This is a genomic window from Micromonospora sp. NPDC048986 (genome assembly GCF_040649335.1).
Classification (GTDB): domain Bacteria; phylum Actinomycetota; class Actinomycetes; order Mycobacteriales; family Micromonosporaceae; genus Micromonospora; species Micromonospora alfalfae.
In genome coordinates this window covers 51,456-98,472 of sequence record NZ_JBEZFJ010000020.1, presented here as the reverse complement: position 1 = coordinate 98,472, position 47,017 = coordinate 51,456, and the positions used below count along the sequence as shown (strand labels likewise).

The following is a 47,017-nucleotide window of genomic DNA, read 5'->3' as shown; positions in this document are numbered from 1 at the left end:
CGTTCCAGACGTTGCGCCTCTCATCCCAAGGCTTACCGGAGAGCGTCGGTAGCCACGCCCGCAGGTCTGACTGACCCGGAGGCCCGGACAACACGGTCGCGGTGTAACCGCCCGTGTTCAGGTATGTGTCGTGGGTGCGCCACGGGCCGGGCGTCGCAGCGCTACCGGCTTTCCGGAGCGTCGCGGCGGCAGCCCGAAGGATGTCGAAGGTCTGCCACGGCTCCTCGATAGCCTGCGGATGGGAGTCCATCACAGGCCGATCCGTTTCACGAGCTGCGCGAAGTCCTCTTCGAGGTTCCACACACCGCCGTCGAAGTTCTGGTGGTAGCCGACAGCGGCCTCAGTCATGAACCACAAGGCTTGAGCAAGACCGGCGTCACCGACCTGCTCGGCACCCTTCCGGCCCTGGTCGAAAATCAGGGCAAGGTGCCGCAGGTCCACGGCGTCAGCCACGGTCGGCCCCTATCAGTAGGTCGTACCACTCCGGGCGGCTGAGCGTCCCTGTCCATCCCCCGCACACCTTGCAGCGCAGTTGCGGCGCCCCGAGCCGACCACGCAGCGCGCCGGTACACACGTCCCCGTCGGGCTCACGCTCGGCGCCACACGGGCCGAACACCCACTGGTACTCACGCCAGTAGTTCGTGTACCGGTCATACTCCGCCGCGACCACATCCTGCGGTCCCTGAATGGACACGTAGCGAGTGCCGCTGCAACAGGTCAGATGAAGGGCGGCGTTACGAGCTGTCGCCCAGTCCGGAAAGGTCTGGGCCGTCTCAACCAGACCAGTCTCACCAGGGATCGGGTCCCAGGAGGTGTACACCGCCCAGGTCACGGCGTCGAACCCCGAGCCATGTACACCGTCCCGGCCTGCATGGCTGCGGCCAGGTCGAAAACGGTCGTCCCACGGGTGCCGTCTGCCGCGTTGAAAGCGCTCGTTGCCGGCTCGTCCGGCTGCCCGAGGGTGTTCCGGAACCCTGCCGCCCGCTCAGCAGCCACGTATCGCTCCTTGGAAACCTCGATGAACTCAGCTTCGTTGGGGGAGCGCAGGAAGTACCGCGTAGTCACGGCTTCACCTTCTCGGGAACCGGCTGCCACGACTGGTCGGCAAGGCGGACGGCGAGCATCCGCACAGCCGGCCCGGATCCGTGTAGATCTCGCTTCCACTCGCGTGCGTGGTCCTGGTCGTCGCACTCGAAGATCTCGCCCGGCTTCTCCGGGTTCCATACGACGCCGTAGTTCCAGTCGGCGGCGAACAGGGGCAGCATCGCGTCCGCTACCGCGTAGCAGACCTCACGGGTAGCAGGGCTCCGGTACCCGTCCAGTGAAACGCCGTGGCGTCGGGTGGCCTCGGTCTCGGCGAGCAGGTCTCGCAACGCGGCAGTAGCGGTTGCGGTGTCGTCGTCACCCATTGGCTGGTCGTTCACTGCGCCCCTCTCTCGGGGAACATCAGCATCCCGTCACGTGGCCCGTACTCGCAGCCGAGACAGGTGCAGCAGCACTCGCGGTCGTCCAGGTGTTCGCCGCTCTCCTCGTCGTACGTGCCCGAGCAGTTGCGGCAACACCAGTCGTCGTCGGTCGCGGCCTCAGGTTCGAAGTTCAACCCGCCCGGACTGGCGGCAGTCGAGGTGCTTGCCATATGCGCCTCCTGGGGCTGGTCAGTATGGGTTGGTGGACGTCCACCAAGTCTACCAAGCATGGGTCATGATCACTATGTGTGGGTGTCCACCATGCGATACTCAACCCATGACGGAAGACCGGTCAGTCGACCGACACACCACGCCAAGACGCCAAGTCGGCATCGACGACCCCGACTGGGAAGAGCTAGGCAACCTCGTCGGCGACCGGAACCGAGCCGAGGTCATCGCCCGACTCGTACGCGCGTTCTTGAAGCGACCTGGGGCACGGATGCCGAAACGTTCGGACTACGAACCGCGCAAGACCGAACCTGATGCGCCAGTGACGTAGTCCCGACACGCCCAACAAGCTCGCCACCTGCAACAACACGCCGAAACCGGGCAACTAACCCACCGCCGTCGGTTAGCATCCGGACATGACCGCAGCCCACGCATACGAGCCCGACGAGTACGAGGTCCCCGAACACGGGACCGCCCCCGTCGAAGCCGTCGACCGTGCCGTTGACGGCCAGGTCGTGTACCTCACCCGCGCCGGGCAGCGCGTCGCCGCCGTCGTCCCGCCCGAGCAGGCCGCCGACCAACAGGCAGTTGAAGCGGTTGTGCAGGTCGTCACGGACCTCATCAAACTCGACCCGCAACGCGCACGAGACACCATCCTCGGCCTGCTTCGGTCCGTGCCGGCCCCGTCCACGGCCACGCAGCAGGCGATCCGTGAGGAACTGATCGACTTCTTGGACGACATCGACAGCCACCCCGAACTGACCGAGAAGGTGAGCCGGATTCGGGCGCAGGTCGCCGCCGGAACCTACGAGTCGGTGTCCCACGAAGAGATGACCCGGCGGTACGGGTGACCTGGGCAGTTCGGTGGGAACCACCAGCGGAGAAAGACCTCGCCAGCGTCGACAAACCGATCCGTAAGCGGATCCTCGCAGCGGTGGGGAAGCTTGCCGAGGATCCTCACCCGCCCGGTTCCCGCCTTGTGTTGACCCAGGGTGTGTGGCGGATCCGTGTCGGGGACTACCGGGTCAAGTACGACATCATCGACGGGGAGTTGGTTGTTGTTGTGATCGAGGTTGTGCACCGCTCGAAGGCGTACTAATCCGCCTCTGGCTGTCTGCGACCCGACACCTGCCCGGCCCGAACGACCCATCCCCGGTGTGATCACCCCGCAGCAGACTGCGACAGTGACAAAACGACACCTCACCGCTGTTGCTGTGCTCCTACTCGCCGGGGCGGTCGCCGGTTGCGACTCGGGTAGCTCTAGTACGCCAGCAACCTCCGGAACCACCCAAGCCGCCTCCGCGAGCAAGACTCCGGCCGCGACCCGGTACGACACCCCGCAAGCCCTTGTCGGCGCCCTCGAAACCGGTGGGATCAACTGCGGCGGATACGACCCCACCGAAGGCGTCATCGGCGCTGTTGCCCGAGGGTCGTGCTACATCGGCGACGCGGAGGTGGTCGTGAGCATCTACGCCACCAAAGCCGACGCGGCCGGGGAGCCGGCGAAGAAACACCAGCTCCTCGCGGGGGTGGCTGATGTGGTTATGACTGTGGGGGAGAACTGGACCACTTCGTGTGACACGCCTGCCGACTGCGAGAAGATCGCGAAGGTCATCGGGGGTCAGTACACCCGCATCCCCATGTGACGATCAACTACCCGGCAGTGGTGCCGTTTTCCTGGCTGCTGCGCGTGCCGAAGGGCCGGGGCTGACCGGTGCGCACAGGAAACACCCGCACGGCCGAGGCCAGGTCGCGGTGTTAGCGCGGTGATGGTCGGCGAGCACATGCCGCCGGTGCGGGGCAGTCGGGTCGCACCCAGCACGGTCAAGGTAGGTGCGTGCCGCCGCTTCCCATTGGCCGCCGTCGTTCAGTCCGGGTAGGCGCCCCCACAACTCGAACTCGCCCAAACAGCCGTTGCAGCCGGGGCACAACAGACCTCGTACGCACACCCCGCAGGTGCGGCGTTTGTTGCGCCCCAAGCAGCACACATGGTCATGGTCGATCACCAGGGGTCTGTTCCAGGTTCCCTTCCCGCAGATGGCACACACCCCTTCCTGCTTGACGCGAAGCTCCCGGTACCGGTCCGGGGTGAGCCGGTACCGGGCCAACGTCCGTGGCGTGGGCAGCCGCAGGCAGCACACGGTGTCCCAGTCGGCCCTGAGGTCAATGAGGTGGTGCGGGTACTGGTGGAAGGTCGGGCACCACAGGGGAGATACCCGACCTTCCAATCGAGGCGCGCTCACTTACCCCTGCTTCGCTGCGGCTTGCTTCTCGGCCTGCCGCTTGGCGTACGCCTCCGCGTGCCATTCGTCGTGGGCGTCCTTGCGCCACACCTCAACCGCCACGGTTCCCCACCCGTACCAACCCCCACCCTTGATCCACATGTTGAGGGTGTCCTCGGCTTCGACCTCCGCCAAGGAAGCAAAGTCGCCGCTACGGACCCCGTACGGCTGGGCGATCATCACCGCCGGCTTACCCTTGTACGTCCACCGGGTCACGTGATCCATCCACGACCCGAGGCGTTGATTACACACCTGCACCCCGCACCGGCCCTTCAGCAACCAGTGCAACCCCCGGCAGTACGTGTTCGCCCGCCGCAACTCGTAGTACTCCGCCCACTCCAACAGGGCCAGGCGGGACCGCACATCAATGTTCGGGCCGTACGGCCAGTCGCCCTGCTTATCCAGCACGCCCGCCTCCTCGGCGCGTGCGGTGGTCTCGGCAACCAACCTCCTGTCGGCCGCAGAAGCGTGTTGGAAGCAGCGTTTCTGGCCGTCGGGGTAGAACAGGCCACGCCACTCACAGCATTCGGGTGCGTCCACGGATTCTCCTTGGCGTAGATCAACGTCAACAACCCAGTCGGCCGGGCAACGGGTAGGTGTTCATCGAACCGCAGACCCGTCCCACGGGAAAGGAAGCCGCATCATCGGCGGGCACCCCAGGCGTCCCATGCGGCGTCGAAGGCGCGCATCGCCCCGACCTGCCGGGCATGAACCACCGCGATCACACGGTCCAGCCGTGGAGCATGGAACGTCCCCGCGCGGGCGGGTCGTCTCGGCCACGCGCACGGCTGACCAACCTGAGCCTTGCACCGGGGGCACGACACGTCGATCTCCGTTGGCTGGGGGGTCGCATCAAGGTAGGCGGCTTTCGCTTTCTCGGCGAACTGCAACCGGGCATCGGCAACGGTGCTGCGGGGAACCTCGGCTGGGTCGGGTGTCGATGCCGGCCGAGGCAGCTCGGGCGGAGTAGGTCGTGTAACCAGTGCAGCTCGCGGTAGCCAGCCGCCGGCAACGAGCGCCCCGAGCACTTCGTCTACCGACATGGTGTACCGGTGGCCGCCGTGCCGGCAGTTTTCCGGGACGACGGCACCTTCGGGGCAGCAGTTCGTTCGGTGATGCGCAGCGTGGGCTTCACGTTCAAGCCGGTTCGCCAGGTTGTTGATCAGGGCGGTGGTGGTGTCGTCAAGTTGCCAACGATCCCGCAACGGCATCCAGGTCATGGACAACTCGGCACAGGTGCGAACTGGTTTCGATCTTCAAGCATCACCGCAGGCTAACCACCCCAGTCGAGGACCACGGCCCCGCCGGACAAGCCGGAAACGCCCGACGATCAGGTGTCGAGACCGTACCTGTCGCTGTACTCGTCGTAGGCGGCGTCGAACGCGAGCACCGACTGGTACTGCCGGTCGTTGAACGCCCGAATCATCTTGTCCATCCGTTGGGCGTGGTACCTGCCGCCCGGTGGTTGGCGTCGGGTCGGCCACACGCACGGCTGACCGGCTGGTGCCTTGCACCGGGGGCAGGGGAACGAGATGTTCTCGGGTTCGGGGTGCGCGTCGAGGTACGCCTGCTTCGCCGCCTCAGCGGCGTTCGTGCGGGCGGCAACGTGGTCAACTGTGGAGGAGTCGGCGGGGTCGGCGGTGGTAGTCATCAGAGCCTCCGATGTTGTCCGGTGGGTGGCAGCAATCACCGTAGTCACCCGCGCGACGACGACAGTTAGGCGCCGGACGGCAGCTCGCTGCCCTCAGGTGCGGGCGTAGGAGTGTTCATAGGCCAGCTCGTACCGCAGGTCACGCACACCCAGTCCCCGGTCTTGCCGCCGAAGGTGTCTTGTTCCTTCGTCCGCTCCGCGTGGGCGCACAGTGGGCGGCCCGCCTGCCTCCACGTCTGGCGGATGATCAGAATCTGATCCAGTCGCATGCTTACTCCCTGCTGGTAGGGGTGCGGTCCATCGAGGGGTGCCGGCAAAGGCAACAAGGTCGCGGTTGCTTAAGTGAGCATGCGTTGCTTCTCCCACCGGGGAGTCGTGTCACCAATCAGACACCACAAAACGTGCGCAAGCAACTACGGTCAGTTCGGCACGTCCTTCGTGAAGAAAGGAGCAGTGTATGAAACACCGCCCGCAATCAAGGTGGACCCACCGACTCGTCGCCGCCGTAGCAGGAGTCGCCGTCTCCGCAATCACCCTCGTTGCTGCACCCCAGCCCGCCCAAGCGGCCACCCTCCTCGGAGGTGTCGACCTTGAGTCCTACTGCGACGCGGCGTACCGACCCTCTGCATATCCAACCCTGATTGCCCCCCAAGACGCTTGGTCATGGAGGTGCTTCTCGGGAGGCGTCCTGTACAGCATTGACATGACCACCGCGTGTACATACAAGTGGGGCGGCCCGGTCTTCGCCCAACTGCTTAGCAACAACCCCTACGCCTGGCGCTGTTACCGCCCCAGCTAGTCGGACTCGACCGCTGGCCGGCAGATGTCGATGGGCTGCCGGCCAGCGTGCAGGCCAGGTTGGCAGACGCGTGCGGCGTCGCCATCTCGTGATCGCGGGTACCGCGACGAGTGGCAGAATCCCTCAGGTCGCTGTTTGACCACCTGAACAGCATCAACTCCCGGTGACAGACACCTGCCCGTCGTTCCTGCGGTGTTGACGGTTGATGTACTGCGCGGCAGCCTCAAGCGCTTGATCCATTGTGTCCCCGTAGAACGGGTTCTCCGAGCCCAGGAACCCCGTCCAGTACTGCTGTCGGGTCTTTTCGTCTACAAGCACCACGACGGGTTCGGCAACGGTGGCAGCGTCCCGGTCGACGTCGCCGAGGGGCGCGGGAAGGTGCCAGCCGATGACGTAGCCGACCTGGGGTTCGGAGTCTTCGATCTTCGCGACCCAGAGTGGGTACGACTGAGGGATCATGGGTGTCTCCTGTCAAGGGTTGGTGGCGGCGTGACTTCGGTGTGACTTACACGTGAGTCACGGCGTGACGAGCCAGCGCGGGCCGTGACTCACGGACGCCACTCGTCGCGATAGCCGGGCCGGTCGGCGTACGGCAACGCCAGCAACCAAAGCGCCGCGTCCATGGTTGGGTATCCGGCGTCAAGCCAGCGCTGAACCATGGCCAGAATTCGACGCTTGGAGTCGACCTCGGCCAACGCCCGGCTCGGCTGGTGTCGCACGATGTGACCGACCTCTTCGGGCCGAAGCGGGTCATCCTCCGCGTACCCCGCCGACACCACACGGTCACCGATGAGCAGAACGTGGTCCGGCCCACTCCTGTCCGGGATGACGTCGTGATGCCACCGAACCATCGGTACCGCCTTGGCTAACCGCTCGTCCTCGTCAAGTTGGGCGCGGAGCCACGTAATCAGGTCAGCCGCGATGTCTGGGGTTTCCATCAGTACGTCCCGTAGTCGCTGACCTGGATACCAAGTTCGGCGTACTCATCCCGGTTCGCGATCTCCTGGACAGCGACAAGAAAGGCAGCCCACGCGGCCCGGTCCTGCTTGTCGCGTTCGTCGTTGTTGGCCGACACATCTGCGTAGATTCGTGCCTCCGCTGTTCGGTGTCCCACAGTTCACACCTCTCGATTGTCTGGCTGGGTGGTCGCCCACAGGGTTGCACGCGGCTCTAACGCCACGTGCGCATAAAGCACCGTGCTGTCGACCGCGAGGTTCGCCAGCCGGTCGGAGGCCTTCGCCAGCACGCCAACGTCGATGACGTGGCGTTGGACGTTCCCTGCCGTCGCCAGGTCCGCCGCCATGTGACGCAGGTTTCCCTGGTCGACCCAGTAGAACGCGGTCCGGAGTTGGTCACCGGTGAGCGCCGACAGCCGCGCCTCGACCTTTTCGGCCCAGGCCGGGATCCGGGGATCGTCCCTGTCCCTGATGATGTGGGGCGGGGTCGGCATGCCGACCGCAGGTAACCCGGCCTCGGCACGCGCCGCTGTCGCATCGAGCTTTTCCATGGTGATCGGGCCGGCATGAATCAAGGCACGGACGCGGCGATCAACTGGTGCGCTTGCCCATGCTGCTCCCAACGGCTCGAACAGCCGGTCATGGACCTGCCGCCGGGCGGACTGAACATTGACCCGCACGGTGGCACTGAAGTCCTTCAGACAGGAGCGGTGGGCGCCGAGCATGAACGCATCGCTGCCTTCCTCACCGATCGGGGAGTCGCAAGACCCGCACATCTGCGTGTACCGGCCGTACGTCTGCAACACCCAGTCTGGGAACGTCACCAGGCGCTCAATGAACATGGCGGCGACATGCTCCGGCACGGGCTTGCCGGTCACGCGGGTCGGGGTGGTGATGTCGAGGTCTCCCTGGGCGCGGTGTGCAACCACCCAGTAAGCGTCGACACCGTCCACGATCGGCGCCATGTAGCGGCCCTCCGGGATCCAGTCGGTGGCGTAGGTGAGAGGCGGAATCGGGGGGTTGTCGAGGTTGGTCACACGGGTCTCCTTGGTCTTGGGGCGCCGGGAACGGGATTCGGTGCCGGGCAGGGTCGGAATGTTGGCGTGACTCACGCGTAAGTCACGGCGTAACGGGCGGCTCCGGCGCGACGTGCTCGCGTGTCGCATACCTTCGGCTCACCTGCTGGTCGACTTCGTCCATCTCCCGCTCGAACTCGGCGGCCTCTGCTGGTGTCAGAGGCGCCGGTACCGGCATCCCGAGGGAGGCGTAAAACCGTTCACTGGTTGTTGGACTGGTCTCAGACATGGGCATCTCCTGTTAGTTGGATCGGTTAGCCGCGCGACACGGCCGGGGCGAGCAAGTCGGTACGACCGTGCTCAATCAGGTACGCCACCAGGCGGGCGCGGGCCTCCGGGGTGTCGTTGTAGGTCCCGTTGAACAGCGGCTGCTCGGACTCGATCGCCTTCCGTTCGGCGGCCTCAGCCTCCGGGCGAGACGGGAACCGTTCGATGGTTCCGCGAACGGCGAACTCTGACCACGAAGATCGCCGAGCGTGCGACGACTGACGGGCGTCGGTATTTCCTGTGATGCCGACGTACAGCAACCTGTCGGCGGTGTCGTACCACCGATAGAGAGCGGTCAGCGCGGTTCGCCCATCGTTTGCTCGCAGTACCTCGAACTCGGTGCGGTGGTCAGGTCCGCGTGCGATCAGTTGTGCATGGATGTCGCCCCAGGCGCGGGCGATCGCAGCTCGGCTACCGCGAGCGGCTACCGAAAGCAGAAGAGCCGCCTGCCCTTCGACCCAGCGGGCGAATTCTGCGTCGGCGATGGCGCTCGCCCACACATGGACCTGTCGCATCAGATCGTCTGATGCCGGAAGATCTATGTGCAGTTTGTGCAGGTAGTCTTGACCGCCGACGGCAGTTAGGACGTCTGGATTAAGGCGACGGGCCAGGCTGCAAGGGGTGACGGCGATGCCTTCCGCGTTCATGAGGAAGATTTCTCGTGCGATCGCCTGATGGTCATCGCAGAAGTCCTCGTAGGTCAACAGCCATGAAGCGTGGTTGATCGCGGGAGGAAACGCGAACATTGCTCCGATCAGCCATCGCTCTGCTGAAACCCGAGGAATTCTAGGCATATCACCCAGAGCCATTGCAAGATCACGAGTGTAGTCGTGCCCGTTCGGGCCGGTGGCTACGTTCAGGGATTCGGTGGTCATCTGGCTCCGATCGAGATCGAGATGCCGTCAAGCAAGTTGCTTCGGGTTTGCTTCGGGTTTGCTTCGTTGCTCGCGCCAGCAAGGAGCAACTTGATGGCACTTGCCATAGCACTTGCTATCCGTTTGCCATGGCAGGTGCCATGGGGTAGGGGGCGACGTGCTGGACATCGGACGGGTAGACCCCATCCTCATCGGAATACTCAACATCAATTTCAGTGACCGGGGGAGGCCAGGGGAGCCCACGAGCGACACGGCTCGCCTGCCACTCTTCGATGAGCTGGTCCCCCTTCTCGTAGTTGCACTCGGCACAGGTACAGTCCAGGTTCGCGAGGTCGTTCGTGCCGCCGCGCGAGCGGGGAACCTTGTGTTCCAACCAGAACGGGCCGTCGACATTGCCGCAGTAGCAGCAGCGACGGACGGCAAGCGCCTTGCGTCGCCGTGCCAGGGGAACCTTGGGGTATCTCCTGCCCCTAGACACGTTCGTGCCTCACGAGACCAACTCGAAGCCCTGGTTGTCCAACCAGCTCGCCACGCCGGAAATCGGGTCTGTGCCATCGATGGTGCTGAGGTACCGCCCTGGCCACTCCACGCGCTTCCTGCCGCGCGCTCCCTGTCGTAGGGCGTCATAGACCGCATCGACGGGAAACCGGCCCTGGTTCCAGCCGCTAACACCTGCGGAGTCGATCGTTTCGCCGAGCAGTGCCTTGAACTCGGCGCGGTCTTCGGAGCGCCAGTCGTTCGGTTTCGGTGCCTCGTAGTCGTCTTCGTGGCCGTCGTCGCCGACGCCGGAGGCGGCGGTGCACTGCACTTCAGACAGATAGGTACTTCTTCTAGGTACTTCTTTAGAAGGGCCGTTTCCATCCGGCGGAAAACCACCCGGCGGTTTCGGACTTGTGGTCTGACCTGCGGAAACGTCAGAATCCTCGGTTTTGGTGTCCGAAACGGGGGCATCGAAGACCGTTTGTACCCACGTGAAGCGGCCGTCATCCAACCGGATCCGCTCCCGCTTGAGGTACCCCACCGCCTCCAACTCCCGGAGGGCAGTCCGGAGAGCCTTCACGCCCTCCTTGCCCGGCCTGGCCGCTGCGAGGCTTTCCGCAGTCGCAGTCCAGTTGTCCGGTCGAGACAGGATGTCGTGCAGCACTCCGGCCGCTCGGTAGGTCAGGTTGGGGTCGCGAAGCACGTCGTCACTGAGCACCGTAAAGCGACGCACGGGCCTCGGGGCACGCTTGATCATGCGACCACCCCGACGAACAACACCGGGATGAGGCAAACCGAAATTCGGTATAGCCTATCCACCTGCGGAAACGCGTCAGCGGAGATCAACCACCCGTCGAGACGCAAGGGGGACTTGCCGTGAGCTACCATCATGGGAGATGGTCCTTCCTTGTCAGGGGAGCCAGGACGTGAACCGGGGCAGCGTGTGGCGCGCTAGCCCCGGTTGTCCTATCTAGAGCATTGTCTCATCGCATTCGTACGAATGAACGCGTACCTGCCGTTGCAGCAGGCTCGACTCAGAACTTGACATAGACGGCTGTGGCGTCGTCGGACCGCTTGTTGCGCGCCCACCGGAGCCCGGTCGGGTCTTCCTGTTCGGCTGCCCGTACCTGGTCGATGAGGGCGGCTGGCCCGGACTTGTCGAGCAAGTCGAGAACGTCAGCGGCGGGCAGCAACCCGAAGGTGAGCGCCCGCGCCGCGCCGTCGGTCAGCACAGCCAACCGGGTCACGCTGGCCAGACTGAAATCGCCCGTCAGAGCGTGCTGGGCCGCCTCCGGGTTAGTCTCGGCCACCCAGTAACCGGCGTCACGGTTCTTCGCAGCCAGCTCAACGTGCTTCATCCGCAGCATCGCGGCTTGCTTCTCGGGTGACCCGATTGGGTACCGGTCGGCTTCGGCTCGCTCGGCGGCGGCGGTCTGGCTGACGCGGTCGTCGCTGATGGTGCGGATGACCCCGTCGACCTCGGCAATCACCGTAACGTCCCCAAGGACCATGTACTTGATCGTGTCGTCGTCGATGCGCACCACTCCGGCGGCGGCAGATGGTGTGCCGGGGTGGGTGAGGTCGCAGCCGGGGTGCATAGCTGCCACGTCGGCGATGGCCTTAGCGAGCGCGTCGGTGAGCGGCGTGTCGCCAGAGTGGCTGACTACCGCAGCACCGAGTTTGGTTGCGTACCACTTCACTCCGTGGATGCAGCCGGTGTCGGTGCGGGCGGTAGCGCCGTCGAGTACGGCGACGACGTGTGGGGTGGCGAGCACCCAGTCTTCGTTCTCGCGGCTTTGTGAGCCTGGCTCACTGGCGACCAGGACGCGCATCAGTTGACTCCCTCGTGACGGTGGAACTTGGTCAGGGGGGTGGCCTCGATGATGTTCATCTTCGCGTCGTAACGGCACTCGACAAGCCCGGAGAACCGGCGAGTCTTGTGGTCCTTCCACAGGCTTTCGAGGTTCGCTTCGACGTACCGGGCTGCGCCCTTCGTGCCGGCGGCGTGGATGCCTGCCAGGTAGAGGAAGGTGCCCTTCCCGTCGGGACGGGGAAGACGCCCAACGTAGGCGTAGTCGGTACTGACACCGGAGTCGGCCGGCGAGCGGTACTCGGTGCCCGTTTCCCGGTCGATGAGGTAGTTGCCTGTGGCGTCCTCAACGAAGCCGTACTTGGGGTCGGCGCCGAGGACCTGGCCGACGAACGGCAGCAGGCGTGGGCCGCACAGGACGATCAGGCCGGGCCGGTTGAGGTCCACGTGGCCGGGTGGGGCCACGATCTCGACGGGCTGGGGCTTGAGACCAAGGGATCGGGCCAGTTCGGCAAGGATGCCGTAGGCGTCGGAAGCTCCTCGGGACATCATGGCCGACGCGCTGCCGTCTGTACGTCCACTCTCTTCCTTGCCGCCGACGGCAATGGTGAGGACGTTGCCGGTTCCGAGGAATGCCCGCTCTGGGCGGGGCCCGGAGGAGAGGATCTGGCCGATCCGAGCCCTGGTCATACCGACTTTCTCGCCGACCTCGGTCTGATTCAGCCCGGAGGAGATCAGCTCCTTGAGTGCTTCGCGGCGGATCGGGCCGATGTCGTCGTTGATCAGCGCTTGGTAGGTCTCGATCAGGGTCGTGGCCTGCTTTACGCGCTCTGCGGGGTCGGTGATGTTCAGGAGGCTGTTCACCTCCGGGTGGGGGTGTTGGGGCTCTGTCATGGCAAGGAGTCTACACGTTGCGCAAGCCCCCTTGCGCTGCCGGTGCAAGACGGCTATCTTCGGTCTAGTCCCCTTGCTCGATAGGGATGCAGCAAGACAAAAGGAAACCCCCGCACCGGAGAGTCTTGGCGGATACGCCGGTACGGGGGCCCATCGGAACCCCCGAAAGGGCACCGACATGCAGGGTACTTCCCTCGCCGTCGGTGGGTCCGAGACCCACCGAAGCGGCCAAGTCGACATCACCATCCAGCACGTCCGACCCGGCGCCTACATGACGGTCGTGGCCTATGGCTCGACCGGCGCCCGCGTCGACCAACTCACCTCCGGCCCGTGGCCGACCGAAGACAAGGCCAGGAAGGCGGCCCGGAACGCGTACAAGGCGTTCGCGTCGGGACGCACCGTCGGACAGGTCATCGCCGACCTGAACGACAAGGCCACCGACCAACTCCACGCGGCAATGCGCCGCAAGGACCGTGGCGCGGCCCGCCGGGTCGCGGACCTGAACCGGGTTCTCGACCAGATCCGTACCACCGTCGAGGTGGGCGCCGACGACGACATGATCGCCGGGATCCGGGCGAACATCGCCACCCAACAGGCCAGCTCCTTCCGAGAGTTCCGGGACATGCACGCCGCCGCCGAGGCCGCCGACCGGGCGCAACTCGAACTGGCGGTGACCCGATGAAGGGCTCCCTGACCGGCGCGATCAGCACCGCCCCCGGTATCGACGTCCCCACCCAGTACGCGGACGAGTCCGCCTACTACCGGCACACCGTGGACTTCACCGCCAGCGTTCTCGCCGGATCCCGGTGCCTCATGTGCAACGGCCTGTTCAGCGACCACACCTGGATGGCTTCGGTCGGTGGGGTCGAGACGGACTGCTCGGAGGTGGCCCGATGAGCGCCCGGACGGCGATCGTGTCGATCGAGGTCGGCTCCCGCAACCTCGCCCTCACGTCGTACAGCACCGACAGCGGCAACATCCCGCTGCCGCGCCCGGCCGACACCACCCCGCCCGTGTTCGCCGATTCGGTGATCGCGGGGCGCGGGTTCCGGCGGGTCAACGAGTGGGAGAACGTCGCCTACGGCCTGACGGACCTGGGTGTTTGGTACGCGGACGTTGAGGAGGTGACCCGATGAAATCGATCACCGGGGCTGACCTGCTCACCATGCGCGGCCGGTTCGAGATCGCCTCCCACTTCGACGACGGATCCCTCGTCGCCACGATCGCCGCCGCGAAGCGGTACGCCGACGAGGTCATCTGGGAACAGGTCACCGACGTCGACACCGACGACGGGGATGTCCTCATCACCGTGGACGGGGTCCAGACCGCTGTACGCCGGTACTCGTACCTCGTGGTCCGGGAGGTGGCGTGATGCGCACGCTGCTCAAGCCCGGCACGGAACTGACCGTCGGCGACATCATCGACTGCTGGGGCGAACTGCACCAGGTCCGGGCGATCGTCGAGAAGCGAACCCACCTGACTGACGCGGGAATCCACCCGCCGACCCTCGTTGCCGTTGATGGCGACTGGGAGATGCCCATCCCGACCGGGTTGGTGTCGTGCGTGACCAAGGAGGCTGGCCTGTGAAGACCGCTGTCGCGGCGTTCGAGCCGCCCCGTAAGCCGACGCTCGACTTCGTCCCCGTCCCGCTGACCGACCCGACCGTCGACAAGCTGACCGGGCTGTTGGAGACCGGCACCACCACCCAGGTTCGCACCTACTGGGGTTACGGCATCTCCACTGAGCAGGTCGGCGAGTTGCGTGACCTGTTCATCCCCGAGGGGTGGGCGGCATGACGCAGGAGCAGATTCGTCGGGTTCGCCGGAACCACAACACCGGCACGGTCACGGTCACTCTCATCGACGGCACGAAGCGGGTCATCGGTGGTAACCAGTTCAACGCCTCGACGTACCGGTCTCGGGTGTCGTACGGGGTCAACAACGGTCGCTACGACACGCAGGCGGTGACGGCATGAGTGTCGTGCTGGTCAACTTCGCTACCCGGACCCTGATCCCGGAGGACGCCGACATGCTCAGCGCCGAGAAGGTCGAGCACCCGCACTGGTGCCGCCAGGACGAGTGCTGCGCCAAGTACACCGGCGCCGGCTACCACCGCAGGATCATCGGCCAGGTCGGCGAAGTCCTCGTCTCCGTCGACCAGCAGTACGGCGAGGACGGGTGGGCGAGCCCTGCCGGGGTGTGTGTCACCAGCACCGGTGAGTTGCCGTTGACGCAGGAGCAGGTGCCGCTCCTGGCTGCTCTGGTCGCCGAGGCGGGTCAGTTCGTGTGGCAACTCGCGGTGGAAGCGTTCGCATTATGAGCACCCTCACCGCTGAGGCTGCCCTGTTCGCGATGCTTCGTGGTGCGGTGGGGGAGCAGCACGCCCACTGGTGCACCCGCCGCCCCTGCAACGGGGTGTGCACCACGACCGTGACCGTCACCGGGGACGAGGGTCGCCGGTACCAACTCACCGCCGAGCTGCCTCACGGGGCCCCGGCGCCGACGATGACCGTCGCGGACGAGTGGACGGGGCAACGCCTCACCCTCGACGCGTCGGCGGTTCAGCAGATCGCCGGCCTGGTGGCCGGTTGGTCGGCTCGGGAGTCCCAGCCGACACCGGGCATGCGCCCGCAGCAGTAACCGCACCACAAAACCCAGCTTCACCCTCTGGCTCTGCCGGAGGTCTACCCAAAAACTGCCAGCTTTGCCCTGACTCTTGGGAGATTGTCATGTTCCGTAACGCCGCCGCTCGCCGTGACGCCCGCATCAACCGCCGCATGAACGCCGCCCCGATCGTCCTCGACGACGAGAGCGTGACCCTGCGCCGCCGGCCGTCCCGTTCCGCCGCGACCCGTGCCGCCGTGGTCGTCTCCCAGTACGGGTACGACTGGTGACCCGCGTGGCTGCTTGGGTGCGGTACCGGTTCTACCGCGCCATCGCCCTGCCTCGGCCGATCTTCTGGAACGGGGCCCGGTACCCGCGCACCCCTGTCGGTGGTTGGCGGTACTTCCGGGAGTGGGTTGCGCCGGCTGAGGTCGCCCTCTACGAGGTGAAGCGGTGGACAACCTACGGCTGACCGTGTCGTCGCTGTGGCGCCCAGCTCATTACCTGGGCGCACGCGGGGTCAACACGGCCAGCCCAACAACAGCAGGAGGCACCCATGGATGCCAGCTACAGCGTGACGCTCACCCTCACCAACGGGGACCCGGTTCACCTCTCCGAGGTCACCGACGCCGACGCGGCAGCACTCGAAAACCTGATCACCGCTGACACCCGTCGGACCGTCACCGTCGACACCCCTCACGGCCCCCGGACGTTCCGCGCCGACGACGTCACGATCGTCGATGCGCGGGCCGCCTCCCGTTCCTGAGTACGGGCCACGCAACCAACCCAGCCAAACAGCAGGAGGCACACATGCCCGACCCGACCGCGAACCTCACACCCGCACAGAACCGCCTGTACGACACCGTCATCAACGACTGGTCCGGCAGGGATCTCGCCCTCGTCCTCGCCGAGCAGGACGCCCCCGACACAGACAAGGCTGCTGTTGCCCAGGCGCTCAGCGGAGACGACATCTGATGGGCGAGAACTACGCGGACACCGGCGACCACCACATCCAAGTCGGGCAGGTGCTCCGGCGCAGCAAGCAGGACCGGGACCGGCACCAGCCGCCGCCGGCCGAGCCGGGCACCACAACCAACATCCGCACCGGCAACGCCACCGTCGGCGAACAGGTCGACGACATTACCGGCCCGTTCATCATCCGCTGACCAGCCCGACTACCTGACATTGCGCGGGGTGCGGCCTCAGTGCCCTCGACAAGCAAACGGCCGCACCCCACCAACCAACCCCTCAGAGAGGAGGCCAGTCATGGCCAACGCTACCTGTACGTGCGGTAACACCGCCCAGTGCCGGCCGTGTGTCGACGCGATCGCGGCGGCACTGCGGTCCGAAGCGCAACCGCCGGCTCAGCGCAACGGCGTCGGTGCTGTTGCTGTTCCGAGGCAGCGGACCCGGTGAGCTACTTCGCCGACCGGTACCGGGTGAAGTCCGGGCCAAGCCGGTGGGGGTATGAGGACGGGGAGCTGGTCGAGTACCACGGCAACACCCGCCCGCCGGCCCCGCCCACACCTGCCCCCGCGCCGGCTACGGAAACCAGCACCCCGCAGGGCGGCACTCGGTGAGCCGGATCCTGGTCGCCAACGACTCCCGGACCGTGCACGTCGAGGTGTTCATCGACCAGGCCGAAGGGTCCGCTACTGCCGCCTGTGAGGGCTGCGACTGGACCACAGAACCGGGCCGGGTCGACTACGCCCGAGACGTCATCAACCACGCCGGCAACCACGTCGACCGGGAGCATCCGTGAGTCCGGGGGAGATGCGTTCGGGGCGGGCCACATACGGCCAGCCGCCCCGCCGCCGCGAGTTGGTGTTGGAGCCGACCCCGGCGTGTGTGTGCGGGGACGACCCGTGCCCGCAGAACTGCCCGACCCGCATCGACCGCGAGCAAGCCGAGACCAAGGAGATGTCATGACCGCACCCACGCTCGACCAGACCATCGATCCCCGCGAAGCCGCCTTCGGTGTCCGTGTCGGCGATCCGCTGATTGTCGACGTGCGCGGTGAAGGGTCGGGGTGGGCCATCATCGCCGTCGGCCAGCACACGTACACCGTGTACCGGGATGGGCGGGAGTTCCCAGTACCGCACAAGCACGCGCAGCACGGACGGTAAAGCGTGAGAGGGCGCCGACGTTGGCCTACGGGTCGAGGTCGGCGCCCCCCTTGTTCATGACCCTTGAGTATTGACATAGGCATGACTGTAAGGTAATGTCTTGGGTGTTGTGTTAGCGCACCTAGGAGGCATTGTGGACCAGCTCACCAACACCAAAACCCAGCACCCCGCCGACGGGTCCCGCCGCTGGATCGTTGCCGGCCTCGCCGGCTCCATCGTCTTTGACACCCTCGGCAACCACCTCGCCATCCTCGACCCGGCAGGCAACGTCACGGACTCGATGTGCAAGCGGTACGCCAACGAGGCCCGCAACATCTCCGAGTACTACGACGACAACACCGTCTTCCAGCTCCTCGCCGACCACTACCGCAACCACCTCACCGGAGGCGAGCGGAGAGCCAGCAGGGCGAGCGCCGCGCGGTCGCCGACGAAAAGATGATTGCCACCTTCCGGGACCTGACCGTGCGGCGAGACCAGGGAGAGCTGACTGAATCGGCGTGGCTTCAGGCGATGTGCACGACTCACGACGAGCACATCGCCGCCTACGAAACGCTCTACCGGGACACGACCGGGCAGCGTGTGCTGTGACTGAGACGAAGCAGGGGGCGGAAAGTCGGTCGGCGAACCAGGACGTCTTGACGGTCAAGGCCAGCGTGTCCCAGGTATTGAATGCCTGGGACGGGCGGATCCGGGTCGACGTCGAGGAGAGCGGCTGTGTTCTTCGTCTTGCCCAACTCGGCCACCACGTGTACGTCGAGTACATCGCCACCGCCCAGAAGAAGGCCGGCTACGGAAGCGCGATCATGTTGGCGCTCACTGACTGGGCCGACCGGAACGGGGTGACTCTCGCCCTGGGGCCGACGAGCGAGTACGGCACCTCCCTGCGGGTGCTGCACCGGTTCTACGCCCGGCATGGATTCACGGCTACTGGCCGCAATCCGCTGGTGTGGGCATCCCTGGTCCGCTACCCGGCACCCGAAGGGGTGTGAGATGCGCGCGGACGCCACGGTTTCGATTGCTGATCAGGTTCGCGCGAAGGAAGCCGAGCTTGACCAGGTGCGGCAGGCAATGGCCGCGAACTTCGACCGAGCTGCCGGCACCTCCCGGATGCGCGGCAAGCAGCACGGGATTCGAGTCGACGCGCAGATCCGGCGCGGCGCTCAACTCGGAGCAGCGGTGGAACGTCTGGGCCGGGAGTTGAACGGTCTTCGTGACCAGGCGGCGCGACCGGAGTTGCAGCCAGTTGACCTGTCCAATCTGAGCGGCGCCCGGTTCATCCGCACCAAATTCGGATGGTACGAGGTGGTGAAGGTGAACCGGGCCACGGTGAAGGTGCTGACCGCACCAGGCATGGATGACCTGATCAAGGTCGGCAAGATCCTGGAAATCCGATGACTTCGAGCGAGGCGCCATTGCGGCACGAAACCTGGAACCACCTACCCTACGGTCATGGAGAAGAAGCCGATGAACACGTCTGAGTTGGCCAAGATGATCGGTGCGTTGCCGAAGATGTCGCCGGTGGCGCGAGCGCGGGCGGCTCGGGGGCTGATCGATGACGCGAAGCGGATCCTGTCGGCTGTCGCGGATGAGGCGGTGGAGGAAGCTACCCGGTCGCTGTCGTATGCGAAGGTGGCCGCTGAGCTGGGTGTTTCGGAGGCTGCGGTGAACAAGGCGGTGTCGCGGCACCGCAAGCTGGCTCGGGAGACTCAAGCGTAAGCATGACCCTTGGGTATTGACATCTCCATCACTCTTCGGTAATGTTTTGGGTGTCAGCAAGGGACGTGCCGAGGGAGTCGAGATGCAGACCACTACCGCCAAGACCCAAGGGCAGGAACTCACCGACACCCAAAAGCCGTTCAAGGTGTTCCGCCTCCACAACGTGACGGAGGTGGTCGCTTACTACGAGGCGCAGATGAACCGGGCGTGCGTCAACCAGAACTACCTGCGGCGGGCCATCGACCAGGCCCGGAACACCAACCCGGAAGTGATCGTCGCCGAGCACGCCACTCTTGCCGAGGCTGAGACGGACGCCGCCCGGCGCAACAACGGGCAGCCGGTGCCGGGCATTTGGTACGTCGCCGAGCACTTCGACATCTGACCTTTCGTAACTGCACCGCCCGTACGGCCCCTGCTCTTGGGATGCCCGAGCTGAAAGGACGGATCGACATGGCCCGCAACCCCGGCTTCCGTATCGCCACCTTCAAGAACAACGCCGGTCAGCTCGCCCAGTTCGGGCCCGGTTACGCCGCCCTCGGTTTGACCTCCCTTGAGGCCGCGAAGTGGGCCAACCGGGGGTTCACACCCAACGAGGCCGCCCCGTGGATCGCTGCTGGGATCAGCTCCGACGACGCGAGCGGCTACGCGGACCAGTTCCTGAGCCCCGCCGACGTGCTCCGCCAGCACCGCCCCGCTACCTGACCCACCAAGCCGGGAAGGAGCCGAAATGCCGACCAGCAACGGTGTCCCGATCACCACCGACCGCCACGGCCAGATCCTCCGCGCCGACGACTGGGTGTACTACTCCGGCTCCCGCACCGCGTACCGGGGCATGCTCATGGAGGTCACGGAGGTGAGCTTGGACGCGACGATGACCCTGCGGACCGCGACCGGTCACCGGCTCAGCAACGTGCAACGCGCCTCGGTTCGGTACGCCCCGATCCCCGCCTGACCTGATAGCCCGAGAGGAGCCCGAGATGGCACGCAAGACCACGGTCCCGATCTGCGGGGACTGCCAGGCCACCAACCAGCCGCAAGGCCGCACCGGGGGCCTCTGCGTCGTCTGTTCGCCCCTGACTGTTCTGCACCTCGTGCTTGCCGGTGACCAGGCCACCTACTGCGGTATCAGCATGTACATCGTTACCAACGACCCAGCCCAGGACGCCACCGCCGAGGACGTTGTCCGACTCGATGCGATCCGCTAACCCAACTAACCGACAGGAAGGCCTGAGATGAGCAACCCGAAGACCGCCGAGGGTAAGACGATCGTCGGTGACGAAGTAAAGACGATCGTCGGCGACGTAGTGGAGGTCGACGGCGACACGATTTACGTCAAGTGGCGCGACACCGGTTACGTCAAGTGGCGCGACACCGGTCACGTCGAACCGGTCGGCCGCACGCACAGAACGGTCATCTTCAAGTACTGACCCGCTGACCCCGCCCGGCCCGACTACCCGACAGGGAGACCCGACATGAGCGACCTGGCCCGCACCGACGACGTGATCGACGCCGAGATCGTGGACGAGACCTGCTCGTGCGGCAAGCCGGGTCGGCTCATCATCGACCCGTACGCGCAGGACGTGAACAACGAGACGGTGATGGTGGTGATGTGCGACGACTGTGAAGACATCGCAGTGCTGGAAATCTGACCACCCGCGTCCATGAGGACGCCTAACCCTGGGGCTGTAGCTCAGTTGGTAGAGCAGCGCACCTCCCCGATGGTGCGCAGGACACCGGTTCAACCCCGGTCCGCCCCGCAAAACCCAAACCCGCACCGACGAAGGAGACCCAAGATGAGCACCCACCCGATCGACCGGATCGCCGCCGTGATCCGCCGCTATCCGAACAACACAGCCCCGCATGACCTGGGCGTAGCAATCGCTACCCTCCTCGACCCCGACGACCCGACCTGCGTTGGCTGCGGTGAGGTCGTTGCCGACATCATCCGCAAGGTGAACCCGAACAACACCATGGGCGCCGGGGCGCTGGCCGAGGCGATCTGGAACGACCTGACCGATGAGGCGCCGCGCATCGTCCGGACGTTGGCGGCCGAGCTGGACGAGGCGTACGGGCGTTCCTGAGCGCCAGCCCTCGCCAAGCCGTGAGGTGCCGGTTCGAAACCAGCCGAGGGCACCACACCATCCCCAAGCCAGCACCGAGGAGAACCGTGAACGAGCTTCCGAAGATCCTTGCCTGCCCCGTCTGTCGAACCCACCACCACAACGCCTGCCCCGTTCTCTGGGGTGGTGTACCGGAGCCGGTGGCGCCGGAACGTCGCGGCTGACCACCTCACCAACTAGCACTGAGGAGGCCGAGATGAGCACGATCGAGATCAACGGACGCGTTTACGACCGGGACCAGCTCGCGACCGCCGTCCTGGTGCGGATGGACAACCCCGACGCGGCCGTGACCGCCGACCTGCTGATGACCGAGCACGGAATGTCGAGCGGTCTGGCCGGGGAGTTGGCGTCGGTTGCGAAGCTCTGCATCACCCGCAACCTCGAACCCTGACCCGCCCAGTACCGGAGGACCGACATGCCGACCACCGACACGACAGCCCCGACCACCACCGAACTCCTCGACGCCGTCAACCTGGCCGAGATCTGGCAGGACACTGACGGCAGCACCTGGTGGTACCTGCGGAACGCGCTCGGAATGCAGCACCCGTACCGGAACGTCACCGACCAGATCGAGGCACTGCGCGAGCGTGGGTTGGTGGAGGTTGTCGACACCCCAACCCAGGCCGGGTTGTGGTGGCTGACGAAGCGGGGCGGGCGAGTGAGGCAGCCTCGCCTAATCGACCGGTTGCTGTCTCTGTTCCATCGCTGACTGTTCCTGTCCCTTCCCGTCGAGACAAGGGAGACCCCGAGGTGAGCGCAAGTAATGCGGCGTTGCAACTCTCGGGCGGTAACCTGTCCGTTATGCCGAGGAAGAACCGTGGTGCCAAGCTGACCGTTCCGCAGGTAGCCGAGCGGCTAGGGATCTCCCCGCCGACGTGGCGCGGGTACGTGTCGAAGGCGAAGAAGGAGCGCGAGGCAGGGAAGGTGCTGCCAAGTCACGCTCCGGAGGCGGATGGGAAGTACGACGACCGGACGCCGTGGTGGTGGGAAGCAACCATCGCCGAGTACGAAGAGTCCCGTCGCGGGCAGGGCTGGCGCGCGGGCGAAGGTAAGTAAAAGCAGCTCAGGGTCTACTTGTGGCTCCATCTGAACTTGCTTGACGTTGCAACGCTGGCGCGGTAACGTTGACGTATAGAGAGCATCACCTGAAGGGAAGCTTGATGACGGAGCGGGAGTGGCCGACAGGTACCCCCTGGGACCACGGAGACCACAACGGGCGCCATGAGCGCTTCTCGCTGAGTTGCGACGAATACCGACAGCTCGTGAAGTGGTCCGAGGGACGCTGCGGTGTCTGCCAACGACCGCATGAGAACCCCATCATCGACCATGATCACCAGCACGAGAGGGGTTGGAGGGCGGTGCGTGGGCTCATCTGCCACGGCTGCAATGTGCGACTTGGGGTAGCGGAGTCTGGAAGATCGGAATTCTCTACCGAGATGGTTCGGTATCTCGCAGCCCCGTTTCACGTCTTGCTACCCATTCACCGCCCGCGAGCTAGGCGACGCGGCAGAACTCAGCCAAGCGTCGGACGCTACGGCGCTGCCCGGTGTTCTGGGTGCAACCGATTGATCAACCTTGACGAGAAGGTCCGCCTTCGCGGACACCTCAGCCGTATCGGGCGGGAACGAGAGACGTTAGGCGACGGCCCTGAATGTTGGAAGGTGTTCCCCGTGCCGAACACCTTCGTACCGTTTGCTGTCGACGACATGGCCAACGCGGCACGCGTAGCCGAAGGGAAGTGAACGACATGGCTCAAACGGACCGCGTGACCAGCGACCACATTCGTTGCTTTCGCCGCCAACACCCCGCGCAGCGTGCTCGCCGCCACCGCCGACGGGCCCCGACTCGTTACCCCGGATGCGGTGCTCACCCCAGGCTCATCGGTTGAGCAGGTCCTGCTGACCCGGGCTGACCTACAGGACCGGGCAGCCGGCGAGGGTGTGACGGTGGCCGCGCTCGTAGCGTCGCAGGCGGTCAGTATCGCCGTAGAAGCTCAGCGCGTAGCCGAAGGGAAGTGACGTGATGGCCACCGCTGACCAGATCACCGATGTTCTGTCCCGTGCCGCCGACATCATCGAGCCGCACATCGGCGGCAAATTCAAGGTCCGCGACAGGGCCGAAGGTGCCGCTCAGGACCTAGCCGCCGCCGGCCTGCTTGTCGGCTGCGAGTACCGCCCCGGTCTCGTGCGGGAGCAGGCGGTGCAGGTGTTGCAGTGTCGCCACAACTGGGGCGTGTCTGTGTCTATCGCCGACGACCTGATCCGGGCCGGGCTGCTGCGAGAGGAACGCTGACCATGACCGCCCTGCTGACTACCCGCACGGAACAGGCCATCCGGGACCTCACCGAGAGAGCCGCCGACCTCGTTAGCCAGGTGATCCCCGACTGCGAGGGCGCGTGCCTCGGAACCAGTGCCGTCCTCGCCTACGTCCTCGGCGCCAACGGTGTTTCCACTCGCGCGGTCCGGGGCCAGTACGACGAGCACCCGCACTGGTGGCTCGAAACGACCACCACGCGGATCGACGCCACCAGGCAGCAGTTCCTCGATGGTGGCCCGCTGGTCGAGCCACTGGACTCCGTACGCGACGAAGACCCGTACGTGTGGGACCTGTCGCTCCCGTCCGATTGGACCCGCGAGCAGGCGGTCGCCGAGTTCGCCCGCATGTTCGAGTACGGGGACGTCGGCGAGCAGCACGGGCACCGGATCCTGGCTGCCCTTGAAGACGCAGCGAAGGAGATCTGACCGTGGCTACTGCCATCCTGACCACCAACCCGCGAGGCAGCCACCTCCGTCTCACCAACCACGGCTTCCAGTTCGCCTCCTACCCCGTGCCCGTACAGCGGGGAGAGGAACCGACCGACGCCGCCGACCGGACCCTGACCGAGTACGGGTGGGCAACCACTAGCGAATGGGACACGAACGACGGGCAGCGGTGGGTTGCCGCCATCGACATGACCGCTGAGGCGTGACCATGGCCGACCTGAACATGACCCCCACCCGTGTCGCCCTCCTGCGAGGCGTCGCCGCCGGCCAGGTCGACCACCACCGCACCTGGGACGTCAAGAAGCCCGACTACGACGTGTGGAAATGGATGCCCGGTGCGCAACGCCGAGTCACGACCGACATCGCCAAGTTACGTGCCGCGAAGCTGATCGAGGTTGGTCCGGCGAAGGGACCGTCGATGTACGCCTCCCAGCCGTGGCGACTCACCGACGCCGGACGACAGGTGCTCGCCGACCTCGACGCCACCGCGAACGCAGGGAAGTAGCCCAATGCCGGTCGGAAACCAACAGCCCACCACTCTCCTGCTCGACGACGCCGCCTGGGAACGTGAGCCCGTGCGGCTGGCCGAGGAACGCGGTCACACCGTCATCGCGGACGGGATCACCCAGGAGCGGTACACCTGCACCCGATGCGACCGGGCCGTTCTGCGGGTCGGTTGCAACATCTACGGCTCGGCGGTCGAGACCGACTGTGCTCCCGCCAACCAGACAACCTGAGGAGACACCCATGGCCGGATTTGAAGGGCTCGTAGAGCAGATCGAGATGGTCGCCGAAGGGATCCGCATGGACCTCGGAGACGGCGAATCCCCGGATCAACTCGCAGCCACTGCTAGTGCGCTCTACCGAAACGACCCCGACCGTGCCGCGAAGCTACTTGGGGCCGCCCTGGTGCTGATCGCCCAGCAGGGTGTCAAGCAGGGACGGGACTGGACACAGTCGGCGCGTGGAGCCGACCATGGCTGACCGCTACGTAACCCTGGCCGCCGATACGACCGCGATCGGACCCAACGGCGGCGGCATCACGCTTCCCGCCGGCACCTACCAGGTGTACGACGCCGACGGTGTCCCGGACAGCGTCCTGTACCTTCTCGACCCCGCCAACGAGCAGCGCATCGTGGGCTGCGTACAGGCGAGCGACGTCGTGCGACAGGAGACCGACCATGTATGACCGCCTTGAAATCGACATGCTCGCCGATCAGATCCGGGACATGCTCATCCCCGTCCGCTGCACCTGCGGCCAGGTGTACGACCTCTGTGGAGTAGAAGTCACCGCCCGGTACACGGACTGCACGGTGTGGCGCACCCCATGCTGCCGCCGCACGGTTGATGACCGGGGCGAAACCGGTTGGACCAGCCGCAAGGACTACGAGGTCATCAACAAGGACGACTTCACTGTTGGCGCTGGGGCGTTCGACATCCACGGGCGATTCAGGTGGGCCGGGCGGCATTGACCAATGCGGCTCGACACCGGGCCGTACCGTGCAACACCGGACCACCGAAGGAGGCCACCATCGCCACACCGAAACTCAACGCAGGACAGATCGCCGACCTGCGTGCGTTCGCCGAAGAGTTCCTGGCCGCACACGAAACCGGCGGGTACGCCGACAACTCCATGAGGATCCGCGAGGGGAACTTGCGAGGTTTCCTGCTGTTCCTTGAAGGCAAGTACGACCCGGCGACCGACAAGGGCAAACGCCGCACACCCTGACCCCCAACACCCCAGGAACGGCGATGCTCAACAGCAGAACCACCTACACCCTGCACTGCGACTACTGCACCCGAAAAACAGCCGCGAGTACCAGCACCCCGGAGGAGGTGCGGGCGAAAGCAGCCGAACGGGGGTGGGAGGTTCGCCCAGCACCGGGTGCCATTGGTGGCCCGGATCTGGACCTGTGCCCGAACTGCGCGCGAGCCCACCCGCCAGCAATCGCCCGTGAGGTGACGATCGGGAAGGGCCGACCGCGCCGCCCCCGGCTATTCAGCCGCAACACCGGGATCCACCCGCCGTCCGGGCCGTCGACACCTGGCCCACCTTCCGGCCCCGGCAACTGACCACCTGACAACGCGGAAGCCGGCCACCTCACGTCGAGGGGCCGGCTTTCGTGCTATTCACACCTGTCTTCGGACCCCCGCCCGAACGGCTCACAACAGTCAGCTGCGTGTTCGAACACCTGCCGCTCCACCCCGAGACGCTTCGCCCGGTCACCGGTGAACTCGTACAGGCACCCCCGCCACACCAACTCACGACCATGGGCGGTTACGGGTTGACTGTCACCGGGGCCGCCTCGGAGGACAGCGAGGATTTCCACGACCCGGGACCGTACCCGCAGGTCACGACACTTTCCCAACCGAACCGGCGGAGTTGTGACCCCGGAAGCTGGTGTCCGGACTGCGTCAACACCCGGGCATGCGGCAGGATCAGCGCACCACCCACCGCCCAACCGGAGACTCACATGACCCTCAACAGCATCACCGGAAATGTGTGGTCCCGTCTCCGTGCCACCCGCTCCGACCCACCTGCCGCCGCAGCAGGGAACCGGAAACGCCGCGAGACGTACGTGTTCGCTCTCGAACAAGCCGAGCAGATGTTCCGAGCGGCAGCAGTCGTCGGGCCCGCGACCCGTCCACTGCTCGTGTTCTACGGGCTCAGCCAGGCAGGTCGGGCCATCGCCGCAGCGGCGGCAGACACCAGCGCGGCCGGCGGCTGGGAAATGAGTAGTCACGGGATCCTGCCGGTTGAACTACGTGACCCCCTGCCGGACATCAAGGTCTACGCCGACGGCAACAAGGGCAGCTTCGTTCGGTTGTCGCACATACTCGGCTCGCCCATCTGGGGTAAAGACGACGCTGTACGCCTTGCCCAACTCTGGGACACCGTGCCCGAGAACCGCACGCAACCAATCGTCGATGACGAACGATCCCGGCGCACCGTCCTCCGCGTGCACGGCGACCGCAGCTTCCAACCGCACCCGCTCGCAAGCGCACTCGTGTCCCACTTCCCGCCGTGGTTGGCAGCCGAGGCATCCGGGCAAAGCCTCCGCGAGTTCATGGCCGCGTACCCGACGGCGTCCGGGTACAGCAGCTACGTGCGAACAACCGACCACCCCGACGGACCACCCGCGTACGGCACCACGCAGGACGGGTGGGCGAACCTCCCCATGCACTGGGAAGCCCCACAGGGCAGGGAAGCCACGTGGGAGCAGCGAAACGAACACCTCGGCTCGATGATGCACCTCTTTGAAAGGGGCAGAGTTGCGACGGGTGTGTTCGTTCCCGTAGTGGGCGCGAACACCACCAGCCAGCATCCGCTGATGGCGTGGTGGGCGGTCACCTTTACCTTGTCGATGCTCGCCCGGTATCAGCCCGCTGAATGGGCTACCCACATCGATGTTGACCGGAGCCGGACCGCAGTGCCGATCGAACAGTTCCTGGCCTCGGCGATCGACGCCCTCCCGCGACTCATCCTCCAAACGATCCAAGAGGTGGCGTAACCGGGTCAGAGGTCGATCTCGTACTCCAACTCGACACCCGCCGACGAGATGACGATCTCTCGCGCCACTTCGACGACACGCCCGGACCCGTCGAGCATTTGCCGGGTGATGGCGAGCACGTCCCGTTCGGTCCGCAGCACTGCTGCTTCGTCGGTTGTTGGTGGCCGGGATGTAACCACCGGCCGGACCTTCTTCACTTGGACATCGAGCGACCACAGGTGCCCGATCGCCCCACCTGGTGACGGCTCACTCTCCGGGGTGGCGACCCAGGTGCCCTGGACCATGTCGAGCAGGTAGTACGAGGTTGTCACCTGAACCGGTGTTCCGTTGACCCGGTGGATGACGTATCGCCGCTGAAGTGGGGTTCCCTCGGGGATCCGGAACAGGTCGGCCAGCCCGGCGTCGGCGGGGACCTCGGTTAGCTCCACGGTCGGCAGATGTGGGGCCAGGGTGGAATCGGCGGCGGCCGGTGGTGGGGGGTAAGTAGTTCTCGCTGCGGTGGCTGCGTCTTCCCGGTACTGGTTCATCGAGATGCGCCGCGCTGGCACTGGTGGGCGGACGAACGTGCCGCGACCGACTTCGGTGCGGACGAGTCCTTCCCTGCGGAGGATGTCGAGGGCGGGCCGGACGGAGTTCCGGGAGACGTTCATCGCCTTGGCGATGTTGACCTCCGATGGCAGCAGCGTGCCGACGCCGAGTATGCCCGCACGGATCTCGCGTCGGAGTGTGTCTGCGACGCGGACGTAGGCGGGCTGGTCACTGTCGGCCTGCGGCATGCCGATCACGATAACCCCCGATCTTGGTTGGACTGCATCACCTGTAAGGACATCATGTATCACGCTCCCTGTCCAGCCGGCTGTATGGACAGGCGGTGCCTACAGCATGTACCGTGTCGATATGACCCCGAGCGGACACCTGCTGAGCCCAGACCTGGGCGACCTCAGAGACTCGGCCACCACACCGGTGCCGAGCGATGACGGCTGGTCGCCCCTCGACGTCACCGACTGGATCAGCGCGACCATCAGCCAGCACGTCATGGCCGGCACCGCGCTCCTCCTCGTGGCACTCCTCGCGGCGAGCATCATCAGCAAGCGCCGCCGCCAGGCCACCACCAAGGACGACGAAAACCGCGACGAGATCGGCGCCGTTGACCGGGGCATTACCCGGATCACCGCCTTGATCGCCACCGCCGTCCTCGCCGAAGGCATGTGGGGCTTCTTCGTTGACGTCATCCGCGTCGCCTGGCCAATCCGGGTGATCCTGTTCTCGTTCGTCGAGATGCAGATCATCACCGCGACCCGCCGGGCCCGCCGGCACCTGTACCGCCACGGCAGCCTCGGCACCGCGCCCCGCACCGTCTTCGGTCTCGCCGCCGCGTCGGCGACGATCGCCGCGATCCACGCGAACACCCTCGACGAGCGACTGTTCCGCCTGTTCGCCGCCGGAGTCGCCGCCTACATGTGGATCGAGGAACTGCGCGAGGAGCGCGACATCCTGCACCACAAGAACCCGACGAAGTACCCGCCGGTGAAGCGCCTCAAGCTCAACTGGGCGTTCACCCCTGAGCGTCTGTTTGCACGCCTCGGGTGGGTGGAGGCCAGTGACCGGACAGTGTCCGACGTTGACCGCGCCCGCCGTATCGCTACCTTCGCGCGGATCGCCTACCGGCTGCACCAGCTCGAAACGGGCGGTGTCACCGGGTGGCGTCTCCAGCGGGCTGAGCGTCGCCTGGCGCGGCAGGTCGAGCTGATGAACGAGTACCTGAACATGGCCACTGATCGGTCAGTGATGGCGGACGTGCAGAAGCACCTCGCCACCCTGTACCAGGCCCGCGACGGGGTGAAGAAGAAGGCGGTCGACGGGTTGTCCCCGTGGGCGCTGGACACCGCGACCGGACACCAGTCGGCCATTGGGGCGGACACCCGCCCGGACATGACGGCGGACACCAACGGGGTTGCGGTACCGGACATGGGTCCGCACCTGACGCTGGACATGCTGTCCGCCCTTGACCGGAAACCGGGTCGGGACACCCTGACCGACACCCGTCCGGACACGAAGGCGATTCAGGGTCCGGACGTGGCGGGGGACACCGTGACCGTCACCCGACCGGACAGGCAGACCCCCCGTAGCCGTACTCGGAGCCGGACATCTGACCGGACACCGAAGTGGACTCCGCCGCAGCTCAGGGCGTTCAAGATGCGCGACGAAGACGACGCGACCTACTCGACGATCGCCCGGAAGTTGTCCGTCGCGGAGAAGACCGTTGGGCGCTGGTTCAAGGAGCGCGAGCGGGCCGAGGAAGCACAGCGGGCACTGGCCGTGAGTCCGGACATCCTGTCCGCCCTGCCGGAGCCGAGGAAGCCAGTCACGTCCGGCACGAACGGACGCCACATCAACGTTGAGGAGACCCCGTCATGACCATCACCGACAACCCGACGGCTTGGCAGCCGTCCGACACCATGCCCGCTATCACGCTGCTCATCGAGGAGCCACCGTCCCGCGAGGTGGCCCTCCGTCCCGGACCCCTGGGACTTGCCCTCATCGACAACACCCCGGCTCAGGTGACCCTCGTCAACCAGGACAAGGACCCGGCCGACGTCACCCAGTACCGCCTGGTGAACCCGTGGCAGTGGCCGTGCCTCATCGGCGGTGTCCTGACCATCGGTGTTGTCATCGCCGCGTTCGCCACTGCCGTGGTCGCCGAGGACCACATCGAGCGCGCTACCAGCACGATCCTGGCGTCGCTGGTGCTGTTCCTGGCGCTGCGGGGGATGCACTACCGGTACGACCGCCGGGTTCAGTCCGCCGACGCGTTCAAGCCGATCACCAAGCCGTGACACCCACCCTGACCTGCGAAAACACCACCAGAGAGTCGGAGATGGCAGCCAAGATTTACGAGATCAAAGCCTTCAAGTCGGGGCGTGAGGTTCGCGAGTTGAACCCGTTCCTGACTGGGCTGGATTTCGACAACGCGGAGGTCATGTCTGACCTGCTCAACCGGCATTTGCGGGGTGCTGCTCTGCGGGATCGCGCCAAGCGGGAAGAGATCCACTTGTACCACTTGGAAGCGCGTGAGGTCGACCAGTACGGCAAAGGCCGTGGTCAGGTGCTGTTCCGGTGGATGTTGCCGGCCGAAACGGAGGTGGAGTAATGGCCACCAAACGGGCGGAACGGTCAGCGAACCGGCGTGGGGCGTGGCATCAAGCACAGGTCAACGACGCCCCCACACCTCGGCAACGGCTCTGGCGTGCCTGCGCCTGGCTGGTGTCGGAGGCGTGGCGGGCCAACCGCCTCGACGACGCCATCGAGGCCGTCATGAACGCGATCGATGAGATTCGAGAGGAGGTCCGGGCATGACCACACTGGTTACGGAGCGTGAAATTCGATCCCCCCGGAACGGGAGGGTTCCGAAGCTCGACAGCCCGGCTGTGTCGACGCGCGCACGCGCGAGGGTAAGGCTCACGGACCGTGTTGGCAACCCGGTCCTGACTATCAAGGCTGGGGCGCGCCGGTGGTGGCTGTGGACTGCCCGTCCGCTGTCTCTGCGGGCCTCGTGGGCGCTGTCCGCGATTGATCCGAAGCGCATACCGGGCTGCTCTGACGCCCTGTTCCTCCTATGGAGGATCTCCAACGCCACCGACCGGCTGCTGATGTTCGGCCTGGTCCTCATCGCCCCGTCGGTCCTACAGGGACCGCTGCGGTACATCGCTGCTCGACCCACTCGACGGTGGGGGTTCTACCTCGTCCTGGCGTCCCTACTGGCCGCCGACTTCATCACCGGAAGGGGCTGATCGTCGTGGCCGGGCTCGGCGCTGTTCTGGCGGTCTCGGGGTTCGTGGTCGATGTGCTGACCGAGCGGGCGCTTGGGCCGCGCAGGTACTCGCGCACCCGACGACGGATCAACGCCGTCTGCGTCCTGACCTCAGCGGTCGGTGTAGTTCTTCTCGTCAACCACATCCTCGGAAAGGGGTGATTCGCGTGTTCGAAGTTGGTATTGGCGCCGGCCTGATCGCCGTCGCTCTCGCCGCCCAGTGGCTCATCAGCAAGCGGCTCAAGAACCAGAAGGTATCCAAGATCTACAGTTGGATCGCGTGGTGCCTCGCCGTCCTCGGCGGCGTCGGAATCACCACCGGCTTCGGTGACGCCATGGGCATCGGCGCAGGCGGGGCAGGCATCGCCTCCCTCATTATGCTGCTGTTCATCGGCGTCGACATCGCCGACCGGCGGCCCGACTGGACCGCGTTCATCCTCATCTGCCTCACCCCGTCGTTCATGCGCCTGTCCGGGGGCACCCTCGGCCAGATCTACGACGGCATCCTCACCCCGTTCGACGGCATCCTGTCCGGCTTCCGCTCCTTCCTGGGGATGTGACCGGTGGACCCCATCTCGTTCCTGGTAACGGTGCTGGCCCTCTACGGGATCCTCACCCGTGACCCAGCCGCCCGCGCGGAAGCGGTGGAGGAGTGGGGTTACGCCAAACGCGGCGAAGAGTCCCCGGCAGCCCAAGACCGGCGGCAGCGGCTGGTCGACGCGGGTTTCGAACCGGCGTCGACCACCAAGCTGATGCGCCGGTACGTAACAAACCGGGTGCGGGAGTACCTGGTGGACCGGCAGGTGCAACGGGAGACGGAGCAGATCCGTAAGGGCGCCGACCAGGCAGCCGGGGCGGCGGCGGAGTCGTGGCGGGACCGCTTCGATGACGCCGCACGCCGGCTGGTTGACCAGTGGCGCACCGACTCGGACGCGCCGGGCGACAACACCAACACCCCGGACACCGACCTGCCCGTCACACCCCGCCCGAGGAAACCGGCAGACGACCAGAGCGCCGGCCCCGACGAAGACGACGAACCGATCACCGTTGTTCACGACTCCGACGAGTACGTCTACGCCGGGCGCACCGCACCACCACCAACTGACCCCTTCGGGTACCGCGCCACCAGCACAGGCGCCGACGGCAACACCCACAACTCCGAGGACCGTGGCCCGATCCGGGTAGACGCCACCCTCGGCGACCCCATCGCAGACCCCGCACCACCAGCAGCAATCGAAGCACCAGGAGGAACCATGGGAAACGCACTCGCACAGCAGGAAGTCACCGGTGTCGTATCCGGCGCCGGTGAAGCCCGCGCCATCCAACGGTCGCTCGACACCGCCGTTGCCTCGTTCGTCGCCCAGTTGTCGCAGATCCGGAACCGGATCAACCAGCTCGGCGAGCAGACCCTCAGCAACGTGCAGATGTCCGGCCGGTCGCAGGTGGTGCAGTACACCGCAGCCGCCGCTGAGGCCGCTGCCGCCGCGCAGGCCAGCGCCAACTCTTGCAACGCCGAGGTATCCCCGCTCCTCGGGAACGTCGCCCGCGCGTTCGATCGCGTCAACAGCTAACCGAAGGAGGATGCCGTGGTAGTGACGCCGCCGGCCCCCGCGCCACTGCCTTTCGGCGCCGGGGGCAAGACCGCGAAGACGCCCACCCCGGAGGGTGCGGCCAAGATGCAAGCCTGGTTCATCGACGATGAGGGTCGGCGTCGGCGGATGCCTTACGAGGTGCCCGTTGACGCCGACGACCAGCGCACCAAGCACGTACGCCACCAGTGCCCGAAGATGCGGGTTGTCAACGGTGGGGGCAAGGAACGGTGCCCGGAGTTCGATTGGCTGCTGCCGGAAACACCTGACCGGTTCTGCCGCTACCACAGTGACAAGCTGATGCCTCCGAAGGAGGGGGCGCGGCTGGCAACCGTTGCCGAGGCCACCTACAAGATGTACGGGCGGGCCGCCCTACCGTGGGCGGTTCCCACCGCAGGTGCGTTGACGGACCTGATCACGGACCTGGCGAACGTATCCGCGACCGCCCCGCTGTTGGCGACCCCCGTGCTTGCCGGCGGCGCCTACTACACGACGAAGCGGGCGTTGACGGCTCGGGCGATCAAACGGAACCGGATTGAGAAGGGGCAACGCGATGGGCGGCGGGTGCGTCACATCATCAATGAGTCCCGCCGGGCCGCGCTTCTTGCCGGCGAGGCCGGGCTGTGGGCGACTGCCCTAACGGGTACGGACCTGTCAACGTGGGCAGGTCGGATCATCGCCGCTGCCGGTTTGATCCGGTGGGCAGTCGGAGCGAAGTGCTGGTGGGATCGCGCTGAAGCGCGCCGCAGCCGCGAGATACCGGCCACGGACCTGAAGGTTGAGACCCCGGACGAGCAGCCGGTAGAGGCTCCCGACCCGGTGCGGCTTCGCGCCCTCGCCACCTGGGCAACCATCATCGGCTGCGCCGGTGGGCCCCTCGCCCACACCGAACTGGTCGACTACAACCAGCTTCCGGCGTGCGAGGTCCGGGCCAGTGTCCGCACCCAGTTGCCGAACTGGTCGGCGAAAGTCGTAGCGAAGGTCCCCGGGACGATCAACATGCGGGAGAGCAGGCCGACCCTCCTTGGTCGTATCGCCGCCGCCTACGCGTGCACCTACGCCGACGTCAGTTTCACCGCCGACGAATCAGACCTCAGCGTTGGGTGGCTCCGGGTCCAACCCGACAACCTCCTCGCGGAGACGAAACTGTGGCCCGGCCCTGACGTCGCGAACGACTGGCCGCGCGGCCGGTCCCGCATCGGCCGGTTCGATGACGGTCTTGACATTTTCTACCAGTGGTGGACGAAGACCGGCGCCGCCCATGACCTGATCTCCGGGTGCACCGGATCCGGGAAGTCCGAACTGGTTGCCCAACTCCTTCTCGCTTCCCTGCACTCGAACGGCCTGGTCCTGGACTGGGTTGGTGACCCGCAGGGCGGTCAGTCGTACGGGGCGTTGAAGGACGCCGTCGACTGGTTCGCCCGCGACGCGTCCGAGATCAAACTCATGCTCCTGGCCGCGTTGAAGGAGATGTACCGCCGCAACGACGAGCTTGCGGCCAACAACATCAAGACGTGGCGACCGACGAAGGCGATGCCGCTGCTGGTCATCACCTTGGATGAGGTTCAGTCGTACATCGACGACCCGGTCATCCTGGAACTGGTTGAGAAGCTTGTTGGGCAGGGGCGGAAGTGTGGCATCAAGATGCGCCTGATCACCCAGATCCCGGCGGCGTACAACCTTGGTGGGTCGACGTACATCAAGGAGCAACTGAAAGCCGGCCAGACTCTGATTTTCCGGGCGATGACTGACGTTGCTGGCCGGTCCGCTGTTGACGGGGACTGCCCCGTTGACCCGACTGCCCTGCCGTCGGTGTGGGGGGCGAACACCTGCGCTGCGGGAGAAACGACTGCCGGGTTGATGTTCGCCCAGGGCATCAATGGTCGCGACGTGTACGGCAGGGCCGACTACACCGGCGATGACATGCAGGTCTGGCTCACCGACACTCACGGGCAGTCCACGCTGTCTCCCGCGTCGTTCGGACGTGATGCCCAACTTGTATCCGGACCGCTGTGGGGGGATCGGGCAGAGCGGGCAATGCGACTGATTGCCGCCGGCCGGTCGGACGCCGACTTGCTGTCTGGCGGAAAGGCGTTGGAGCTGATCGAGATGGCTTCGGCGTCGCCTGTGCCACCAGTGCCGGGACAGAGGGCCCCATCTGGCGGCACCACACAGGTGCCCGCCGCGACCCCCAAGGCGCGTGACGCGGTGTTGGCTGCCGCCCGCGCGGGTGCCGACAGTCGGGGGGTTGTCGAGAGGGCAACCATCGCTGCTGCGATCCAAGGTCAGATGGCGGACGGAACGATGAACAAGGCGCTTACCGATCTCCTTGCCGACGGCAGCCTGCGTCGGATCAAAAACGGCATCTACGAGGTGCGGCAGCCGGTTAGCGCGCAGCAAGGAATCAAGCAACCAGCAGAAGGAGCCCAGCCATGACCACACCTCGGATCACCAGCATCGCCCTCGACGAGAACGAGATGCCCGACGCAATTACCGTCCTGCTGCCTGTGAGACACGCGGCCACGATCGTGCAGAAGTTCGGCGCCCTCTCTCGCGCAACGGGCGGGACCGAAGAGACAAGCGATCTGTACGACTGCCTGAATTCCCTGTTCAACACGTTCTGGGAGGGCAGGGTCAACGACTACCTCAGTGACCGGGCTGACGACCGGTGACCACATATCGGGTGGATGCGCCACCTCAAGGCAGTGGTCCTGGTCGGATGGTCGTTCGCCGCCGTAGCGCGGTCTACGGCATCCCGACGCTCCCCGTCGACAGCGCCGGTCGGGTCGTTCCCGGCCCGCCGGTGGTCGGCTACATCGGCCAGACAGCGCAGACGGTCAAGCAACGTGAGGACCAGCACCGGGAGACGCAGCCATTCGGGGATGTGATCTTCGGCGGGTCGTGGACGATTGAGGAAGGCTACTGGACCCAAGCTGAGTTGGACGCGAAAGAGGAGTGGTACATCCGTAACGGTGCGGTCCTCGTGCCCGGCCAGTCACCTCAACGCCCGGTGTACAACTACATTCACAACACCGAGAACCCGAAGAGGATCGAGGTGTGGCGGGCGGTTGAGCACCGGCAGGTCCGCGAGCCGGGGTGGGTGCAGTCGGCAAAGGGGGAGCGTGTTCCCCAACAGCGGGCAGTGGCCTATCCGGCTCGGGTGGCCGCCCCGGTGCGGTACGGGGCGTGGGCGTGGTTCCGGCGGCACCCTGCCGCGCAGGTCGCCGTGGTGCTCCTGGTCGTGTTCGGCGCCCTGGTCTGGGCTTCCGCTGGTCGCCTTGACGGATGGGATCCCGCCGGTGCGGGGCTCGCCGGGGTAGCTGGTGTGTTCGGCCTGGCCCTGGTCGACGGGCGGACGTGGGCGCGACTGTGGCGGGAGCTGACCGGCACGAGGCGTCGTAGGCGGCGCAGGTGAGCCAGGAGCGGGAGCCGTGGCTGTGGGCCATCCGAGACGAAGACGGCCAGTTGGTCGCCTACGGGGAGCAGCAGACGAACCTGCACATGGCCCCGTACGACATTGCCGCCGAGCGGATGGGTGTGTACGCATGGCCGTTGATCCAAGCCGGCCGGGCGGGGGAGTTGCGGAGGTTGGTGTGTCAGGTGCGGCGGCGGGGTGACACCGGTCGTCCGGCGGAGTGCCCGGCGAGTACGTGGGTGCTGCGGGCGTCAAAGTCTCGGCAGTGACCGGCGGGCCCCGACGACGAGTACGGGGCCCGCCGGTCTTGCTCGACCCGCAGTCGAACCCAGGACCCGAGCGTAACCCGCACGCACCCGACCATCTAGACGCCGCGTTTCGGCCATCTGAGGTGGCACAATCCGAACCGACAGGAGGATCACCGTGGCTAACGCGCTCGCACGCAGTAGGCGACTTGCCGCCGCGCTCATCGCGCTCCGCACCGACCGGGGGATGAGTCACCGGATGCTTGCGTCCGCTGCCGGTGTGTCGACTGCCCTGATCAGTCGCATGGAGCATCCCGAGGCGCATCTGACGTCGAAACCGGAGTTGGCCCGGAAACCGTCACCGGACGCCATCCCGAGACTCCTGGGCGCACTCGGCGTGGCCGAAGGATCTGACCTGTGGTCCGAGATTGTTGGCCTGGCCATAGCAGGGTCGGTGCCTGGGTGGTGGGAAACGATGCCGCTCGGTGCCCGGCAGCGCGCATGGGCCAAAGTTGAGGACGGCACGTCCTGGATCGCCGAGTACGGCATTCACCTTTGGCCGGGTCTGGTGCAGCACCCTGACTACGCCCAGCAACGCGCCCGGGTGGGGCAACCGCACCCGACGACCGTGGACGTGCATGTGATCGTCGCCGGTCGAGTGCGCCGGCAGCAGGTCATCACCGAGGGTGTCACCTACAACCTCGTGGTGGAGGAGCAGGCGATTCGCCGCCCATCCGTCCCGGACGCGGTTATGGCTGCCCAGCTCGACTACGTGTTGAAGCTGACCGAGTTGCCGAAGGTCAGCATCCAAGTTTTGCCCGTCAGTGCTCGGGTTGCGGACGGCCCCGTCTCGAATACCCCTTACTCCCTGATGACGTACCCCGACCCGGAGGACCCGCGCATCGTGGCGATCGACACGACCAGCGATGATTTCCTGGTTACCGACGAGTCGTCGGTTGAGGGGTACGCGCAGTTGCATACGCGGCTGCGTGCCGCTGCCCTGTCAGACGAGGACAGTGCGGCGTTCATCCGCGAGGCCGCAGCCGAGTTGGCCGCGTCCTGATCCGAAGGGGATTTCATGTCCGACCCGCAGTTCCGTAACACCACCGCCGGCCCGGCATTCAGGCACTGGATGAAGTCGCCGGACAGCAGCAACAGCGACGGGTGCCTGTACGTGTCGGCGGCAAACGACGGCTCCGGCCGGGTGGCGCTGGCTGAGAGCGAGGATGGCCCGGACGGTCCGGTGCTGGTTTTGTCTCGTGATTCGTGGGAGGCGTTCCGGTCCGGGACAACCTCGGGGGCGTTTGACCACATCTGACAGTTTTCGATCAAACCGAGGTTGGGGCACATGCTCTGACCTCGGTTTTTTCTGTCCAAGTTGGCTTGTGACCATGGTCGATTGGTGAGACAGTGGACGTAGGCCGCCGGTATGATACCGGCGGACGGTGAACGTGGTGGCCTCGATTCCCCGTACCGGGGCCACCGCATAAGCGGGTGCGGCGGTCGGCGCTGAGGGGAAGCAAGAGCCCGGCCGCCGCATCCCAGCGAGGGGGCGGGCGTGCGGCAAGACTGGATTGACGAAGCGCACCAAGTCATGCGCGAACACCTCCCCGCCGACGGCGACGTGTGGTGCACCTGCTGCGCCGAACGGCACCCGTGCCCGACCCGCCGAGACGCCCGCTCACTACTCATCCGGGTAGGGCGCCTGATCCTTGCTGACCGGGCGGGTGCCTGATGGGGGGCCGCGACGACGACGCGGAGCCCCTGGACCAGACCGGGGCGGCAACAATGTATCCGCAGCACGCTGGTTGGCGCGGTGACCGCAGCCACGGTGAGCTGCCGGCGTGGGTGACGGACCCGACCGAGGAGCACCCTGAGGTTCCCCCGCCGACTGTTGTCGTCCCGGTCAGTCCGTCTCCGGTGGAGCGCATGGAGGGCAACCGGGGCCGTTGGTTCCGACTCGGCTTCGGGCGGCGCATATGAGCGAGCTGCCGATACTTCCGCCCGGAACGGTGCTGCGTCTCGCTCCCGGTGAGTGGTGTGGTGAGGACCGGGTTCCGGTGTGGGATCGCGCGTACATCTGTGTTGAGCGGGTCCACGCCGACAGCCCGGAACAGGCGTGGGTAACCGGTCACGCGATTGAGTGCGCTTACAAGTCGAGTGATTGCACCATCCCGTGCATGGTGCTGCTGGTGCGGGTGGCGGCGATCCTCCGGCAGGTCGAGCGGTGACCGTCGCAGACGCGTGGGGGATGGCTTTGGCTGCCGAGTTGACGTGGCAGCAGCATCAGACGGTGGAGTCGACGTGGGCGCCGGGCACGTGCGCCCGATGTACGGATGGTGGGTGCAGGTTGTTGGCGTGGTCGGTGCGGGTCCGGACTGGGCGTGTGGCCCCCTACCCGGTGGTGCCGCCAATGCCGGTAAGTCTTCGCGAGTTGCCAACGGCCGCCTGAGTACAAACCTTAAGGTTTGTCTTGACGGTCCAGCATGGATACCTTAAGGTTTGAGTCATGACCAGCAAGAACGTCGGCATTGAAGAGGCCCGTAAGCGGCTCGGCGAACTCGTTACCGCCGCCCAGCAGGGCACCGACGTCATCCTTACCCGCAACGGCAAACCCGCCGCCCGTATCGTCGCGTTCAAGGAGCACACCGTGGTTTCCAGCATGGAGAGCGCCAGCACCCCTATTGCCAGCGGTGGGTACACCTACGACCACGAGGTCGACGGACCGGATTTCGTGGACTTCACCGCTGCCGAGTTGCGCACCCTGGCCAGCGAACGCGGCTACGACTTCAGTAGCCACCCCGAGATCGTGATCGCCGCCGCCGAAAAGGCCGTGACCGCCGCGCAGGACCGTGCGACCGCCGCACGGCAGGCACGAATTGCGTTCCGCAACGGACCGGCCGCCGCCGCCGAAAAGGCAATGAACGACGCTGAGGTGCACTCGGCCGAATACGACGCCGCAGCAGCTGCCCATGAGGCACTCGAACCACAGTGGCTCGCACTGGACAAGGACGTCGAGGCCGCCGAGCATGCGTTGGCTGCTGCCCGCATCGCATGGGAGTCGGCGATGGGTGCCCGGCTCGACGTGTAGCGCCGACGCAACGAGAAACGCCCTCATTACTGCCAAGGAGATCGACATGACCTGGACCAGCACCACCTACGGCGCCGAGTTCGGTGCCGACGAGCAGGCCAACGGCATCCGAGGATTCCTCAACGGTGGCGAGTACACCCCGGCCACCGAAGACGCCATCTACGAGGCACTGATGGTCGAGTACAACAACGAGGTCAACGACCTGCTGCCCGAGGGTGCGACCTGGGAGCCCGCGACCAGCCAGTTCACTCACCCGCGCGGCGCTGAGATGCCCGACCACGAGGAGATGACCGAGTTGTTCCGGGTGGCTTGGAGCCGAGTTGAGAGCCGCTACGAGACGATCGAAGCGGCGGCGCTCGCCTGAACGTGGATACAAAAGCAACAGGCCCACCCCTGAGGGGTGGGCCTGTTTGCGTTTAGCCCCGCCTACGCGGGGAGCACTTGCACCCCTGGAGGAGCAATGGAGCACCCCCACTAGCGTGGGGAATGGTGCGAAACACAAGTCCTCGTGGATGGGACGAGTGGATCACCCCCACGAACGTGGGGACTGGTCTGACGCTAGCAGATGTGCCCGGAACCGCAACAGCGCCGCGCCTCGCGCCGACGTCGCGATACCACAGCCGAGTCTGATCTGGGAGTTATCCACAGCCCGTCGAGTTATCCACAGCCCGACTGTTGGTGGTTGCCCCGCCCGACCACTCGGGGCAGTCTCGTCCTGTCGGCGTGATCGCCTCGGGTTGCTGGCCACGGCCGCGAGCAGGTGGAGCAAGCCCGCAACGCAGGTCACCGACACAACAAAGACCGGCCCGGCCCTCCCCGCCACGAAGGCAAGGAGGACCGGGCCGGCTTGTTGGCGTCACCCGTCGGGTGGTGACGCCGATCCCTGGGGAGGGCTCAGGTGAGCGCGTTGAGCGCAGGGATCGTAAAAGCAGCAGCGATGACGCAGGCGATAGCGAGCCAGCCGAGGTTGACTCGCCCACCGACACCAACCGCGTGAAGGATCGCGAGGATCACGGCTGCGACCAGGAGCAGGGCGGCGAACATGGGTCAGACCCGTTCGGGTGACTTGTCGGTGTTCAGCGTGCCCTGCGCGGCGCCGGCAACACCGGTCGGCTTGTAGAAGCCGAAGTGCACGGCAACCGCGATCCCGAAGTTGATGAGGGTGGTGTAGATCAGCGGCACCGCCTCGAAAGGCACGTCCATCTGGGTGGCCTGGAGCCACGCCTTCAGGACGGTCGTCACGGCCGCGAGGAACAGCAGCAGGGTCGCCTTGACGCCGGCCGACGTCGACTGGCGGGTGACGAGGCCGACGACGATCGGCAGCAGGATGGTGATGACCAGGCTCAGGAGGCCGCCGAGGTCCGGCTCGAAGCCGTAGACGGGCAGCTCGGGTACGTCGTGCACGAGATGTCTCCCAGGGGATCTTGGAATGTGAGGAAGCGCCCGTTGGGTGTAGAACCGGGCGCGCGAATGAAGGCCGGCATCGCTCGCCGGCCTGGTGGGGGTACGGTGCCGAGGTGACGACCGGTGAACCCGTACAGCCGTGGTTACTGCCAGGGCTCCGCCGGGTACAGCGGTGGCGGTCCGGGACCGTGTCGCACTGGCAGTGCCAGCACGTCAGCCTCGGGTTGCTGCCCGACGGCAGGTGGGTCGTCGAGCACACAGACACAAACGTTGGCTCCCGCGTCTACCCGTCGGAGACGGAAGCGCGGCAGGTCGCTACCCAGGTGATGGCCGCTACCGGTGAGGCGTGGGATGAGGTTCCCGCCGAGTACGACTCGACCGGTCAGCCCACGGGGAAGGGGTGGGTTCGGCGCGGCGGAACCTGGTCACGGCAATGACCTAGTCGCGGTCACCGTCGTGGTGGGCGACACCGTTACTCGACGGGGTCGGGTCGGTTGATGCCATAACCCGCAACCGGTCGATGGTGGCGTCAGGGGCGAAGATCGCCGCATGCCAACGGGCCAGTATCCGTGTCATCTCCCGTACCGCAGACCGCAGCTCGGCTACCTCTGCGTTCGCGGCTTTGGCCTGATGACGGGCATCACGTACCTCAGACTGCAACTCACTGACTCGGGTCTTGAGCGGTTCGACCAGGGTCAGGGCTGTGTCGGTGATGACGTCAGCGGCGTCGGCCCGGAACTTCTTCCGCTGCAACCACACGGTTGCGATCGCGGCGGCCCCACCGAGGCCACCGAGGATACCCACGGCCGACAGGAGGATCTGCACCCACGGCGGTCCCGCCGGAGGTGATGGCGCGGTCAACATCAGGCGCCTCCCTCAGCGGAGACCCGGTACAGACGGCGCAGGTCACGGATGATCTGCCCGGACCTCCACCACGACGCCACCGCGACCGCCGAGACGAAAGCGCCTGCCGCTGTGGCTTGTCCGGCGGAGACGCTGAACAGGGCGATCGTGTACATGGCGGTTAGCGCGCCGAGGAGGAACAGGGCACCCAGTTCGACGGCGAGCGCCGATACCAATGCGCCCCGCCACCAGATTCCGACCAAGCCGACCACGCCGCACACCAGCAGCCCGACTTCCCACGTCGATTGCAGCCACACGGGCATCGATGCGGCGACTGACGCCGGGCGTGTGTCGCCCAGGAGCAGGGCAAGACCGCAGATGCCGGCCGCGACCAAGAACGTCACCTCGAACGGTTGCCGTCCACGGGTGACTAGTACCGGCGGCATTACCCGCCCGTCGGGGTGGCACCATCGAGACCGCCCAGGACGGTCCGCAGGCCGCGCTCGACCGCGTCAACCACACGGTCGTCGTCGATGTCGCCCAACTCGGACCGGACCGCGTTGATGAGCTGCGGCCCGAAACCCTGCACCACGGCGGCAACGATCGCAGTCTCGTCGACCCAGTCCCGGCCGGCGAGCTGGGCGAGGTTCGCTTTGACTTCGAGCAGCAACGCGGTCTGCTTCTTTGCCTCACGTGTGCCCCAGTGGGGGCGCTTCCGTTCCGGGGTTGTATCCAGGCCGAGGGTCCACGCCTCGGCGTCCTCCCACGCGATGGACAGCGATCCATCCTGTGCAGGGGTCATGTCTGGTTCCTCCTCAGTCTCAGTTGCTCCGCTGACAATGGCTTTGGCCTGTCGGAGGATTTCCGGCTTCTGTGCTTTGATCTTCGTGCCGGGGCATTCGGAGTGCCCCCAGTTGTAGCCGGACTCGGCACCCATGCTGTGGTGGCCGAGGCCCCGCCCTGTGGGGCTGGTCGCGAGTTGGAGCGGGATGCCATGCTCGCGGTGAGCGCGGGCAAGGATCTTCGCGTTCGCGGTCACCTGCGCGGCCGTTAGCCCGCCATCCGCAACGAAACCCTCGTTCTCAATGCTCAGCCAGGAACTGTTGCCGTCCCGCTGCGTCCATGCCCGCTCGGCGGTGTCAACGACCTGGGCGATCCGCCCGTCCTTCGCAACCACGAAGTGCGACGACACATCAGCGGACGGGTTGCGCTGCCACGAGATCGTGCCCTCATAGGTGCCCTGCGCGATGTGCACGATGACGCCCCGGTGCTCGGCCAACCGATCAGCCGCCTCACCCGGCTTTCCGTCACCGTCACCCGAATTGATGGTGGACCCCCGCCACTGCGCGAGGTCAGTCCAGCGGCCCATTCGGATACCTTCCTTGTCGACTGCCCAACAGTGAGCAGACCCGGTTGCCGGCCATGGCTATCGTGATGCGGTGACCCGATTCCGTTTCGTTACTGCGCTTGCGGCGATTCGGCGCTGGTACCAACGGTCGGCGTCGACCACTTCATGCCCGTTGTGTGAGTACGGGCTACGTGCTGATGACGTGGTGTGCCCCGACTGTGGTCACCCAGTGCACAGCTCGGTCTGAGGCACCGGCTGCGGCAGCGGATCCCGACCAGTGCGAGTGATGCCGTCGGCGGTGAGGATCGGGCCGAGGCACTGCCACCAGACCCACGCCATCCGCTCGTAGCCCTCGTCGTCCGGGTGCACGCCGTCGGCCAGGAGCCGGCTCGGCACGGCGCGGGTCATCCGGGCCACCGAGACCCGCGGGCTGGCCGCGTCGGCAATGGCCTGGATCTGGGCGTTGAACTGCCGGCTGAGCAGCGACGCCGTGTCCTTCTGGTCGCTCCCATAGGGCGGGATGAGGTCGGCGACGATGACCCGCACGGTGGGGTCGGTGGTCAGGATCGCGGCCAGGAGCCCGCGCAACCTGTTGCCCATCGTGGTGGCGCTTGCCCCCTGTAGGGCGTCATTGGTCCCGCCCATCACCAGCACCACATCCGGGTCGTAGGTGGTCACCCAGCCGGCCGCCTCTGCGGTGAGCTGGTCGATCCGCCACCCACCGTGACCCTCATGTTGCGGCTGCGGGCCGAGGCCATCGACCAGACCACCGACCATGTCCGTGGTCGTGTACTGACCCACGTCAACCAGGTAGCTGGTCAGGTATGCCCGGTACCCGTCCGTCGTTGGACTGCCAACACCTCGGGTGATGCTGTCGCCGATCGCCAGGATCCGTAGGTGCTGGCTGGTGTCGAGCGGGGCCGGTGCGGCGACCGCTGGCATCGACCCGGCGACAGTCAGGGTGACCGCTACGGCGGTCAGGGCGGCGAGCAGGGTACGGATCCGGGGCACAGGAGTCCTCTCGATCGATCAAGATTGGTTAGCGGCGGGTGGATTGGGCTTGTCGCCGCAGGTCCGCCAAGGCACGCGCGGTTGAGGCCGCGTAGCTGTCCAGTTCCAACGTGGCTGACGCGTCAGATGCCCGGAACTCCGACGCAACGATCCGAAAGACCGTCACACCGTCGCGGGATGTGGCGTTGAGGGCGTCGACCCTGGGCAGGATGCCGCGCACCCGGATCAGGCCGGGTCGGATCTCCCACGGCTGGACCATGCGACCGGAGATCAGGTCCTGGATCGGCCGGGCAATCCGCAACCGGCCTGCGTTGGCGGGTTGGCTGCGATCGGCCAACCATGCGTCCCCGGCTCGCTGAGCGTCCGCGAGGGAGCCGACCTCGGCACCCAGGTCGATCTGCCCCTGCCGGATCAAACCGGCGGCGTCGAGCACCGGGACGGTGGCTGACCGGGTGGTGATCTGCGTGCGGCCGGTTGCGTCGCGCCATCGCACGGTGACCCGGTTGTAGAGCCCGTCCGCGCTACCGGGGGCGTCGTACCCGTCGGTCAGGTCGGCCTCGTACTGCACCGCTGTCGGGATCAGCGTCCACTCAAACCGGTACTTGCCGTTAGGGCCGCGCTCCCACACGCGCCACGTGAAATTCGGCTCCAACGCCATCAGGTCCGCGAGTACTTGCCCAGGGTCAGTGCCGTCCGGGTAGGTGAGCTGCTGGATCTGGTGGCTGGTCGTCGCTACCACCGCAGACGGGCCGTCGAACTGGTTCAGCAGGCGGCCGAGTAGGTCGTTGACCACCTGGTGCGCCAGTACGTAGTCGGTGGTGTAACCGCTGGTCACCTCAACCCCGGAGGCGTTGTACCGCATAGCGATGAGCACTATCGACGAGACCGCCACCCACGCTGTGTCAGCGCCTTCGGTCGCCGCCCCGCCGCTGTACTGAACCCGCCACTCGATGGTGTTTCTGCCGTTGAACCAGTCCGTTCCGACCACTGCGCTGGCACTACCACCGGAGGTACTGAGGGTTGCCGACGTGGCAATCTCGCCCACACCCAACACGCCGTCGGTACGGGCGACGGTTTGGATGACGTAGTCCGTGTTGGTGCGGCCGGCGTCCCACGTGTAGCTGATCCTGGCCGGTTTCTGCCCGGCGAGCGCGAAACGCCAGTACCGCATGACGACACGCGTCCCGGACACCATCGGTGTCCCGGACGGGAACTGCAACACGAGGGCTTGGCGTAACCCGGCGCTGTCGCCGGGGTCGGTTCCCACCGATGCCGACGCACCCGGGGTGGCGTTGTCCTGCCGCAGCAGGGAACCCATGTCCCGGTCCGCGTACCCGATCGGAACAGTGCGGTCCCGTGTGTGTGCCTGCCCGCCGACAGCGGTCAGTTCCCACACCTGCCCGTCAGCACCGGCCGACCGACCAGGGTCTTCCATGCGCCCGTCCCACATCACCATGCCGGTGCGGGCGTCGTACACGGTGACAGTGCCGTAGTAGGCGATCTCGTCCGGTTGGATGGACAGGGGCCGGTCAAGCGGCACCCGGCATGACGCGTACCCGCCGGGGTCTGTCCACCGCATCACGAGGTCGCGGGCGTCGGCGGTGATGTGCCGGTCGCCGCGACTGGTGACCAAGCGGATTGTCAGTGGGATCGGGAGGCTCATGAACCCACCGGCGCCACGTAGAGGTGTCTCGGCCAGTACGAGACGGTGATCGTCGTGGTGTCGTTGAGGCTGTCGGCTGACGCCAGGGCGGTGTCGACGGACCTCGCCCAGGTGATCCGGTTGACCTGCCCCGGGAGGGCGTAGATGGCCCCGGCTCCGGCGATCTGCACCGTCTGGTCAGCGCGACGTACCGCACCCCCGGAGGTGAGGACGTAGCCCATGCCGGCGGTGCCGTCGAGACGCACCCTCGGGTCGGTGCCAGCGCCGCCGTCGGGCCAGTCGACGACCATGAGGGCGTCGTCGGCGGGCACGACCAGCAGGTAGTCCACGTCAAGGGTGCCGGACCCGGACACCCGCTCGGCGCCGAAGCCGACTCCGCCGAGCATGTCCATCTCAACACCGGAGTACCCGTCGACCACGGGGTCAGCACAGGACGGGACGGCCATGAGGCCCAGGTCCACGAGGCGGGTAGTCGTCGACAGCGGCACCACGACCGGGTCTCCGACGACCGCTCCACCGCCGGACGACACCCGCATCCGGATGACCGAGGTGGCGTCGGAGCGGCGGACCCGAGCGAGCACCCGGTAGGTGCCCCTCATGGCGGTGCCGGTCCAGTTGATGCCGCCCCTGTGCGTCATTGCCGGTGTGGTCGAGAACGACACCCGCAGGTAGTTGTCCCCGCCGCCGGACATCGCGCCGTCGTGGGTTTGGAGGGTGGTGTCGGCGCCCAGTCCGGTCAGTTCTTCCGCGCCGACCGCGACGACGGTGTCCGTGACGGTGCCACGCCGCCGGATGCCGATCATCGTTTTTGGTGCTGCCGAGCTGATCAGGGCGGTGGCGCCGTGTTCAAACATCAGCGGGGTCTCGACGTCGCCGAGAACGCCGCTGATGTCGAAGCACATGCCGCCCGGACCACCGGAGCGCCGGATCCTCGCCTCGTCGATCCACAGCAGGTGCGAGCCGGGCGGGGTTGACCCCATCGACCCACCGATCAGCCGCGCCTGGGTCGCGGTCGGCGGGGCGGTGCCGTACGC

Annotated in this window: 89 protein-coding genes and 1 tRNA gene (2 of these 90 only partly in view); 62 read left to right on the top strand and 28 right to left on the bottom strand. The window is 66.2% G+C overall.

Translation table 11 applies throughout. The features are described from left to right. From AB0B94_RS31165 to AB0B94_RS31145, 5 genes are all read right to left on the bottom strand, one after another. Window positions 1-250 carry the 5' portion of a hypothetical protein gene (locus tag AB0B94_RS31165; RefSeq protein WP_357288818.1) on the bottom strand. 152 nt of this gene lie to the left of the window's left edge, so 250 of the gene's 402 nt are visible here — the first part of the coding sequence; the start codon lies at window positions 248-250; the stop codon falls past the left edge of the window. After that, the gene (locus AB0B94_RS31160; protein WP_357288815.1) at window positions 250-453 is read right to left on the bottom strand and encodes a hypothetical protein; all 204 of its coding nucleotides are present in this window, start codon (window positions 451-453) and stop codon (window positions 250-252) included. Before AB0B94_RS31160 ends, AB0B94_RS31165 begins: the two co-directional genes overlap by 1 nt. 375 nt (window positions 454-828) lie before the next feature. Then, on the bottom strand, window positions 829-1,065 hold the full coding sequence (locus AB0B94_RS31155; RefSeq protein WP_357288811.1) for a hypothetical protein: 237 nt from the start codon (window positions 1,063-1,065) through the stop codon (window positions 829-831). Then, complete coding sequence (locus tag AB0B94_RS31150; RefSeq protein ID WP_357288808.1) at window positions 1,062-1,424, bottom strand: hypothetical protein; 363 nt, start codon at window positions 1,422-1,424, stop codon at window positions 1,062-1,064. The genes AB0B94_RS31155 and AB0B94_RS31150 overlap by 4 nt, the downstream gene beginning before the upstream one ends. Next, the gene (locus tag AB0B94_RS31145) at window positions 1,421-1,636 is read right to left on the bottom strand and encodes a hypothetical protein (protein ID WP_357288805.1); all 216 of its coding nucleotides are present in this window, start codon (window positions 1,634-1,636) and stop codon (window positions 1,421-1,423) included. The genes AB0B94_RS31150 and AB0B94_RS31145 overlap by 4 nt, the downstream gene beginning before the upstream one ends. Window positions 1,637-2,050: 414 nt before the next feature. Here AB0B94_RS31145 and AB0B94_RS31140 point away from each other — a divergent pair, with 414 nt between their 5' ends. From AB0B94_RS31140 to AB0B94_RS31130, 3 genes are read left to right on the top strand one after another with little or no spacing between them, the layout of a single operon-like run. After that, window positions 2,051-2,485: a hypothetical protein gene (locus tag AB0B94_RS31140; protein ID WP_357288800.1), complete on the top strand. Its 435-nt coding sequence runs from the start codon at window positions 2,051-2,053 to the stop codon at window positions 2,483-2,485. Then, entirely contained in the window at window positions 2,482-2,733 is a 252-nt protein-coding gene (locus AB0B94_RS31135; RefSeq protein WP_357288796.1) for a type II toxin-antitoxin system RelE/ParE family toxin, read from the top strand. Before AB0B94_RS31140 ends, AB0B94_RS31135 begins: the two co-directional genes overlap by 4 nt. 58 nt (window positions 2,734-2,791) lie before the next feature. Then, window positions 2,792-3,280, top strand: coding sequence for a hypothetical protein (locus AB0B94_RS31130; protein WP_357288793.1), 489 nt, complete (start codon window positions 2,792-2,794; stop codon window positions 3,278-3,280). A gap of 3 nt (window positions 3,281-3,283) precedes the next feature. On the opposite strand, the gene AB0B94_RS31125 is transcribed toward AB0B94_RS31130, so the two are convergent. The 13 genes from AB0B94_RS31125 to AB0B94_RS31065 form a co-directional block, all read right to left on the bottom strand. Further along, entirely contained in the window at window positions 3,284-3,775 is a 492-nt protein-coding gene (locus AB0B94_RS31125) for an endonuclease domain-containing protein (protein ID WP_357288916.1), read from the bottom strand. Window positions 3,776-3,877: 102 nt separating this feature from the next. After that, on the bottom strand, window positions 3,878-4,456 hold the full coding sequence (locus tag AB0B94_RS31120) for a hypothetical protein (protein ID WP_357288790.1): 579 nt from the start codon (window positions 4,454-4,456) through the stop codon (window positions 3,878-3,880). A gap of 101 nt (window positions 4,457-4,557) precedes the next feature. Further along, window positions 4,558-5,136 (bottom strand): hypothetical protein, encoded by a 579-nt coding sequence (locus AB0B94_RS31115; protein ID WP_357288786.1) that lies wholly within the window; start codon window positions 5,134-5,136, stop codon window positions 4,558-4,560. A 110-nt stretch (window positions 5,137-5,246) separates the two neighbouring features. Further along, on the bottom strand, window positions 5,247-5,567 hold the full coding sequence (locus tag AB0B94_RS31110) for a hypothetical protein (RefSeq protein WP_357288782.1): 321 nt from the start codon (window positions 5,565-5,567) through the stop codon (window positions 5,247-5,249). Window positions 5,568-6,519: 952 nt separating this feature from the next. Further along, entirely contained in the window at window positions 6,520-6,825 is a 306-nt protein-coding gene (locus AB0B94_RS31105) for a hypothetical protein (protein WP_357288779.1), read from the bottom strand. An 89-nt stretch (window positions 6,826-6,914) separates the two neighbouring features. Then, entirely contained in the window at window positions 6,915-7,304 is a 390-nt protein-coding gene (locus tag AB0B94_RS31100; RefSeq protein WP_357288776.1) for a DUF6221 family protein, read from the bottom strand. Continuing rightward, window positions 7,304-7,480, bottom strand: a complete 177-nt coding sequence (locus AB0B94_RS31095) for a hypothetical protein (RefSeq protein WP_357288773.1) — start codon at window positions 7,478-7,480, stop codon at window positions 7,304-7,306. Before AB0B94_RS31095 ends, AB0B94_RS31100 begins: the two co-directional genes overlap by 1 nt. Window positions 7,481-7,483: 3 nt before the next feature. Beyond that, window positions 7,484-8,359 (bottom strand): hypothetical protein, encoded by an 876-nt coding sequence (locus tag AB0B94_RS31090; RefSeq protein ID WP_357288770.1) that lies wholly within the window; start codon window positions 8,357-8,359, stop codon window positions 7,484-7,486. A 293-nt stretch (window positions 8,360-8,652) separates the two neighbouring features. Further along, window positions 8,653-9,540, bottom strand: coding sequence for a DnaB-like helicase N-terminal domain-containing protein (locus tag AB0B94_RS31085; RefSeq protein WP_357288767.1), 888 nt, complete (start codon window positions 9,538-9,540; stop codon window positions 8,653-8,655). Between the two features lie 115 nt (window positions 9,541-9,655). Beyond that, complete coding sequence (locus AB0B94_RS31080; RefSeq protein ID WP_357288763.1) at window positions 9,656-10,018, bottom strand: HNH endonuclease signature motif containing protein; 363 nt, start codon at window positions 10,016-10,018, stop codon at window positions 9,656-9,658. A gap of 9 nt (window positions 10,019-10,027) precedes the next feature. Next, complete coding sequence (locus AB0B94_RS31075) at window positions 10,028-10,777, bottom strand: hypothetical protein (RefSeq protein ID WP_357288760.1); 750 nt, start codon at window positions 10,775-10,777, stop codon at window positions 10,028-10,030. 277 nt (window positions 10,778-11,054) lie between these two features. Beyond that, window positions 11,055-11,852, bottom strand: a complete 798-nt coding sequence (locus AB0B94_RS31070) for a hypothetical protein (protein WP_357288757.1) — start codon at window positions 11,850-11,852, stop codon at window positions 11,055-11,057. Beyond that, a complete protein-coding gene (locus tag AB0B94_RS31065) occupies window positions 11,852-12,724 on the bottom strand; it encodes a helix-turn-helix transcriptional regulator (protein ID WP_357288754.1) in 873 nt (290 codons plus the stop codon). Before AB0B94_RS31065 ends, AB0B94_RS31070 begins: the two co-directional genes overlap by 1 nt. 178 nt (window positions 12,725-12,902) lie before the next feature. On the opposite strand from AB0B94_RS31065, the gene AB0B94_RS31060 reads away from it, so the two are divergent. The 42 genes from AB0B94_RS31060 to AB0B94_RS30855 all read left to right on the top strand — a co-directional run bounded on the left by AB0B94_RS31060 (window position 12,903) and on the right by AB0B94_RS30855 (window position 25,780). Next, entirely contained in the window at window positions 12,903-13,406 is a 504-nt protein-coding gene (locus AB0B94_RS31060) for a hypothetical protein (protein ID WP_357288751.1), read from the top strand. After that, a complete protein-coding gene (locus AB0B94_RS31055) occupies window positions 13,403-13,621 on the top strand; it encodes a hypothetical protein (protein ID WP_357288748.1) in 219 nt (72 codons plus the stop codon). Before AB0B94_RS31060 ends, AB0B94_RS31055 begins: the two co-directional genes overlap by 4 nt. Beyond that, window positions 13,618-13,860: a hypothetical protein gene (locus tag AB0B94_RS31050; RefSeq protein ID WP_357288743.1), complete on the top strand. Its 243-nt coding sequence runs from the start codon at window positions 13,618-13,620 to the stop codon at window positions 13,858-13,860. Before AB0B94_RS31055 ends, AB0B94_RS31050 begins: the two co-directional genes overlap by 4 nt. Then, entirely contained in the window at window positions 13,857-14,096 is a 240-nt protein-coding gene (locus tag AB0B94_RS31045) for a hypothetical protein (protein ID WP_357288740.1), read from the top strand. Before AB0B94_RS31050 ends, AB0B94_RS31045 begins: the two co-directional genes overlap by 4 nt. After that, window positions 14,096-14,311 carry a hypothetical protein gene (locus AB0B94_RS31040; RefSeq protein ID WP_357288737.1) on the top strand — a complete coding sequence of 72 codons (216 nt, stop codon included), beginning with the start codon at window positions 14,096-14,098 and terminating at the stop codon, window positions 14,309-14,311. The genes AB0B94_RS31045 and AB0B94_RS31040 overlap by 1 nt, the downstream gene beginning before the upstream one ends. Then, window positions 14,308-14,520: a hypothetical protein gene (locus AB0B94_RS31035; RefSeq protein ID WP_357288734.1), complete on the top strand. Its 213-nt coding sequence runs from the start codon at window positions 14,308-14,310 to the stop codon at window positions 14,518-14,520. The genes AB0B94_RS31040 and AB0B94_RS31035 overlap by 4 nt, the downstream gene beginning before the upstream one ends. Then, window positions 14,517-14,699 carry a hypothetical protein gene (locus tag AB0B94_RS31030; RefSeq protein ID WP_357288731.1) on the top strand — a complete coding sequence of 61 codons (183 nt, stop codon included), beginning with the start codon at window positions 14,517-14,519 and terminating at the stop codon, window positions 14,697-14,699. The genes AB0B94_RS31035 and AB0B94_RS31030 overlap by 4 nt, the downstream gene beginning before the upstream one ends. Beyond that, complete coding sequence (locus AB0B94_RS31025; RefSeq protein ID WP_357288728.1) at window positions 14,696-15,043, top strand: hypothetical protein; 348 nt, start codon at window positions 14,696-14,698, stop codon at window positions 15,041-15,043. Before AB0B94_RS31030 ends, AB0B94_RS31025 begins: the two co-directional genes overlap by 4 nt. After that, complete coding sequence (locus AB0B94_RS31020; RefSeq protein WP_357288725.1) at window positions 15,040-15,363, top strand: hypothetical protein; 324 nt, start codon at window positions 15,040-15,042, stop codon at window positions 15,361-15,363. The genes AB0B94_RS31025 and AB0B94_RS31020 overlap by 4 nt, the downstream gene beginning before the upstream one ends. Window positions 15,364-15,452: 89 nt before the next feature. Then, complete coding sequence (locus tag AB0B94_RS31015) at window positions 15,453-15,617, top strand: hypothetical protein (RefSeq protein ID WP_357288722.1); 165 nt, start codon at window positions 15,453-15,455, stop codon at window positions 15,615-15,617. A gap of 5 nt (window positions 15,618-15,622) precedes the next feature. Then, window positions 15,623-15,799, top strand: a complete 177-nt coding sequence (locus AB0B94_RS31010) for a hypothetical protein (RefSeq protein ID WP_357288719.1) — start codon at window positions 15,623-15,625, stop codon at window positions 15,797-15,799. A gap of 84 nt (window positions 15,800-15,883) precedes the next feature. Next, window positions 15,884-16,093: a hypothetical protein gene (locus tag AB0B94_RS31005; protein ID WP_357288716.1), complete on the top strand. Its 210-nt coding sequence runs from the start codon at window positions 15,884-15,886 to the stop codon at window positions 16,091-16,093. Window positions 16,094-16,137: 44 nt separating this feature from the next. Further along, window positions 16,138-16,302, top strand: coding sequence for a hypothetical protein (locus AB0B94_RS31000; RefSeq protein WP_357288713.1), 165 nt, complete (start codon window positions 16,138-16,140; stop codon window positions 16,300-16,302). Then, complete coding sequence (locus tag AB0B94_RS30995) at window positions 16,302-16,493, top strand: hypothetical protein (RefSeq protein WP_357288710.1); 192 nt, start codon at window positions 16,302-16,304, stop codon at window positions 16,491-16,493. The genes AB0B94_RS31000 and AB0B94_RS30995 overlap by 1 nt, the downstream gene beginning before the upstream one ends. 410 nt (window positions 16,494-16,903) lie before the next feature. After that, the gene (locus AB0B94_RS30990; protein WP_357288707.1) at window positions 16,904-17,089 is read left to right on the top strand and encodes a hypothetical protein; all 186 of its coding nucleotides are present in this window, start codon (window positions 16,904-16,906) and stop codon (window positions 17,087-17,089) included. A 163-nt stretch (window positions 17,090-17,252) separates the two neighbouring features. Then, window positions 17,253-17,453, top strand: coding sequence for a hypothetical protein (locus AB0B94_RS30985; RefSeq protein ID WP_357288704.1), 201 nt, complete (start codon window positions 17,253-17,255; stop codon window positions 17,451-17,453). Between the two features lie 133 nt (window positions 17,454-17,586). Continuing rightward, window positions 17,587-17,892, top strand: a complete 306-nt coding sequence (locus AB0B94_RS30980; protein WP_357288701.1) for a hypothetical protein — start codon at window positions 17,587-17,589, stop codon at window positions 17,890-17,892. Continuing rightward, complete coding sequence (locus AB0B94_RS30975) at window positions 17,889-18,041, top strand: hypothetical protein (RefSeq protein ID WP_357288698.1); 153 nt, start codon at window positions 17,889-17,891, stop codon at window positions 18,039-18,041. Before AB0B94_RS30980 ends, AB0B94_RS30975 begins: the two co-directional genes overlap by 4 nt. Window positions 18,042-18,106: 65 nt before the next feature. Then, window positions 18,107-18,442: a hypothetical protein gene (locus AB0B94_RS30970; RefSeq protein WP_357288695.1), complete on the top strand. Its 336-nt coding sequence runs from the start codon at window positions 18,107-18,109 to the stop codon at window positions 18,440-18,442. 1 nt (window position 18,443) lies between these two features. Then, on the top strand, window positions 18,444-18,848 hold the full coding sequence (locus AB0B94_RS30965) for a hypothetical protein (protein ID WP_357288691.1): 405 nt from the start codon (window positions 18,444-18,446) through the stop codon (window positions 18,846-18,848). Between the two features lie 54 nt (window positions 18,849-18,902). Then, complete coding sequence (locus tag AB0B94_RS30960) at window positions 18,903-19,169, top strand: hypothetical protein (RefSeq protein ID WP_357288688.1); 267 nt, start codon at window positions 18,903-18,905, stop codon at window positions 19,167-19,169. Between the two features lie 82 nt (window positions 19,170-19,251). Beyond that, on the top strand, window positions 19,252-19,551 hold the full coding sequence (locus AB0B94_RS30955) for a hypothetical protein (protein WP_357288685.1): 300 nt from the start codon (window positions 19,252-19,254) through the stop codon (window positions 19,549-19,551). Between the two features lie 41 nt (window positions 19,552-19,592). Continuing rightward, window positions 19,593-19,871 carry a hypothetical protein gene (locus AB0B94_RS30950; RefSeq protein WP_357288682.1) on the top strand — a complete coding sequence of 93 codons (279 nt, stop codon included), beginning with the start codon at window positions 19,593-19,595 and terminating at the stop codon, window positions 19,869-19,871. 25 nt (window positions 19,872-19,896) lie between these two features. After that, a complete protein-coding gene (locus tag AB0B94_RS30945; protein ID WP_357288679.1) occupies window positions 19,897-20,121 on the top strand; it encodes a hypothetical protein in 225 nt (74 codons plus the stop codon). 25 nt (window positions 20,122-20,146) lie between these two features. Beyond that, the gene (locus AB0B94_RS30940) at window positions 20,147-20,374 is read left to right on the top strand and encodes a hypothetical protein (RefSeq protein WP_357288676.1); all 228 of its coding nucleotides are present in this window, start codon (window positions 20,147-20,149) and stop codon (window positions 20,372-20,374) included. Between the two features lie 27 nt (window positions 20,375-20,401). Further along, a complete protein-coding gene (locus AB0B94_RS30935; protein WP_357288673.1) occupies window positions 20,402-20,596 on the top strand; it encodes a hypothetical protein in 195 nt (64 codons plus the stop codon). Between the two features lie 45 nt (window positions 20,597-20,641). Then, entirely contained in the window at window positions 20,642-20,818 is a 177-nt protein-coding gene (locus AB0B94_RS30930; protein ID WP_357288670.1) for a hypothetical protein, read from the top strand. Between the two features lie 30 nt (window positions 20,819-20,848). Further along, window positions 20,849-20,926: transfer RNA gene (locus AB0B94_RS30925), tRNA-OTHER, on the top strand. 36 nt (window positions 20,927-20,962) lie between these two features. Further along, window positions 20,963-21,250, top strand: coding sequence for a hypothetical protein (locus tag AB0B94_RS30920; RefSeq protein WP_357288667.1), 288 nt, complete (start codon window positions 20,963-20,965; stop codon window positions 21,248-21,250). 235 nt (window positions 21,251-21,485) lie between these two features. Continuing rightward, entirely contained in the window at window positions 21,486-21,680 is a 195-nt protein-coding gene (locus AB0B94_RS30915) for a hypothetical protein (RefSeq protein ID WP_357288664.1), read from the top strand. A 24-nt stretch (window positions 21,681-21,704) separates the two neighbouring features. Further along, window positions 21,705-21,998: a hypothetical protein gene (locus tag AB0B94_RS30910; protein ID WP_357288661.1), complete on the top strand. Its 294-nt coding sequence runs from the start codon at window positions 21,705-21,707 to the stop codon at window positions 21,996-21,998. A 92-nt stretch (window positions 21,999-22,090) separates the two neighbouring features. After that, window positions 22,091-22,345 carry a hypothetical protein gene (locus AB0B94_RS30905; protein WP_357288658.1) on the top strand — a complete coding sequence of 85 codons (255 nt, stop codon included), beginning with the start codon at window positions 22,091-22,093 and terminating at the stop codon, window positions 22,343-22,345. Window positions 22,346-22,449: 104 nt separating this feature from the next. Further along, window positions 22,450-23,031: an endonuclease domain-containing protein gene (locus tag AB0B94_RS30900; RefSeq protein WP_357288655.1), complete on the top strand. Its 582-nt coding sequence runs from the start codon at window positions 22,450-22,452 to the stop codon at window positions 23,029-23,031. 280 nt (window positions 23,032-23,311) lie between these two features. Then, window positions 23,312-23,581, top strand: a complete 270-nt coding sequence (locus AB0B94_RS30895; protein ID WP_357288652.1) for a hypothetical protein — start codon at window positions 23,312-23,314, stop codon at window positions 23,579-23,581. A 2-nt stretch (window positions 23,582-23,583) separates the two neighbouring features. Then, window positions 23,584-24,030: a hypothetical protein gene (locus tag AB0B94_RS30890; RefSeq protein WP_357288649.1), complete on the top strand. Its 447-nt coding sequence runs from the start codon at window positions 23,584-23,586 to the stop codon at window positions 24,028-24,030. Between the two features lie 2 nt (window positions 24,031-24,032). Then, complete coding sequence (locus AB0B94_RS30885; protein ID WP_357288646.1) at window positions 24,033-24,257, top strand: hypothetical protein; 225 nt, start codon at window positions 24,033-24,035, stop codon at window positions 24,255-24,257. 2 nt (window positions 24,258-24,259) lie between these two features. Next, window positions 24,260-24,556, top strand: coding sequence for a hypothetical protein (locus tag AB0B94_RS30880; RefSeq protein WP_357288643.1), 297 nt, complete (start codon window positions 24,260-24,262; stop codon window positions 24,554-24,556). A 4-nt stretch (window positions 24,557-24,560) separates the two neighbouring features. Further along, window positions 24,561-24,788, top strand: coding sequence for a hypothetical protein (locus AB0B94_RS30875; RefSeq protein WP_357288640.1), 228 nt, complete (start codon window positions 24,561-24,563; stop codon window positions 24,786-24,788). A 10-nt stretch (window positions 24,789-24,798) separates the two neighbouring features. Then, window positions 24,799-25,035 carry a hypothetical protein gene (locus AB0B94_RS30870; protein WP_357288637.1) on the top strand — a complete coding sequence of 79 codons (237 nt, stop codon included), beginning with the start codon at window positions 24,799-24,801 and terminating at the stop codon, window positions 25,033-25,035. Further along, on the top strand, window positions 25,028-25,240 hold the full coding sequence (locus AB0B94_RS30865; RefSeq protein ID WP_357288634.1) for a hypothetical protein: 213 nt from the start codon (window positions 25,028-25,030) through the stop codon (window positions 25,238-25,240). The genes AB0B94_RS30870 and AB0B94_RS30865 overlap by 8 nt, the downstream gene beginning before the upstream one ends. Beyond that, complete coding sequence (locus AB0B94_RS30860; RefSeq protein WP_357288631.1) at window positions 25,233-25,523, top strand: hypothetical protein; 291 nt, start codon at window positions 25,233-25,235, stop codon at window positions 25,521-25,523. Before AB0B94_RS30865 ends, AB0B94_RS30860 begins: the two co-directional genes overlap by 8 nt. After that, entirely contained in the window at window positions 25,505-25,780 is a 276-nt protein-coding gene (locus AB0B94_RS30855; RefSeq protein ID WP_357288628.1) for a hypothetical protein, read from the top strand. The genes AB0B94_RS30860 and AB0B94_RS30855 overlap by 19 nt, the downstream gene beginning before the upstream one ends. Window positions 25,781-26,177: 397 nt before the next feature. Here the strand turns inward: AB0B94_RS30855 and AB0B94_RS30850 are convergent, their stop codons facing one another. Continuing rightward, a complete protein-coding gene (locus AB0B94_RS30850) occupies window positions 26,178-26,375 on the bottom strand; it encodes a hypothetical protein (protein ID WP_357288912.1) in 198 nt (65 codons plus the stop codon). A 150-nt stretch (window positions 26,376-26,525) separates the two neighbouring features. Here AB0B94_RS30850 and AB0B94_RS30845 point away from each other — a divergent pair, with 150 nt between their 5' ends. Beyond that, window positions 26,526-27,563 carry a hypothetical protein gene (locus AB0B94_RS30845; RefSeq protein WP_357288625.1) on the top strand — a complete coding sequence of 346 codons (1,038 nt, stop codon included), beginning with the start codon at window positions 26,526-26,528 and terminating at the stop codon, window positions 27,561-27,563. A 5-nt stretch (window positions 27,564-27,568) separates the two neighbouring features. Here AB0B94_RS30845 and AB0B94_RS30840 read toward each other — a convergent pair whose 3' ends face one another. Then, window positions 27,569-28,339: a GntR family transcriptional regulator gene (locus AB0B94_RS30840; RefSeq protein WP_357288621.1), complete on the bottom strand. Its 771-nt coding sequence runs from the start codon at window positions 28,337-28,339 to the stop codon at window positions 27,569-27,571. Between AB0B94_RS30840 and AB0B94_RS30835 the strand changes: the two genes are divergently transcribed. The 16 genes from AB0B94_RS30835 (at window position 28,338) to AB0B94_RS30760 (ending at window position 40,078) form a co-directional block, all read left to right on the top strand. Further along, window positions 28,338-29,981, top strand: coding sequence for a hypothetical protein (locus tag AB0B94_RS30835; protein ID WP_357288617.1), 1,644 nt, complete (start codon window positions 28,338-28,340; stop codon window positions 29,979-29,981). The genes AB0B94_RS30840 and AB0B94_RS30835 overlap by 2 nt on opposite strands. Beyond that, window positions 29,978-30,400, top strand: a complete 423-nt coding sequence (locus tag AB0B94_RS30830; RefSeq protein WP_357288614.1) for a hypothetical protein — start codon at window positions 29,978-29,980, stop codon at window positions 30,398-30,400. Before AB0B94_RS30835 ends, AB0B94_RS30830 begins: the two co-directional genes overlap by 4 nt. Window positions 30,401-30,441: 41 nt before the next feature. Next, window positions 30,442-30,714 carry a hypothetical protein gene (locus AB0B94_RS30825; RefSeq protein WP_357288611.1) on the top strand — a complete coding sequence of 91 codons (273 nt, stop codon included), beginning with the start codon at window positions 30,442-30,444 and terminating at the stop codon, window positions 30,712-30,714. Then, a complete protein-coding gene (locus AB0B94_RS30820; protein WP_357288608.1) occupies window positions 30,714-30,920 on the top strand; it encodes a hypothetical protein in 207 nt (68 codons plus the stop codon). The genes AB0B94_RS30825 and AB0B94_RS30820 overlap by 1 nt, the downstream gene beginning before the upstream one ends. Further along, complete coding sequence (locus tag AB0B94_RS30815) at window positions 30,917-31,354, top strand: hypothetical protein (RefSeq protein WP_357288604.1); 438 nt, start codon at window positions 30,917-30,919, stop codon at window positions 31,352-31,354. The genes AB0B94_RS30820 and AB0B94_RS30815 overlap by 4 nt, the downstream gene beginning before the upstream one ends. Before the next feature lie 178 nt (window positions 31,355-31,532). After that, on the top strand, window positions 31,533-31,934 hold the full coding sequence (locus AB0B94_RS30810) for a hypothetical protein (protein WP_357288602.1): 402 nt from the start codon (window positions 31,533-31,535) through the stop codon (window positions 31,932-31,934). Between the two features lie 3 nt (window positions 31,935-31,937). Then, window positions 31,938-32,945, top strand: coding sequence for a hypothetical protein (locus AB0B94_RS30805; protein WP_357288599.1), 1,008 nt, complete (start codon window positions 31,938-31,940; stop codon window positions 32,943-32,945). Between the two features lie 15 nt (window positions 32,946-32,960). Next, window positions 32,961-35,399 (top strand): hypothetical protein, encoded by a 2,439-nt coding sequence (locus AB0B94_RS30800; RefSeq protein WP_357288596.1) that lies wholly within the window; start codon window positions 32,961-32,963, stop codon window positions 35,397-35,399. After that, window positions 35,396-35,635 (top strand): hypothetical protein, encoded by a 240-nt coding sequence (locus AB0B94_RS30795; protein WP_357288593.1) that lies wholly within the window; start codon window positions 35,396-35,398, stop codon window positions 35,633-35,635. Before AB0B94_RS30800 ends, AB0B94_RS30795 begins: the two co-directional genes overlap by 4 nt. A 47-nt stretch (window positions 35,636-35,682) precedes the next feature. Beyond that, window positions 35,683-36,378: a hypothetical protein gene (locus AB0B94_RS30790; RefSeq protein WP_357288590.1), complete on the top strand. Its 696-nt coding sequence runs from the start codon at window positions 35,683-35,685 to the stop codon at window positions 36,376-36,378. Further along, window positions 36,375-36,647 (top strand): hypothetical protein, encoded by a 273-nt coding sequence (locus tag AB0B94_RS30785; protein ID WP_357288586.1) that lies wholly within the window; start codon window positions 36,375-36,377, stop codon window positions 36,645-36,647. The genes AB0B94_RS30790 and AB0B94_RS30785 overlap by 4 nt, the downstream gene beginning before the upstream one ends. 154 nt (window positions 36,648-36,801) lie before the next feature. Beyond that, window positions 36,802-37,686 carry a helix-turn-helix transcriptional regulator gene (locus AB0B94_RS30780; RefSeq protein WP_357288584.1) on the top strand — a complete coding sequence of 295 codons (885 nt, stop codon included), beginning with the start codon at window positions 36,802-36,804 and terminating at the stop codon, window positions 37,684-37,686. A 15-nt stretch (window positions 37,687-37,701) separates the two neighbouring features. Beyond that, window positions 37,702-37,941, top strand: coding sequence for a DUF397 domain-containing protein (locus AB0B94_RS30775; protein WP_357288580.1), 240 nt, complete (start codon window positions 37,702-37,704; stop codon window positions 37,939-37,941). 661 nt (window positions 37,942-38,602) lie between these two features. After that, entirely contained in the window at window positions 38,603-38,854 is a 252-nt protein-coding gene (locus AB0B94_RS30770; protein ID WP_357288577.1) for a hypothetical protein, read from the top strand. A 278-nt stretch (window positions 38,855-39,132) separates the two neighbouring features. Further along, on the top strand, window positions 39,133-39,714 hold the full coding sequence (locus AB0B94_RS30765; protein WP_357288574.1) for a type II toxin-antitoxin system Phd/YefM family antitoxin: 582 nt from the start codon (window positions 39,133-39,135) through the stop codon (window positions 39,712-39,714). Between the two features lie 46 nt (window positions 39,715-39,760). Further along, a complete protein-coding gene (locus tag AB0B94_RS30760; protein WP_357288571.1) occupies window positions 39,761-40,078 on the top strand; it encodes a hypothetical protein in 318 nt (105 codons plus the stop codon). 530 nt (window positions 40,079-40,608) lie between these two features. Here the strand turns inward: AB0B94_RS30760 and AB0B94_RS30755 are convergent. The 8 genes from AB0B94_RS30755 to AB0B94_RS30720 form a co-directional block, all read right to left on the bottom strand. After that, window positions 40,609-40,758 carry a hypothetical protein gene (locus tag AB0B94_RS30755; RefSeq protein WP_357288568.1) on the bottom strand — a complete coding sequence of 50 codons (150 nt, stop codon included), beginning with the start codon at window positions 40,756-40,758 and terminating at the stop codon, window positions 40,609-40,611. Between the two features lie 3 nt (window positions 40,759-40,761). Further along, the gene (locus AB0B94_RS30750; protein ID WP_357288565.1) at window positions 40,762-41,118 is read right to left on the bottom strand and encodes a hypothetical protein; all 357 of its coding nucleotides are present in this window, start codon (window positions 41,116-41,118) and stop codon (window positions 40,762-40,764) included. Between the two features lie 438 nt (window positions 41,119-41,556). Further along, window positions 41,557-41,982, bottom strand: a complete 426-nt coding sequence (locus AB0B94_RS30745) for a hypothetical protein (RefSeq protein WP_357288562.1) — start codon at window positions 41,980-41,982, stop codon at window positions 41,557-41,559. After that, the gene (locus tag AB0B94_RS30740) at window positions 41,982-42,365 is read right to left on the bottom strand and encodes a hypothetical protein (protein ID WP_357288558.1); all 384 of its coding nucleotides are present in this window, start codon (window positions 42,363-42,365) and stop codon (window positions 41,982-41,984) included. Before AB0B94_RS30740 ends, AB0B94_RS30745 begins: the two co-directional genes overlap by 1 nt. A 41-nt stretch (window positions 42,366-42,406) precedes the next feature. Further along, complete coding sequence (locus AB0B94_RS30735; RefSeq protein ID WP_357288555.1) at window positions 42,407-43,330, bottom strand: peptidoglycan recognition family protein; 924 nt, start codon at window positions 43,328-43,330, stop codon at window positions 42,407-42,409. Window positions 43,331-43,531: 201 nt separating this feature from the next. Continuing rightward, entirely contained in the window at window positions 43,532-44,320 is a 789-nt protein-coding gene (locus AB0B94_RS30730; RefSeq protein ID WP_357288552.1) for a GDSL-type esterase/lipase family protein, read from the bottom strand. A gap of 28 nt (window positions 44,321-44,348) precedes the next feature. Next, a complete protein-coding gene (locus AB0B94_RS30725; protein WP_357288549.1) occupies window positions 44,349-45,983 on the bottom strand; it encodes a hypothetical protein in 1,635 nt (544 codons plus the stop codon). Further along, window positions 45,980-47,017, bottom strand: partial view of a carbohydrate binding domain-containing protein gene (locus AB0B94_RS30720; RefSeq protein ID WP_357288546.1) — the 3' portion only. Its footprint extends 696 nt past the window's final position; the window shows 1,038 of its 1,734 coding nt (coding positions 697-1,734); the start codon falls outside the window, past its right edge; its stop codon occupies window positions 45,980-45,982. The genes AB0B94_RS30725 and AB0B94_RS30720 overlap by 4 nt, the downstream gene beginning before the upstream one ends.

Bases quoted from the DNA above. Each gene is read 5' to 3' on its own strand.
- AB0B94_RS30900 (WP_357288655.1), top strand. From the start codon at position 22,450: ATGACGGAGCGGGAGTGGCCGACAGGTACCCCCTGGGACCACGGAGAC.
- AB0B94_RS30940 (WP_357288676.1), top strand. From the start codon at position 20,147: ATGGCACGCAAGACCACGGTCCCGATCTGCGGGGACTGCCAGGCCACC.
- AB0B94_RS31065 (WP_357288754.1), bottom strand. From the start codon at position 12,724: ATGACAGAGCCCCAACACCCCCACCCGGAGGTGAACAGCCTCCTGAAC.
- AB0B94_RS31020 (WP_357288725.1), top strand. From the start codon at position 15,040: ATGAGCACCCTCACCGCTGAGGCTGCCCTGTTCGCGATGCTTCGTGGT.
- AB0B94_RS31055 (WP_357288748.1), top strand. From the start codon at position 13,403: ATGAAGGGCTCCCTGACCGGCGCGATCAGCACCGCCCCCGGTATCGAC.
- AB0B94_RS30960 (WP_357288688.1), top strand. From the start codon at position 18,903: ATGGAGAAGAAGCCGATGAACACGTCTGAGTTGGCCAAGATGATCGGT.
- AB0B94_RS31060 (WP_357288751.1), top strand. From the start codon at position 12,903: ATGCAGGGTACTTCCCTCGCCGTCGGTGGGTCCGAGACCCACCGAAGC.
- AB0B94_RS30755 (WP_357288568.1), bottom strand. From the start codon at position 40,758: ATGTTCGCCGCCCTGCTCCTGGTCGCAGCCGTGATCCTCGCGATCCTT.
- AB0B94_RS31025 (WP_357288728.1), top strand. From the start codon at position 14,696: ATGAGTGTCGTGCTGGTCAACTTCGCTACCCGGACCCTGATCCCGGAG.
- AB0B94_RS31100 (WP_357288776.1), bottom strand. From the start codon at position 7,304: ATGGAAACCCCAGACATCGCGGCTGACCTGATTACGTGGCTCCGCGCC.
- AB0B94_RS30820 (WP_357288608.1), top strand. From the start codon at position 30,714: ATGGCCACCAAACGGGCGGAACGGTCAGCGAACCGGCGTGGGGCGTGG.
- AB0B94_RS30830 (WP_357288614.1), top strand. From the start codon at position 29,978: ATGACCATCACCGACAACCCGACGGCTTGGCAGCCGTCCGACACCATG.
- AB0B94_RS30845 (WP_357288625.1), top strand. From the start codon at position 26,526: ATGACCCTCAACAGCATCACCGGAAATGTGTGGTCCCGTCTCCGTGCC.
- AB0B94_RS31105 (WP_357288779.1), bottom strand. From the start codon at position 6,825: ATGATCCCTCAGTCGTACCCACTCTGGGTCGCGAAGATCGAAGACTCC.
- AB0B94_RS30965 (WP_357288691.1), top strand. From the start codon at position 18,444: ATGCGCGCGGACGCCACGGTTTCGATTGCTGATCAGGTTCGCGCGAAG.
- AB0B94_RS30815 (WP_357288604.1), top strand. From the start codon at position 30,917: ATGACCACACTGGTTACGGAGCGTGAAATTCGATCCCCCCGGAACGGG.
- AB0B94_RS31110 (WP_357288782.1), bottom strand. From the start codon at position 5,567: ATGACTACCACCGCCGACCCCGCCGACTCCTCCACAGTTGACCACGTT.
- AB0B94_RS31075 (WP_357288760.1), bottom strand. From the start codon at position 10,777: ATGATCAAGCGTGCCCCGAGGCCCGTGCGTCGCTTTACGGTGCTCAGT.
- AB0B94_RS30835 (WP_357288617.1), top strand. From the start codon at position 28,338: ATGCCGATCACGATAACCCCCGATCTTGGTTGGACTGCATCACCTGTA.
- AB0B94_RS30985 (WP_357288704.1), top strand. From the start codon at position 17,253: ATGACCGCACCCACGCTCGACCAGACCATCGATCCCCGCGAAGCCGCC.
- AB0B94_RS30950 (WP_357288682.1), top strand. From the start codon at position 19,593: ATGCCCGAGCTGAAAGGACGGATCGACATGGCCCGCAACCCCGGCTTC.
- AB0B94_RS31070 (WP_357288757.1), bottom strand. From the start codon at position 11,852: ATGCGCGTCCTGGTCGCCAGTGAGCCAGGCTCACAAAGCCGCGAGAAC.
- AB0B94_RS30725 (WP_357288549.1), bottom strand. From the start codon at position 45,983: ATGAGCCTCCCGATCCCACTGACAATCCGCTTGGTCACCAGTCGCGGC.
- AB0B94_RS31015 (WP_357288722.1), top strand. From the start codon at position 15,453: ATGTTCCGTAACGCCGCCGCTCGCCGTGACGCCCGCATCAACCGCCGC.
- AB0B94_RS31040 (WP_357288737.1), top strand. From the start codon at position 14,096: ATGCGCACGCTGCTCAAGCCCGGCACGGAACTGACCGTCGGCGACATC.
- AB0B94_RS31140 (WP_357288800.1), top strand. From the start codon at position 2,051: ATGACCGCAGCCCACGCATACGAGCCCGACGAGTACGAGGTCCCCGAA.
- AB0B94_RS31145 (WP_357288805.1), bottom strand. From the start codon at position 1,636: ATGGCAAGCACCTCGACTGCCGCCAGTCCGGGCGGGTTGAACTTCGAA.
- AB0B94_RS30760 (WP_357288571.1), top strand. From the start codon at position 39,761: ATGACCTGGACCAGCACCACCTACGGCGCCGAGTTCGGTGCCGACGAG.
- AB0B94_RS31005 (WP_357288716.1), top strand. From the start codon at position 15,884: ATGGATGCCAGCTACAGCGTGACGCTCACCCTCACCAACGGGGACCCG.
- AB0B94_RS31045 (WP_357288740.1), top strand. From the start codon at position 13,857: ATGAAATCGATCACCGGGGCTGACCTGCTCACCATGCGCGGCCGGTTC.
- AB0B94_RS30840 (WP_357288621.1), bottom strand. From the start codon at position 28,339: ATGCCGCAGGCCGACAGTGACCAGCCCGCCTACGTCCGCGTCGCAGAC.
- AB0B94_RS30875 (WP_357288640.1), top strand. From the start codon at position 24,561: ATGCCGGTCGGAAACCAACAGCCCACCACTCTCCTGCTCGACGACGCC.
- AB0B94_RS30905 (WP_357288658.1), top strand. From the start codon at position 22,091: ATGCCGAGGAAGAACCGTGGTGCCAAGCTGACCGTTCCGCAGGTAGCC.
- AB0B94_RS30935 (WP_357288673.1), top strand. From the start codon at position 20,402: ATGAGCAACCCGAAGACCGCCGAGGGTAAGACGATCGTCGGTGACGAA.
- AB0B94_RS31000 (WP_357288713.1), top strand. From the start codon at position 16,138: ATGCCCGACCCGACCGCGAACCTCACACCCGCACAGAACCGCCTGTAC.
- AB0B94_RS30860 (WP_357288631.1), top strand. From the start codon at position 25,233: ATGTATGACCGCCTTGAAATCGACATGCTCGCCGATCAGATCCGGGAC.
- AB0B94_RS30945 (WP_357288679.1), top strand. From the start codon at position 19,897: ATGCCGACCAGCAACGGTGTCCCGATCACCACCGACCGCCACGGCCAG.
- AB0B94_RS30865 (WP_357288634.1), top strand. From the start codon at position 25,028: ATGGCTGACCGCTACGTAACCCTGGCCGCCGATACGACCGCGATCGGA.
- AB0B94_RS30795 (WP_357288593.1), top strand. From the start codon at position 35,396: ATGACCACACCTCGGATCACCAGCATCGCCCTCGACGAGAACGAGATG.
- AB0B94_RS30880 (WP_357288643.1), top strand. From the start codon at position 24,260: ATGGCCGACCTGAACATGACCCCCACCCGTGTCGCCCTCCTGCGAGGC.
- AB0B94_RS30890 (WP_357288649.1), top strand. From the start codon at position 23,584: ATGACCGCCCTGCTGACTACCCGCACGGAACAGGCCATCCGGGACCTC.
- AB0B94_RS31050 (WP_357288743.1), top strand. From the start codon at position 13,618: ATGAGCGCCCGGACGGCGATCGTGTCGATCGAGGTCGGCTCCCGCAAC.
- AB0B94_RS30790 (WP_357288590.1), top strand. From the start codon at position 35,683: ATGGTCGTTCGCCGCCGTAGCGCGGTCTACGGCATCCCGACGCTCCCC.
- AB0B94_RS30775 (WP_357288580.1), top strand. From the start codon at position 37,702: ATGTCCGACCCGCAGTTCCGTAACACCACCGCCGGCCCGGCATTCAGG.
- AB0B94_RS30930 (WP_357288670.1), top strand. From the start codon at position 20,642: ATGAGCGACCTGGCCCGCACCGACGACGTGATCGACGCCGAGATCGTG.
- AB0B94_RS30870 (WP_357288637.1), top strand. From the start codon at position 24,799: ATGGCCGGATTTGAAGGGCTCGTAGAGCAGATCGAGATGGTCGCCGAA.
- AB0B94_RS30995 (WP_357288710.1), top strand. From the start codon at position 16,302: ATGGGCGAGAACTACGCGGACACCGGCGACCACCACATCCAAGTCGGG.
- AB0B94_RS30920 (WP_357288667.1), top strand. From the start codon at position 20,963: ATGAGCACCCACCCGATCGACCGGATCGCCGCCGTGATCCGCCGCTAT.
- AB0B94_RS30895 (WP_357288652.1), top strand. From the start codon at position 23,312: ATGGCCACCGCTGACCAGATCACCGATGTTCTGTCCCGTGCCGCCGAC.
- AB0B94_RS30735 (WP_357288555.1), bottom strand. From the start codon at position 43,330: ATGGGCCGCTGGACTGACCTCGCGCAGTGGCGGGGGTCCACCATCAAT.
- AB0B94_RS30770 (WP_357288577.1), top strand. From the start codon at position 38,603: ATGAGCGAGCTGCCGATACTTCCGCCCGGAACGGTGCTGCGTCTCGCT.
- AB0B94_RS30745 (WP_357288562.1), bottom strand. From the start codon at position 41,982: ATGTTGACCGCGCCATCACCTCCGGCGGGACCGCCGTGGGTGCAGATC.
- AB0B94_RS31115 (WP_357288786.1), bottom strand. From the start codon at position 5,136: ATGACCTGGATGCCGTTGCGGGATCGTTGGCAACTTGACGACACCACC.
- AB0B94_RS30765 (WP_357288574.1), top strand. From the start codon at position 39,133: ATGACCAGCAAGAACGTCGGCATTGAAGAGGCCCGTAAGCGGCTCGGC.
- AB0B94_RS30910 (WP_357288661.1), top strand. From the start codon at position 21,705: ATGCCGACCACCGACACGACAGCCCCGACCACCACCGAACTCCTCGAC.
- AB0B94_RS30915 (WP_357288664.1), top strand. From the start codon at position 21,486: ATGAGCACGATCGAGATCAACGGACGCGTTTACGACCGGGACCAGCTC.
- AB0B94_RS30825 (WP_357288611.1), top strand. From the start codon at position 30,442: ATGGCAGCCAAGATTTACGAGATCAAAGCCTTCAAGTCGGGGCGTGAG.
- AB0B94_RS30955 (WP_357288685.1), top strand. From the start codon at position 19,252: ATGCAGACCACTACCGCCAAGACCCAAGGGCAGGAACTCACCGACACC.
- AB0B94_RS31085 (WP_357288767.1), bottom strand. From the start codon at position 9,540: ATGACCACCGAATCCCTGAACGTAGCCACCGGCCCGAACGGGCACGAC.
- AB0B94_RS31030 (WP_357288731.1), top strand. From the start codon at position 14,517: ATGACGCAGGAGCAGATTCGTCGGGTTCGCCGGAACCACAACACCGGC.
- AB0B94_RS30975 (WP_357288698.1), top strand. From the start codon at position 17,889: ATGATTGCCACCTTCCGGGACCTGACCGTGCGGCGAGACCAGGGAGAG.